We start from the raw sequence: 56,817 nt of genomic DNA, 5'->3' as shown, positions 1-56,817 counted from the left end.
ATCGACAGCATCGGCGTGATGCCGGAGCCGGCGGCGATCGCCAGGTAGTTGCCGTGGCGCTCTGCCTGCGGCTGGTAGCCGAAGCGCCCCTGCGGCACCATCACCTCCAGTGCGTCGCCGACTTTCAGCATGCGGTTGACGAAGCCGGAGAAACGGCCCTGATCAATCGCTTTTACGCCGATCTGCAGCAGGCCTTCCTGCGGCGAACTGCAGATGGAGTAGCAACGCCGCAGTTCTTCGCCGTTGACTAGCGCCTTGAGCGTCAGGTGCTGGCCGGGGGTATAGCGGTATTGGTTTTGCAGCTCTTCAGGCACCCGCAGGGTGATGGCTACGGCGTCAGGCGTTTCGCGCTCGATGGCGGCGACGCTCAGGCGATGAAAGACCGTCATGGTGTCAGCGCTCCTATATGCATTTGAAATAGTCGAACGGTTCCCGGCAGTCGCAGCAGCGGTACAGCGCTTTACAGGCGGTGGATCCGAACTCGCTGATCTTCTCGCTGTGGGTGCTGCCGCAGCGCGGGCAGGCGACCGGGCCGTGGGCATGCGGCCGATCGCAGGTGTGGCCCTGCGGGGGCGCTACGCCGTATTGCCGCAGCCGCTCGCGGGCGTCGGCGTTCATCCAGTCGGTGGTCCAGGCCGGGCTGAGGCGAATGTCCACCTGCACCGGGCTGAAACCGGCGGCCGCCAGCCGCTGCTCGATAGCGTTGAGCAAAAATTCGGTGGCCGGGCAGCCGGAATAGGTTGGGGTGAAGGTCACGCGCCAGCCGCTGCCGTCGCGTACCACGTCGCGCACCATGCCCAAATCGGTGATCGACAGCACCGGCAGCTCGGGATCGCTGATCTGCTGCAGGCAGTGCCAAATCTGCGGGATTTCGGCGGGTTGCAAACGAGTGACGTTCATCGCGGCCTCCTACCACTGACTGTTTGGGTAGGCGCGCTGCAGGAACTGCATCTCCGCCAGCAACGGGCCGAGGTGTTCGCTGTGCTGACCTTGCTTGCCGCCGTGACGGAACGCCTGCTCGGCGGGCAGCGCCAGCGTCGCCTGCCGCAGCGTCTCTTCCACCTGCGCTAGCCAGGGGGCCTGCAGCGTGCGCGGATCGACGGCGATGCCTTGTTCCGCCAACGCCAGTTCCAACGCGTCGGCGTGGAACAGCTCGGCGGTAAAGCGCCACAGGTTATCCAGCGACTGTTGGATCTTGCGGTGGCTGATGTCGTTGCCGTCACCGAGGCGGATCATCCAGCCGTGGCTGAAGCGCAGGTGATAATCGGCCTCCTTCAACGATTTGGCGGCGATGGCGGCGATCTGCGCATCGCGGCTGCGGCTCAGCGCCTGGTGCAGCTGTACGTGGTAGGCATCGAGCAGGAACTGACGCACCAGCGTGTCGTTGAAACCGCCGTTCGGCTGTTCCGCCAGCAACAGGTTATGAAACTGGCGTTCGTCGCGGCCGAAGGCCAGGCTGTCTTCGCTGCAGGGCGGCCCGGCCAGTTCGGCGGCGTAGCTCAGGAAGTTGCGCGCCTGGCCGAGCAGATCGAGACCGATGTTGGCCAACGCCAGATCGATTTCCAGTTCGGGCGCGTGGCCGCACCAGGCGCACAGACGCTGGGCGAGGATCAGAGGCGTGTCGCCCTGGCGGAGCAAATAGCTGATGCGCGGATCGTTAACCGTCATGGTCGCCTCTACATGTTCTTGATGCCGTCGGGGATGGTGTAAAACGTCGGATGACGGTAGATCTTGTCTTCGGACGGATCGAAGAACGCGCCGCGATCTTCCGGCTGCGAGGCGATCAGATGGCGCGATTGCACCACCCAGATCGAACAGCCTTCGTTGCGGCGCGTGTAGGCGTCGCGGGCGTTTTCTAGCGCCATTTGGTCGTCGGCGGCGTGCAGGCTGCCGACGTGGCGATGCGCCAACCCTTGTTTGCTGCGGATAAACACTTCATACAGCGGCCATTCAACGTGGCTCATGATCTCGGTTCCTTATGTTGGCTATGCGGCGGAAGCGGCGTTTTTCGCGGCGTGGGCCATGGCGCCGTCGCGCACCCAGGCGCCGTCTTCCCAGGCGCGGCGTTTGGCCTGCAGACGTTCGTGGTTGCATTGGCCGCGTCCTTTGATCACTTCATGCAGTTCGCTCCAGTCGATCTCGCCGAAGCGATAGTGGCCGGCGGCCTCGTCCCAGGTAAGACTCGGGTCTGGCGCCGTCATGCCCAGCGCCTCAAGCTGCGGCACGGTGTTGTCGACGAATTTCTGCCGCAGCTCATCGTTGCTGTGGCGTTTGATTTTCCACGCCATGCTCTGGGCGCTGTGAGGGGAGTCGGCGTCGCTCGGGCCGAACATCATCAGCACCGGCCACCAGAAGCGATCGATAGCGTCCTGCAACATGGCACGCTGCGTGTCGCTGCCGTTGGCCATCGCCATCACCGCCTCGTAGCCCTGGCGCTGGTGGAAGCTTTCTTCTTTGCAGATTTTCACCATCGCCCGCGCATAGGGGCCGTAGGAGGCGCGGCACAGCGCTACCTGGTTGACGATGGCGGCGCCGTCGACCAGCCAGCCGATCACGCCGATATCCGCCCAGTTGAGCGTGGGGTAATTGAAGATGGAGGAATACTTCATCTTGCCGTCGAGCATCTTTTGGTAGATGTCCTGGCGCGAACAGCCGAGGGTCTCGGCGGCGCTGTAGAGGTACAGACCGTGGCCGGCCTCATCTTGCACTTTGGCCAGCAGCACCGCCTTGCGGCGCAGCGTGGGGGCGCGCGTCAGCCAGTTGGCTTCCGGCAGCATGCCGATGACTTCCGAGTGGGCGTGTTGGCCGATCTGCCGAATCAGGTTCTGACGGTAGGCGTCCGGCATCCAGTCTTTGGCCTCAATGGCGATATCCGCCGCGATCTTGTCGTCGAAATGCTGCTGATATTGTGCGTCAGTTGTCATGCTCGCCTCTTGGTGATTCGTGTTTTTCACATTAGATATAAAAATGTGAATCACTTTAACTAACCATAAGGCTACAAACTGATAACAAAAAGATCAAACGAGATTCATGTGGTTTTGCGAGTTCACTCACAAGGTTTTTTGTTATTTTATTGATTTAATTTGATAAATAAAACCATCAATTCCGTATTAATGACAGGGTAAGCGGCTTGAAAACGGGTTTTGTTCTGTTTTTGTTAAAATTTGATTTGGCGTTGACTGGCATTTATGTGATACGTAATTAAGCTGTAGGGTGAAAATTTATGAATTTTGGAGGGCACATGCAGCAGTTACACAGTTATCTATCTGGCGCCTGGGTGTATGGGCAGGGAGAGGGCCGCGAGATCCGTCACGCCGTGACCGGCGAAGCGCTGTACCAGGTCTGCTCCGACGGCCTGCCGTTAGCGGCGAGCCTGAGCTATGCCCGCAGCCACGGCGGCCCGGCGCTGGCGAACATGACATTCCAGCAGCGCGCCCAGATGCTGAAAGCGGTGGCGAAACACCTGCTGGCGCATAAAGAGGCGCTGTATCAGATTTCCTATCAAACCGGTGCGACGCGCAGCGACGGCTGGGTCGATATCGAAGGCGGCATCGCCACGCTGTTCGCCTATGCCGGCATGGCCGGCCGCGATCTGCCGGATGATACGCTGTGGCCGGAAGACGAGTTGATCCCGCTGTCGAAACAGGCGCAGTTCGCCGCCCGCCACGTGCTCACTTCGCGCCCTGGCGTGGCGCTGCACATCAACGCCTTCAACTTCCCGTGCTGGGGCATGCTGGAAAAACTGGCGCCGACCTGGCTGGCGGGCATGCCGGCCATCATCAAGCCGGCCACCGCTACTGCGCAGCTGACGCAGGCGATGGTCAGGCTGATCGTCGACAGTGGGCTGGTGCCGGAAGGGGCGCTGCAGTTGGTTTGCGGCGGCGTCGGCGACATGTTTGCGCACCTGGATTATCAGGATGCGGTGACTTTCACCGGCTCGGCGCAGACCGGGCAGCGGCTGCGTGCGCATCCGCGCCTGCTGGAAAAATCGATCGCCTTCACCATGGAGGCGGATTCGCTCAACTGCTGCGTGCTGGCGGAGGACGTGACGCCGGAGATGCCGGAGTTTGCGCTGTTCATCAAAGAAGTGTGCCGTGAAATGACCGCCAAGGCGGGGCAGAAATGTACTGCGATCCGCCGCATCATCGTGCCGGCGGCGCAGGTGACGGCGGTGCGTCAGGCCTTGTTGCAGCGCCTGGCGGGGGTGACGGTGGGCGACCCGCAGCTGGAGCCGGTGCGCATGGGGGCGTTGGTCAGCCACGAGCAGCGTGAGGATGTGCAAAGCAAGGTAGAGTTCCTGCTGCGCAACGGCTGCGAACCGCTCTGTGGCGCGGCGCTGGATAAGCTGGAGATCCTGGGCGACGGCGCGCGCGGTGGGGCGTTTTATCCACCGACCCTGCTGTATTGCGCCGATCCGTTCACCCATCAGGCGGTGCACGGCACCGAGGCCTTTGGGCCGGTGGCAACGCTGATGCCGTATGCGGATACCGAGCAGGCGATCGCATTGGCGTTGCTGGGGCAGGGCAGCCTGGCGGGATCGCTGGTGACCGCCGATCCGACGTTGGCCAAGCGCTTCATTCGCGCGGCGGCCTGCGCCCACGGCCGAATGCTGATTTTGGATGAACAGGCGGCGGCGGAGTCCACCGGCCACGGTTCGCCACTGCCGATGCTGGTACACGGCGGCCCGGGGCGCGCCGGTGGCGGGGAAGAGCTGGGCGGACTGCGTGCGGTGAAGCACTATATGCAGCGCACGGCGATCCAGGGCAGCCCGGCGATGCTGGCGGCCATCGGCGGTGAATGGGTGCGCGGCGCGCCGGTCGCCGAGCATCCGGTACATCCGTTCCGTAAATACTTCGAGCAGCTGCAGCTGGGCGACAGCCTGTTGACCGCGCGCCGCACCGTGACCGAAGCGGATATCGTCAACTTCGCCTGCCTGAGCGGCGATCATTTCTACGCGCACATGGACAAGATCGGCGCCGCCGATTCCCTGTTCGGCGAGCGAGTGGCGCACGGTTACTTTGTGGTGTCCGCCGCGGCCGGGCTGTTTGTCGATGCCGCCGTCGGGCCGGTGATCGCCAACTACGGCATGGAGAATCTGCGCTTTATCGAACCGGTGAAGATCGGCGACACCATTCAGGTGCGGCTGACCTGCAAGAAGAAAATCCGCAAGCCGCAAAAAACCGCCGAGGATCGGCCGCACGGCGTGGTGGTGTGGGATGTGCAGGTGTTGAATCAGGAACAGCAGCCGGTGGCGCTGTACAGCATCCTGACGCTGGTGGCGCGCCAGCAGGGGGACTTCGAGGCGTAATACGCGTTTGCCGCCGCCGGCAGCCCCGGCGGCGGCAATCTATTCAGATCAGCGGCTGACCGCGCAGCTGTTCCAGCACTTTCAGCGGCGAGCGCTGCGGATCCTGCATCTTGTTCACCGGCAACAGGAAGGTCTGTTCCAGCATAAACTGGCCGCCCATCGCGGCGTGCGGCGTTTGATCCGAGAAACAAATCCAGCTGCTGCCCGGCGGAAACGCCAGCGCCAGCTGCGGCCCCTGCTGCTGATAATCGCCGTCGGCCTTCATGGCGTCGTGCAACTGCAGCATCAGGTGGTCATAATGGCTGCGGCGGGTCTTGGTGATGCGCACCTGATGCTGCAGCCAGCTGCTGAGGGCGGAGTAGCGTGCGAGGCGCGGCATAAAGCGTGCCGCCAGCTCAGGGAACGGTTCACCGACACGCCATTGGCGGTGCTCGCCGTGCGGGTTGATGTTGGTAAAAATGCGCAGAATGCGTTCGCCGTAGTTCGGGCGCGACGGGAAAGCGTCAACGTGCAGGCGGCTGTCGTCTTTGCGCCAGGAACTGGTCGCCCGCCAGGCGGAAACCGGGTGCAAACGCAGGCTGCCGGTCGGATGGTGCAGCGCCTCCTGATACTCGGGCAACAGCCCGGCGATCAGTTGGCGGCACGACTGGTAATAGCGCTCCAGCAGTTGCTGAACCTGCTGCCGGCGTTCCGCGACGGCGACGCCGGTCAGCTTGCCGGACAGCGGCTGATAGCTGATGTTTTTGCGCTTCGGATCGACCAACGTCGGATCCAGCAGTGGCATTTCCTGTTCAGACAGGGTGAAGGCCAGCTCGGGCAGAAACAGTACCTTGCCCTGTTCCAGTTCGCTGACCGCGCTGGATGCTTCCGCTGCCGCCCATTGTCGCAACGGCAGCGTCAGGACGGCCTGTTCACGCATAATATCGCCAGTAGGCATGAGATCTCCTCGCAAATCTATATCGCTTTATTCCCGTCTTTCAGGTTGCCGCGTGATTGGCTGCACTGGCTTGCGCAGTGGCTGGCTGGAGCGGCGTCAGCAGGCCGCTCAATTGCAACGTGAAATTTGTGGGTTCTATTATGGATGTATCAGCAGGGCGCAGTGCGCCGAAGCGTGCGATGGCTTCCTGATAGAGAGAATATTCTCAATAAGGATATCACCGGCAATACCAATGAAAAGTAAACGAGGGCTAAACGGGGCTGCGCGTAGGCACGAATAATCAAAAATGGCACGAATTGTCTGCGGAATGGTGTATTTTTTATCTTATTGAATTGTAATGGAAATAAATATGCTGCTTATTTATTGGCGTTATTTCATTCAAATAGCAGGGCAAACCGGGGAAATAATGTTGCGGAGTGGAATTATTTCATCTTGTCGGGAATAAATCGGGCCGCCAAATTTGGAGACCCGATTATTGATTAAGCACCGTAAATGCAGTTTTTGCCTTTTTTCTTGGCCTGATACAGCGCGCTGTCCGCCTCATTGATAAAGCTGATCGGCGTATCGTTATACATATGTGGCACTTTGGCGCAGATGCCGATGCTGATGGTGACGATGCCGTGCGGGTTGCCCTGATGCGGGATCTTCAGATCGCGTACCGCCTGGATGACGCGTTCGGCGAAAATCAGTGCACCCTGAATGTCGGTATCCGGCAGGATAATCCCCATCTCTTCGCCGCCGTAGCGCGCTAAAACGTCGTTGCTGCGGCATGCCAACCCTTTGAGCGTTTGGCCGATCTGCTGCAGGCACTGGTCCCCGGCGACGTGGCCATAGCTGTCGTTGTACTGTTTGAAATAGTCGATATCCAGCATCAGCAGCGCCACGCTGCGGTAGTTGCGCGAAGCCCGCGCCAGCTCGTTCTTCAGCGCGATATCAAACTGGCGGCGGTTGGCCAGCCCGGTCAGGCCGTCCAGCAGCGCCAGTTCTTCGAGCATCTGGTTGATGCTGGTCAACTGATCGCGGGTGCGCATCAGCTCGGCTTCGGTTTGCATGCTGTGCTTGATTTGCCGCAGCAGCACCATGCCCATCGCCAACAGGATCATCAGCAGCGAGAGGCCACCGGCGGCGAACAGCCCGGCGTCGGTGCGCCAGTCCGCCAGCGCGTCGCGTTTCGATAGCCCGGCGGCGATCACCAGAGGAAAGCGGTTGACCCGCGAATAGCCGTAGATGCGCTCCACTTTGTCGTACAGCGAGGTGATGGTGGCGTTGCCGAATTCCGAATGCGGCAAAATTTCGCTGAACAGCACGCCCTTGGCGATGTTTTTACCGATCGACGCCGCCGAGTAGGGGCGGCGGTAAAGGATGGTGCCGTCCGCCAGCAGTAGGTTCAGCGAGGCGTCAGTGTTGAGGGCGAAGCTGTCGTAAAACTGGCGGAAATAATCGACGTACAGCGTCGCCAGCACCACGCCGCCAAAGCTGCCATCCGGGTGGTTGAAGCGCCGCGACACGGGAATGATCAGATCGCCGGTGGTGCGGCTGCGGATCACCTTGCCGATGTACAGGCCGCCGCCGTCGCGGTTTTGATGGTATTTGAAGTAATCGCGATCGGCGTTGTTGGCGTTCTTGATGAATTTGCCCGAGGAGGTCGCCAGCCAGCGGCCGCGCGCATCGTAGAGAAACAGCCCATGCAGCTGCGGCAGGTTGCCGACCTGCGTCTGCATGACGCGCTGCAGCCGCGTCAGCTGCGATGGACCCAGCCCGTCGTTCTGGAGACGTTCGGTCAGATCGAGCAGATTGCCGTCCACCTGCATGAAAGTATCGTCGGCATGCTGCGCCAGCGAACGGGCGAGGTTGGCGGATTCATGCTCGGCGCTGCGCAGATCGCGCTGGTGCGCGTTCCAGATTTGCCAGCTGTTAAAGAGGATCAGCGTGGCGGCAACGATGATGACAAACACGCCGGCCTGAAATAATAATGGGGAGCTTTTAACGCTGCGCGGCGGCACGGCATCCTGTATGGGTTGCTGCTGAGTCATGTCACCCTTGTTGTTTGATTACTATTTAGTTCGAGTTAAGAGCAATCTTATATTTTATGCATAAACGCGCCAGACCTCTAGCCCTTAACGAGGCGATACGAAGAAAGGCGGGCGCAATCTGCCTCTGCGGCGGTGCGGACAAGACGGAGTGGGAGAGTCAATGTCGGATTACATCATTATCGCTTTACTGACGCTGGCGGTGTATTACCCCCTTACGCTGGGGGCGCTGGCGGTGATGATGTTCTTTGCCTGGCGTCGGCGCCGGTCGCCCTATTGGCGGTTGGGGTTGGTGCTGTTGACGCTGCTGTTCGTGTTGTTCGCCAAGGCGGCGTATGACTGGCACCGCTACAGCTAGCGGTGCCATGGCGAGTTATTCGACGTTGATCATCCAGTTGACGCCGAATTTGTCGGTCAGCATGCCGAAACCTTTGGCCCAAAAGGTGGCTTGGTAAGGCATCGTCACCTGGCCGCCCTGCGCCAGATTATCGAACAGCTTGCGCCCCTGTTCCGCATCGCTGGGGTTAAGCGACAGTGAAAAACCTTTGTGAGAAGCGCCGCCGCTTTCATCCTGCGGACAGCCGTCGGAGGCCATCAGCACGCCGTCGCCAATCAGCAGACGTGCATGCATGATCGCCTCCGGGTTAACGTCCTGCGGGCCGCCTTGGCGGGCTTCTTCGGGCATATCTTTGAAGCGCATAACCATTTCAATTTTGGCATTCAACTGCTGCACGTAGAAGTTAATCGCTTGCTCACAGTTACCGCTGAAAAACAGATAGGGTTGTACCAGCATGACATTGACCTCGGTTGTGGCCCGACAGGCAACGACCGGCCCTCGGGCAGGAAGAAATGGTTGCTGGCGGCAATGATTGCCGTCGGTGACTTATTAGTGTAGTTCCCTTGGCGCGGAATGCTTGTGCGAGGCGAGCATGCCTTCGCCACCGGAATGACGGACGAAGGCGCGAGGGTGTTAATACAGCGAAGGTTCGCCGGGGGGACGGGTTTTAAACCGGCGGTGCAGCCACATGTACTGATCGGGCGCCAGCAGCACCTGTTCTTCCACCACGCGATTCATCATGGCCGCCGCGCGCGTTTCATCATCCAACGGGAAGTCCGTCAACGGCGGCTGTACGATCAGCTCATAACCCTGCGCATGCGGCAAGCGGCGCGGCACGAAGGGCACGATCGACGGCCGCCCCATGCGCGCCAGGATAAAGGTACCGGTGGTCGTGGCGGCGTTTTCGACGGCGAAGAACGGCGCGAACACGCTGCTTTGCGGGCCGTAATCGTGATCCGGCGCGTACCACAGGATTTCGCCCTGTTTCAGGTTGCGGACCATGCCCTTGATATCTTTACGATCGATCATGTATTTATTCGAGCGCAGCCGACCGCGGGTCTGTACCCATTCCATCAGCTTGTTGTTGTGCGGGCGGTGCACGCCGATGCCGGGGTTTTGCATGCCGAAAATGCGTGCGCCCAGTTCCAGCGTCAGGAAATGCAGACCGATCAGCAGAACGCCTTTGCCGTCCTGGCGTGCCAGCCGCATGTTTTCCATGCCGCTCACCTTGAACCAGCGGGCGATGCGCCAGTCGGGCCAGAACCAGGCCATGCCGACTTCGAACAGGCCCATGCCGACGGACTCAAAATTTCTGACGATCAGCGCCTCGCGCTCGGCGGCGGGCATGGTGGGGAAGCAGAGTTCTATATTGCGGCGCGCTATTTTTACCCGGCGTTTCATCAGACGCATGGCTATTCTGCCGAGGCCGTGTCCAAGCCGATATATGAGCGGGTAGGGCAGTAACACCAAGAGATAGAGTATTCCCAACCCTATCCACAGCAACCAATAACGAGGGCGCAAGAACTCACGCTCAAAGCGTTGGTTTGAAAGCATTTTCCTGTTATTCCTTTTCTTTCCCGATGGGACCTTAACCCAAATTGTTATACGACGAATGATAGAACATTTTGTGCTAAATAGGGTTTTCCATTAATGCTTTTTTTACGCTTTATTTAATAACGGGCGGAATACGGGGCGAGTTAGGATTTTTACCGAGGAAAATGAGGATGTTTACCGCTATTTCAACCGGCTGGCGAAATTGAAAAATAAAGACACAATTAAGCGCATCGCAAAAGTGACAACCGCTATGTAACCTTAGAGAAACAGTAACGCGGCGGAACCATCCCAAACGGCGGCCAGCGCGTACAGCAGTGCGAGAATCATGACGAACGGTGCATTGAACATGGGCGTTTTCTCCCGGAGGTTTGTTTAAAGTTTAGTCTGCCGATATGACGATAGGATGAAGTCAGATCGTTTTTTGTACGGTAAAATTCAGACGGACGGAAATGGGTAAACCGCTGATTTTTTACTATAGTCATAGTGTGAAGTTGTGCGTTTGTCGCCGTACGCCCTGCATTGAGCGGCCGCGGGCAGATTGCCCGGAGCAAGATCGCGGGGCGGGCGGTGCCGGGCGTGAAACATGTGACGCAATTCTCAGAGGGTTGGTCTGTAAGGATTTGACATGTCATATGAAAATGACGATCTAAACGGTGTTGAGCAACCGAGCGACTACGTGAAAACCCCCGCCTGCGAAGTGCGCAGCGGTGTAAAAGCGGCGCTCGAGCAATCATGTGCCTGCATCAAGGATAATCCTTGGGCGGGGATAGGCGCCGGCGCCGTCGTGGGCCTGGTAATAGGATTTCTGTTAGGCAAAAGGTAATAGGGAGAGTAAAGATGGGCATCATTTCCTGGATCATTTTTGGTTTAATCGCCGGTATCCTGGCCAAGTGGATTATGCCGGGCAAAGACGGCGGCGGCTTTATTGTGACCGTTATATTGGGGATCGTGGGCGCCGTGGTCGGCGGCTATATCAGCACCTTCTTCGGTATGGGCCGCGTTGACGGTTTTAACCTGGGCAGCTTTGTGGTGGCGGTAATCGGTGCCCTGGTGGTGCTTTTTGTCTACAGGAAGATCAAAGGCTAAGCAGCCGTTGCTCAACAGGGTCGCCGCGGCGGCCCTTTTTCGTGAAATCAATCCGGCTGTGCGGCGCGGGCCGTACCGGCTGAAAGGGGAATATCATGGGTCTGTTTGATAGCGTACTGGGTAACATTCTGGGCGGCGGCGCCAACGGTAAAGGCATCGATTACATCGCCATTATGCAGTGGGTTGAGCAACAAGGTGGCCTGCAGGCCATTTTGGACAAGTTCCGTCAGGGGCAGTTCGGCGACATCGTCGGCTCCTGGCTCGGCAATGGTGAAAACCAACAGATTACCGGCGATCACGTACAGCAGGCTCTGGGTAGCGATGCGATCAATCAACTGGCTGAAAAGCTGGGTGTCGATCCGGCTCAGGCCTCCAGCACCATTGCACAGTTCTTGCCAACGGTCGCGGATGCCGCTTCGCCAAATGGCGAAGTGCAGCAAGACAGCAACGAACTGGGCGACATGGTTGGCAAACTGTTCAAATAATGTTTATGCCTCCGGCGTCTGGCCGGGGGCATTCACTCCGCTAATTCCCTCGATCGCCGTCAACGCCTGTTGCAGATGCGCCACCCAGGCGCGCACTTTCTCCGGAATAAATCGTAATGCGGGATAGATCGCGTGCAGCGCCATGGGCGGATAGCGGTATTCCGGCAACACGTGAACCAATGCCCCCGTTGCCAACTGTTCACCGATCAACGGCCGCTGAGCGCCGCCGATACCAAGCCCCGCCTCGATGGCCATCAGCAGCGATAACGTATTGTTGGCGCGGAACGTGGGCCGCAGCGCCACTATCTCGGGGCCGTGCGGGCCGATCAGGGTGAGCGTATCGCCGTCGTTCAATCCGCTGTAGCGAATGTGCGCATGTTTTGCCAGCTCCGCCGGCGAGCGTGGAACGCCATGCTTTGCCAGATACGCCGGTGACGCTACCAGCAGGCGTTGCAGCTCACCCAGCCGTTTCGCCACCATGCCGGGCGCGTGCAGTTCGCCGAAGCGCAGCGCCACGTCGATGCCTTCGCCGATCACGTCGGCGCGGCGATCGTCCAGCAGCAGCTCGAGGGTGAGATCCGGATGGCGCTGCTGGAACGCGATGGCCAGCGGCGTGACGTGCCGTTGGCCGAATCCGGTCGGTGCATGAAGGCGCAGGTTGCCCTGCAGCCGGTGGCGCTGGCTGTGCAGCGCCTCTTCCGCTTCGTCGACCGCCGCCAAAATCGGTTTGAGGCGCTGATAATAACCGCTGCCGGCCTCGGTCAGGGTGACCGCACGGGTGCTGCGAAACAGCAGCTGCGCCCCCAGTTCCTGCTCCAGCCCGGCGATTTGCTGACTGACCGCCGGCTGCGTCAAGCGCAAATCGCGAGCGGCGGCCGACAGGCTGCCCAGCTCCGCCACCCGCAGAAAGGTTTTCATTGCGTTCAGCTTATCCATGTCGATCTTGCCTATAGGTTTTTCTTATTAGTGTTAGTGGAGAACCTCATCTACCGCAAGCAATGCTAATCAATAACACTCAGGGCATCGACAACCCGAGGAGTGACAAGATGAACGCAAAGCGACAGGCATTAGTGATCGGCGCCAATGGCGTAATAGGGCGCCGATTAATTGAGGAACTGGCCGGCCAGGGCTGGCCCGTGGTGGGCGTCTCGCGCCGGGGTGGGGAACCGGCACCTGGTGTGCGCCACCTGCAGGTGGATCTGCTGGATGCGGCGGCAACGCGCGACGCGCTGCGGCCGCTGAGCGCGATTAGCCACGTTTTCTATGCCGCCTATCAGGATGCGCCGGATTGGGCGGGCCTGGTGGCGCCCAATCTGCAGATGTTGCAACACGTCGTCGAGGGACTGGAGCCGATCGCGCCGGCGCTGGAACATATCAGCCTGATGCAGGGTTACAAGGTGTACGGCGCCCATTTGGGGCCGTTTAAAACGCCGGCGCGCGAAAGCGACGCCGGGCATATGCCGCCGGAGTTTAACGTGGCGCAACAGCAGTATCTGGTGCAGCGTCAGGCCGGCAAACGTTGGCACTGGAGCGCCATTCGCCCGAGCGTGGTGGGGGGCTTCTCCCTCGGCAATCCGATGAACCTGGCGTTAAGCATCGCGGTTTACGCGTCGATCAGTAAAGCGCTTGGGCTGCCGTTACGTTTCCCCGGTAAACAGGGCGCTTACCACCGCCTGCTGGAAATGACCGATGCCGGGCTGTTGGCGCGTGCCACGCTCTGGGCGGCGACCGAACCGGCGGCGGCCAATCAGGCGTTTAATATCAACAATGGCGATCTGTTTCGCTGGAGCGAGATGTGGCCGAAAATCGCCGCTTACTTCGGGTTGGAATGCGCGCCGCCGCTGCCGATGCCGTTGGAGAGCATGATGGCGGATAAAGCGCCGCTGTGGCGGGAGCTGGCGCAGCGGCACTCATTGGCCGAATCGGACTATCGTGCGGTGGCGGGCTGGCGTTTCGCCGACTTCGTCTTTTCCTGGGACTACGACATGTTCGCGGACGGCAGCAAGGCGCGGCGTTTCGGTTTCCATCAGTTTGTCGAAACCGAAGCCATGTTTTTCTCGCTGTTCGATGAGTTTCGCCGCCGTGGCATCATTCCCTGAGCGCGGCATCGGTTTCCCCGCAGCAGAGGCCGCGGGGAATGGCTTCAGAACGTCAGCATGATCTTGCCGATGTGCTCGCTGGACTCCATCAGCGCATGCGCGGCGGCGGCCTGCTCGAGCGGGAAAGTTTTAAAAATTTGCGGCTTCAGCACGCCGCGCTCCAGCAGCGGCCAAACCTTCTCGTGCAGCTCGGCGGCAATCTGCGCTTTGTCCGCCACGCTGCGCGAGCGCAGCGTTGAACCGGTATGGGTCAGGCGCTTTAACAGCAGCGGCATCAGATTGAGCTCTTTTACCACGCCGTTTTGCGTGCCGATTTGTACGATACGGCCTTCCATCGCTGCGGCCTGATAGTTCTTGGCCACATAGTCGCCGGCGATCAGATCGACGATCACGTCGGCGCCTTTGCCGTCGGTGACGTCTTTGGTGCGTGCGACGAAATCTTCGCTGCGGTAGTTAATCGCCACGTCGGCGCCCAGCGCGAGGCTGGCCTGGCGCTTCTCTTCGGAGCCAACGGTGGTGATCACCTGCGCGCAGAAGGCTTTTGCCAACATGGTAGCGACCGTGCCGATGCCGGAGGTGCCACCGTGGATCAACACGGTTTCGCCGGCTTTGAGGTGGCCACGCTGGAACACGTTGACCCAGACGGTAAAGAAGGTTTCCGGTAGTGCGGCGGCCTCGGTCAGGCTCAGGCCCGCCGGCACCGGCAGCGCATTGCTTTCATGCACGCTGCAGTATTCGGCATAGCCGCCGCCGGCGATGAGGGCACAAACCCGATCGCCGAGCGCGAAGTGGGTCACGCCTTCACCGATGGCCACCACTTCGCCGGCGATTTCCAGGCCGGGGATATCCGAAGCGCCGGGCGGTGGCGCATAGTTCCCCTGGCGCTGCAGCACGTCGGGGCGGTTAACGCCGGCGGCGGCGATTTTCACCAGGAGTTCGCCCGCTTGCGGAACGGGCACCGGGCGTTCGGTGACGACCAGAACCTCGGGGGCGCCCGGTTGGCTGATCTCAATCGCTTTCATCGTGCCGGGCTGCGCTGCATTTGTTGACATGGTCACTCTCCTCATCGTGGCGGACGTGGTTATCAGGCGGAACGCCCGCAATAAAGTCTGCTGTTAGCTTAGCGAAATCGAAGGAGGTGCGCGTGGTCGAATAGAGCGGTTTTACGAGGAGGGGAGGACGCCGCCGCGATGGGCGGCTGGATATCAATCGTTAGGGGGGATGCGGAACCCTTTCAACGAGACGATAAAGTGTTCTTTCCCTTTGGAGATCTTGGCGCCTTTATCGCACCACAGGCTGGCAAGCTGGAAGAAGTCATCGCTGCCGATATCGTAGGCCAGTTCGATTTTCTTGGCTGTGCCGGCGCGGATGAGTTTTTCTGCTTCCTGATGGTTTGCAGCTTTAATTATGGTCATGGGCGAAATCCTTGGTGTTAAGCCAGAGCGGATAATCGCGAATCATCATATGGCCATATTGTGACAATTTTGTGATGAAAACATGACGGTCCACGAAGGCGCGGCGTGCGGCGTGCCGCGCCTTCGCGGTGAAAATACGTTATCGACTACCGATCGTGCGGGCGAACGAATGTACTTTTCTTCTGAGATTTGAAATGCTTATAGAGCGAATAGCCCGCAATGCCGGCCAAGACAGCCAAGAGGGCAAGGGATCCTGTGGCCATGAACATCACCTCCGAATAAGAATGGCAAGGAGGCGTATTTGTGACATTCATCACTTTACGGGGCAATGGGAGCAATCTGTAATCGGGAAACGGGCATGAGGGAGGAGCAAAAAAAAAAGCGCCTATAGGGAGGCGCATAAAGATTTGCAACACAGCTTGTTGTGTTCAACACCAGGAGGAGTGGTGAACTGGCGCTATTCTATGCAGCGGCGAGGGCGGCTGATATAGGTATTACTCCGAAAGCGCCGCTACCACTCATAGCCCAACTGGATGTTGTAATCGGGATCCTGGTTGGTGGAGTAAGGATCGGATTGGCGGCGGCGATCGGTTTTCTTCACCGGGCCTTCATACGCGAGATAAGGTTTGGCGCGCGGTTTGCTGCAGCCCGGATGATCGCATTCGATATCGACGCGAAAGCCGTTCTTGTCGCGTGCTTCTGCCCAGGTAATCGGTGGTTTCGCCGCCTTAGGGGCTGGCCCTGACGGTGCTGTCGGCTTGGGGGCGGGAGCCACGCTGGGTTCGGGAGCTTGATAATTCAGCTCCAGTGCACTCTGCGGAGCGCTGTAAGCGGCAAAGGCCAGCAGGGCGGCGGCACTGGCAGTTGGTAAGGTAAGCCATCTCGGCATGGTGAATCTCCCTGAATGATTTCTGTAGGCAACTATAAAACAGCAGAACGAGAATTACTATCATTTACCTTGGCTGTTACGGGGGCGCCAGGCGGTGATTCCATCGACAGACAGGGTCAAATCCTGTGCGTTTAGCCGAGATTCACGTCCCATCACGGCGAAAAAGGTTGCTATTGCCGCTCGCTCATGAGTTAATGATGTCGGCCTGTGGTACAGACCTATTTATGCACGACATTTTGAGTAAAGTAGTTCAAATTTAAAGCGTTATCCCGGATAGCCCTTCTCTGACGAATTTCCTTTCCAGTGCCTCCATAAGTAACTGATGACCGGCTATCTCGCCCATGGCGGCTAACATTATTATTGAAGGAAATTAGACATGTCCAACATGATCAAAGGTCAAGTGAAGTGGTTCAACGAAGCTAAAGGTTTTGGTTTCATCACCCCAGCAGACGGCAGCAAAGACGTATTCGTACACTTCTCTGCTATCCAGGATCAAGGCTTCAAGACCCTGGCTGAAGGCCAGAACGTACAGTTCTCTATCGAGAACGGTGCGAAAGGTCCATCTGCGGCTAACGTTACCGCTATCTAATTGGCGTCTACCGCTGATTGAAAAGAACCCGCTGCGGCGGGTTTTTTTATGCCTGCAATTTGGCAGCGCGTAAAAAAAGCCCGCAAGTCTGCGGGCAAAAGTTCCTTGTTACTTCATTTGCGAGCGCTTCTCTGGGGGGGAAACGCCTGAAGACAGGCTACGCGAGACCGGCTTAAGATTCTGCGGCCAAACCGTTAAGAAAGTGAAAATCCAGGCGGCTGCTACGCTGATAGCAGAGGCCGGCAGGGCTGGAGTGGTGTCCATCGCCCTCGCTTTTGTAATACACTGACGGCAATCGCAAATAATGGGGAAGGGTATGCAGGTTAACGATCGAGTGACGGTAAAAACAGACGGAGGCCCGCGGCGTGAAGGCGTGATTTTGGCCGTAGAGGTGTTCAACGAAGGCACCATGTATCTGGTTTCTCTTGACGACTACCCGGCGGGCGTATGGTTTTTTAATGAAATCGACAGCCGTGACGGCACGTTTGTGGAGCCCTGCCGCGAGCACGGGCAGTAACTTAGGTTAATCTCATTAATTTGCTAATGAAATTGTCCATTTTGAGATTATTTCATTGCGGTAAGATTTTTTTTATCGGCGGCAAAAAAATACCCGTTGCGCTAGCGGGGGATAACGCAGCAGGTATTTTTTTGTGGTTCCAGCGGCTGCTATCCAGATGACATTATCACCGGGTATTTAACGGCTGGTAAAACAGAGCGGGGGCGTTCTCTGTGGTTCAGCGGCTATTGACGAATATTCCACTGGTCAATGTATCGGTCAAACGAACAACGTGATAAATGATCTGCTTGTTGTGCGTTTTTATTTTCCGCTTGATGTTTCCCTTGTGGGAAGAGACCGTTTTGGCCTTTATTTGCATCTGGTCTGATATCTGGATGGTACCTTGACCGGACATCCACATGCGTAGCATGTTCGATTCAGTCTGGCTCAGCGTTACCGGCGTTTGATCCAGAGAGGATTTCTCCGTACGGAGGGACGTTCTCTCGAGATAGTGACTAAGTAGCTGATTCATAGTCTCTGGTTTGATGGATTTTGACGATATGATGACGTTCTTGCGAACATATAAATAATCGTCGAAATGTACGTTGGTAATGGCCATGAAGATGAAGAATAACGTATCCGGGTGCAGTGAAATCACCCGTTTTATTCGCTCGGTGGCGTTTGCTTCGTGGATGAAGCAGTCCTCGTTAATAAACACCAGGCTCGGATTTAACTTGCTGCATTTTTCATGCAGGCTGTCAATGTCCTCGATGGCATTAATATGGCGCCTCTTCACGCCATGCGAAGTCAGATAGTCGGTTAACCCCAATCTGGTATAGCTACATGAATCCATGATAATCGTTGGCATATCGCACCCCCACTTAAATCCGTTTTACTGCGGTAATATGAGAAAAAGCCTAAAAAGCCGAAAGGCAAAATGGAACAATAATTCAGTGTAGCGAGTGTTCTATCAATAAACACGACGGCACTCAATGATATTTTCATACTAAACTTATTAATTGCATGAATCTATAAGTTTGGCTTAAGTCAGGGCGATCTGCTGCTCGTCCAGCTTAGGCATGTTGAGCCTGATTTGCGCTTGGCGCCCGTGCCTGTCTGCATTGCTTGCCGCTAATCTGTTCATCATGTCACGAAACAAAATTTTAGTTTGCTAGGAAAAGTCTTAAAAAAAATTCATGTGTCGTTTTTTTGATGTCTTTCAGCGCGTTTTTTGAGTGGTCAAAAAGCGCTCTCTCTGGTGTTTTTGACTTTTTATATATAAAAATCATTATCTTATGGATATTTTTGCTCTCCATGCTAATGATAAGCACTTCTTTTTTTATCATAACAACAAACAAAAGTTAACATTATGACCAGAATGTGTAGCTTAATTGTTGCTATAAATCACCGTTTTACAATGAGTTATATAGATATTTATTTCGCATGAAATAGTTTTCGTGAATGTTTAACGGTGATTGAGTGATTTCTCTAAACTATCATCCTGCAGTCCGATCCACGGGGAGGAATGGCAGGTCGGAGTTGTCTCTGGCCCGCGTTGGTTTTAACTTGCCTCTCCACCTTTCAAAAACAGGATGTCGCGGTGAGAAAGAATCAGTATGGGCAGCCGATAGGTGAGGCCCTTCCTCATTGGCAGCCGGCAGGCATACCCGGGCACACGCCGCTGCAAGGGCGGTTTTGCCGCCTCGAACCGCTTAACCTCGCGCGCTGGGGGGATGCGCTTTATCAGGCTTACCAAACCGCTGAGGACGATCGTGACTGGACCTATCTGTTTTGGGAACGGCCGCAGTCGCACGCAGATTTCCAGCGCTATCTTCAGGCACAGGTGTCCAGCGCAGACAGAAACACGATGGTGGTGATCGATCAGACGAACGGGCACGCCGTGGGAACCTGCGCTTTTTTACGCATCGATCCTGGCAACGGCGTGGCCGAACTGGGCACCATCAACTGGTCGCCGCTGATGAAGCGCAGTGCGCTGGGCAGCGAGGCGATTTTCTTGATGCTGCGGCATCTTTTCGACGATCTTGGCTACCAGCGCTGCGAATGGAAATGCGATAGCCTCAATCTGCCTTCACGCCAGGCCGCCGAGCGCTTGGGTTTCCGCTATGAAGGCACGTTCCGCCAGGCCGTCGTTGTTAAAGGACGCTCGCGCGACACCGACTGGCTGTCGATCGTTGATGGAGAATGGCCGGCACGATACGCGGCGTTTGCCGCCTGGCTGTCGCCGGATAACATCAGCGAAGACGGGCGGCAAGAACGTCGTTTGCAGGCCTTCCAACGCGGGTAATCGCCGCGCGTGTTAGGCCGTTTCCGCCAGGCAATGGCGCAGCGAGTCCAACGTCAAGCGGATGTCCTGTTCCTCTGTCATCCAGTTGACCAGCGCGGCGCGGATCCCCGGCTGGCCGTTGTAACGCGTAGGGGTGCAACGCACCACGCCATGCCGGCTAAGGCGTTCGAGAAAGCGATCGCGCGCCGCTTCGCTCTCACCCTGTGGATGACTGAGGGCGAAGCACACCACGTTCAAATTCACCGGCGCCAGCAGATGGAAACCGTCATCGGCCGCTAACGCCGCCCCCAGCGCCTGCGCCAGTTCGACGTTGCGCTCGACGATATCTCGTATACCGCTGCGGCCATAGGCTTTCAGCGTCAGCCAAAGCGGCAAGGCGCGGAAGCGGCGCGAATTTTCTGGCGTCAGATGCAGATAGTTGTCTGGCCGCAGCGTCGGTGCTTCCAGGTAAGCCGAATGGTTCTGAAATACCTGCATTTGCAGATCCAAATGGCGGGTAAATTGGATCGCGCTGTCATAAGGCACATTCAGCCATTTATGCGCATCGACGGTGATGGAATCGGCATGCTGCCAGCCCTCGAGCTTTGAGGCGTATAGCGGTGAGCAGGCCGCCACGCCGCCGAATGCCGCATCGACATGCAGCCAAAATGGATAACGCTCCCGCAGCGCCAGCAGCTGCGGCAGATCGTCGAAAGCGACAGTGTTGACCGTACCGGCGCTGGCCAGTACCAACGTTGGCTGGCCAGCGCCGGCGGCGAGCTGCCGCGCCAGCGCTTCCATATCCATGGCTTCGGACTCCGGCAGGCTGGCGACGATCGTCAACGCCTCGCGGCCGATGCCGAGCATGCTGAGCGCCTTCACGCTGCTGGAATGCGGATTGGCCGCCAATACCCGGATGGGGCCCAGCGCCGCCAGGCCTTGTTGGGCGATATCCACGCCTTGCTGTTGTCCCAACCACTGCCGGCCAATGGCCAACCCGGTGAAATTGGCCATGGTCGCGCCGCTGACCAGGCTGCTGCTGAACGTTTCCGGCAGGCCCAGCAGGGATTTCAACTGCGTCACGGCCGCCAGCTCGATCGTGGCTGCAATGGTATCATGGCTGAGCAGGCTATTTTGGTCTGTCACGCTAACCAGCCAGTCCGCTGCGACCGCCGCCGGGGTGCCGCCGCCGGTGACGAAGCCGAAATAACGCGGGCCGGCGCTGGCGGAAATGCCGGCCTGATAACGTTGCCAAAAGCGCTCCAGCGCTGCCAGGGCGCCTTCGCCGTTTTCCTCCAACCGATCGTCGCCCGGTTGCAGCTGCTGATGCTCGAGCGGTGGGCAGACCGAGCGTTGCTGCAGCCCGGCCAGGAAATCCTCCGCCAACTGGCGGGTGTGGTCGAGGATCTGCGGAAACTGCGCGAGGTCCTGTTGTAAACGTGGGTGCATGGTGGCTCCGAAAGCGTCAGGGATGATGGGGTAAACATAGAACATTTGCCTGCCGCTCAAAATCGATGAAAAATAACCTTTTTGGATAGCCTGGTTAACCAATGATGAATGAACGCATTCCCCTGCATGTCTTGCCGACCTTTGCGATCGCCGCCAGGTTGGAAAATTTGCGCGCTGCGGCGCAACAGGTGCATTTGACGCACGGCGCGGTCAGCCAGCAAATTCAGTTGCTGGAGCAGGCGGTCGGCTATCCGCTGTTTGAACGGCGCGGGCGCGGTGTACGCCTGAATGCCGCCGGGCGAGAGTTGTTGGCGGCGGTAGAGCCGGCGCTGCAGGCACTGCAGCAGGGCGTCGCCCGCGCCCGGCGTGCGGCGACAAGCCAGACGCTGCGTATCAGCGTGTTGCCGTCTTTTGCCCATTATTGGCTGTTGCCGCGTCTGCCTGCTTTTCATGAGGCCTGCGCCGATATTGCGCTGGATATTGATGCGTCGCTGGCGCTGCAGGATCTGTCGCAGCGAGGGTTCGATGCGGCGATCCGTATCGGCAGCGGTCAATGGACGGGGCTGCAGGCGCAGCGCATCGCGTCGGGTGACGTGCTGCCGGTCGCTTCGCCGGATATGGCGCGAGAATGGAGGGCGGCGTTCGAGAGCGGTGGCGATATTCCGTTGCTCGAGCACGACGTCAGTCCTTGGCGCGACTGGTTCAACGCGCAGGGGCGGCCGTTATGCGGGCGACAACAGGCGTTATTCAACGATGCCGGATTGTTGATTCGCGCGGCGGAGCAAGGGTTTGGCATCGCGTTGGCGAAAAAGCTGCTGGTGCAGGATGCGCTTGACGCGGGGAGACTGGTGGCGTTGGCCGCGCCCCGTCGTCTGAGCGATGACGACGTTTACCTGGTGTGGCCGCAGACCGCCGGGTTGACGCCGGCGGTTACCCGCTTGCTGCAGTGGCTTCAGCGACAGTTGGCGGCGATTTAGCGGCGTAGCCATTCCGGTTGCGAGGTGCCGAGCGTAGTCGCCGGCAGCGCCCATTGCAGCGCCGTACCCTGCAGGCTTAACGGGGCGCGCAGGCGTTGCGCGGCCCCCCAGTAAGTCAGTTCTGTTTCCGGGTTCTCGTCGGCGGGGCCGGCCGGTGCCAGCGGTTCCGGTCGATAATCTGCCGAACAGGGGTGCGCCAGCAGCAGTTGCGCCGTGCGCGCCAGCGACAGCCGCGCGTGGTAGCCGGTACCGCGGCTCAGGCGCTGTGTCATACCGGTCAGCACCGCTGCCGCCATCAAATAGCCGGTGGCGTGATCCAGAGCCTGTACCGGCAGCGGCACCGGCAAACTGGCGCTGCGCCAAACCATACCCGCCTCCGCCAACCCGCAGCTCATCTGTACCAGGCTGTCGAAACCGCGCCGGGTCCGCCACGGACCGCTCCAGCCGTAGGCATTCAGGCAGACGTCGATCAGGCCCGGCGCCAGCGCGCGTCTTTCCTCCGCGCCATAGCCCAATTTCTCCAACGCACCGGCACGGTAGCCGTGCACGAGCACGTCGGTGTTTTTCAGCAGATGTTCAAACGTATGGCGATCGCGCGCATTGGTCAGGTTGAGGCGTGCGCTGCGCTTGCCCAGCATCACCTCGTGCTCGACGCCGGGTTCATCCCAGCCGTAGGGATCGATGCGCAGCACGTCGGCGCCCAAACCGGCAAGAAAACGGGTGGCGATCGGCCCGGCGAGAATGCGCGTCAGATCCAGCACCCGCACGCCGTGCAGCGGCCGGGCGACGGGTAGCGCCCAGCCCGGCGGTGGCGCTTCCGGCTGCAGCGAGGCGTGGATAAGCGGTTCGAGCGCTACGCTTTTGCCTTGAATATGTTGTCGCCACGCGGCCGCCGAGCGCATTTGGGCCGCGCAGCCGCCGGCCTCGATCACGGCTTCCTCCAGCTCGCTTTTTTTCCAATCCAGCACACGTTCCGCCAGCGTGCCTTTATCCGATGCCGAACCCAGCACCTGTTCCACCGCTCGCCGATGGTGCGGCGCATTGGTATGCAGACGTATCCAGCCATCCGCCGTCGCGTAGTCGCCGGCCAGTGCGTCCCAGGCCGCAGGCAGCGTCCATCCCAGCGGCCGCAGCGTCCAGCCGAACCAGAGCGAGGCCAGGCGTTGATCGATCCAGACCTGCGGCGCGTCGGCGGCCTCGTAGCGAAGCAACTCGGCGCAGGCCAAACCGGCGGCGCTCCAGGCGGCGGTCGCCAATTCTGTGACGGGAAAAGCCGAAGGCAATGCGCCGACGCCGCTAACGGTTAACCGGTCGGTAGGGGCGGGGCGCTGCCCCAGGCTTTGCCAAATCTCGTCGAGCAGAGTGTGGATCAGAGGCGTCATCGGCCACTCCTTACGGATCGTCGGAAATATAGCCTAGCGTAGCCCACCGCCGGCGACCTTGCTAAGGCGTAACGTCGAATGTGCGGCCGTCGGCCAGTTTGGCGCGCAGGCTGTGGGCCGCGATGACAGCGAAAGGCTGCGCGTAAAGTTGGCGGCCAGCGTCGAACCGTCGCTAAAGGTCGTCTGCTGCACCCAGCCGTCCCGATCGAGCCAGCGGAAGTCGAACAACGCTTTGTCCCACAGGGCCTGATGCAGCGGCCGGAAGGCGGCGTCGGCGCCCAATGTCGCCACCTTCTATTTGTGACATCGAAATATAATCGCCGTATTCCAGTTTATTTTTCGTTTAATAAATTAGCCTTTACTTCATTATCCGACGTCACTATACTCAGCCAAAATTTCGGTGGAGAAACTCAATTGGACAGTTGTAGTTGTAATAAAACAAATAAGGCAAGCTGACTAATTCTCTTCTGATTTGTTGCTTGCCGTTATCGGCGGGCAGCACCCCTCTCCAGTTATTTCTGAGCTGTGCATACCCGAGTAATAAACGTTTCCTGATGCCTGACGGTTTCAGGTGAATCGAGTTGGACGTTATTATGGTATTTTGCAGCCACAGCCTTTTCCCTCCAGGCACGACACGCTGATTCGCTGATTTATTTTCAGCGCGCTTTCGCGTGTGCTAAACAGCACATGATTTTATCTCCTGCGGTTAATTAAGGGGACAGTCATGGCTATGACTCCTTTCGTTTTAAATTTATTGCTGGCGATGTGCCTGGGCGCGGTCATTGGCGCCGAGCGCCAGTGGCGCCAACGCATGGCCGGCCTGCGCACCAATGCGCTGGTGGCGACCGGTGCGGCGGTCTTTATTCTCAGCTCCATGTCCACCGATCCGGCCAGCGCCGGCCGGGTGGCTGCGCAGATCGTATCCGGTATCGGTTTCCTCGGCGCCGGCGTTATCATGCGTGAAGGGCTGAACATTCGCGGCCTTAACACCGCCGCCACGCTGTGGTGTTCGGCGGGGATCGGCGTCCTGTGCGGCCTGGGCCAGCATTGGGATGCGGTGGTTGCTACGCTGGTGATCCTGTGCGCCAATATCCTGCTGCGCGAAGCCGCGCAGCGTATCAATCTGCAGCCGCACCAGCAGGCAACCGATCTGGAACTGTGCTATCGCATTCAGGTGACCTGCGGCGAGCAGGACGAAATTCTGGTGCGCACCCTGATTCTGCAGGCGCTGAACGGCGTGGCCTTGCGGCTGCAATCCTTGCGCAGCGCCGATATCTCCAGCCCGGGGCAATTGGAAGTGTGCGCGGAAATTACCGCCACGCCGGCCGCGCAAAAAGAAATTGAGGGTATTGTCTGCCGCGTCAGCCTGGAGAAAAGCGTGAGTGCCGTTCGCTGGCGCGTCGCGTCCGAATTACCGGTCTGATTAATTATATAAATATTTATTAACTTGATTATATGCTCAGGTTATTCGGGCTCGCCTGAATAACGCGGAGCATTAAGGAGGCGTTATGGACGATGACCCCGGAAGGAAAATGATTCCAGCGTGGCTGACAGGGTAATTCCGCCATTTAGTCACGCTAATAAAAAATTCCAAGCTGCGCAGAGTCACCTGTTTATCGGGCGGGGCTTCGCTGTGCGCAGAACGAAAATAAGAGAATAGCGTTATGACTCAGATTAATGAAAGAACGCGTCGCCGTGATAAAGACGCGGTGACCTACGCCATTGCGCAAGAGGCGACCAACAGCATCGCTCAAACGCTGGCGAACCTGAAGTGCAACCGCAACGGCTTGACCCAGGACGACGCCGATGAGCGGCTGGAACAGTTCGGCGCCAATCAGGTCGCCCATGACAAGGCGCCGCATGCCCTGATCCAGCTGATCAAGGCCTTCAACAACCCGTTTATCTTCGTGCTGATGGTGCTGGCTGCGATCAGTTTCTTTACCGATTATTGGCTGCCGCGCCAGAGCGGTGAAGAAACTGAACTCACCGGCGTTATTATCATCCTGACCATGGTCACGCTGAGCGGGCTGCTGCGTTTTTGGCAGGAATACCGCACCAACAAAGCGGCGGAAGCGTTGAAGTCGATGGTGCGCACCACCGCCACGGTGCTGCGCCGCAGCAGCTACAGCGCGCATCCGCTGACGTTGGAAGTGCCGATCCGCGAACTGGTGCCGGGGGATATCATCCAGCTCTCCGCCGGTGATATGGTGCCGGCCGACGTACGCCTTATCGCCTCGCGCGATCTGTTCATCAGCCAGGCGATTTTGACCGGCGAAGCGATCCCGATCGAGAAATACGATGCCATGGGCAACGTGGCGCAGAAGTCGAGCGAAGGGGAAGTGTCCAGCGAGAACGCGCTGCTTGAGCTCTCCAACATCTGCCTGATGGGCACCAATGTCGCCAGCGGCACCGCTACGGCGGTGGTGGTGGCGACCGGCGGGCGCACCTACTTCGGCTCGTTGGCCAAGTCAATCGTTGGTTCGCGGGCGCAAACCGCGTTCGATCGCGGGGTGAACAGCGTCAGCTGGCTGTTGATTCGCTTCATGCTGGTGATGGTGCCGGTGGTGTTGCTGATCAACGGTTTCACCAAAGGTGACTGGAGCGAGGCGGCGCTGTTCGCGCTGGCGGTGGCGGTCGGCCTGACGCCGGAAATGCTGCCGATGATCGTCAGCTCCAATCTGGCGAAAGGGGCGATCGCCATGTCGCGTCGCAAGGTGGTGGTGAAGCGTCTGAACGCCATTCAGAACTTCGGTGCTATGGACGTGCTCTGCACCGACAAGACCGGCACGCTGACCCAGGACCGCATCATTCTCGAGCACCACATCGACGTCACTGGCGCCAGGGATAACGAAGTGTTGCACCTGGCCTGGCTGAACAGCTTCCATCAGAGCGGCATGAAGAACCTGATGGATCAGGCGGTGATCCGTTTCGGGCGCGGCAAACCGGGGATTGAAGCCCTGGGGCGTTTCAGCAAGGTGGATGAGCTGCCGTTCGATTTCGTGCGCCGCCGTCTGTCGATCGTGGTGGCGGATGAGAATGGCAAGCAGCAGCTGATCTGTAAGGGCGCGGTGGAGGAGATGCTGGAGATCGCCACCCACGTGCGTGAAGGCGACAAGATGCTGGAGCTGGACGACGCGCGCCGTGCGGCGTTGCAGGCGCTGGCCCGCGAGTACAACGAAGACGGTTTCCGCGTGCTGGTGCTGGCGACGCGTGAGTTGGATGCGCAGCGCCCGGCCGAACCGCTAAGCGTGGCCGACGAGCGCGACATGGTGGTGCAAGGGCTGCTGACCTTCCTCGACCCGCCGAAGGAGAGCGCGCAGCAGGCGATCGCCGCGCTGCAGGAAAACGGTGTGACGGTGAAGGTGCTGACCGGCGACAACCCGGTGATCACCTGCAAGATTTGCCGCGATGTCGGCCTGGAGCCGGGCGAGCCGCTCTCCGGGCTGCGGATTGAACAGATGGATGACGAAGAACTGGCGCGCGAAGTGGAACAGCGCACGGTCTTCACCAAGCTGACGCCGCTGCAAAAATCGCGGGTGCTGAAAATGCTGCAGGCCAACGGCCATACCGTCGGTTTCCTCGGCGACGGCATCAACGATGCGCCGGCGCTGTGCGATGCTGACGTCGGCATTTCGGTCGACACCGGCACCGACATCGCCAAGGAATCGGCGGATATCATCCTGTTGGAAAAGAACCTGATGGTGCTGGAAGAGGGGGTGATCAAAGGGCGCGAGACCTTCGGCAATATCATCAAGTACCTGAACATGACCGCCAGTTCCAACTTCGGCAACGTGTTCTCGGTACTGGTGGCGAGCGCCTTCATCCCGTTCCTGCCGATGCTGGCGATCCACCTGTTGATTCAAAACCTGATGTACGACATTTCTCAGCTGTCGCTGCCGTGGGACAAGATGGACAAAGAGTTCCTGCGCAAGCCGCGCAAGTGGGACTCCAAAAACATCGGGCGCTTTATGCTGTGGATTGGGCCGACCTCGTCAATCTTCGATATCACGACGTATGCGCTGATGTGGTACGTATTTGCCGCCAACAGCGTGGAACACCAGGCGCTGTTCCAGTCCGGCTGGTTCATTGAGGGGCTGCTGTCGCAAACGCTGGTGGTGCATATGCTGCGCACCCAGAAGATCCCGTTCATTCAGAGCACCGCGGCGCTGCCGGTGTTGCTGACCACCGGGTTGGTGATGGCGCTCGGCATCTACATTCCGTTCTCGCCGCTCGGCGCCCTGGTTGGCCTGCAGCCGCTGCCGTGGGAATACTTCCCGTGGTTGGCCGCTACGCTGGTCAGCTACTGCGTGGTCGCGCAGTTGATGAAGCGTTTCTACATCCGCCGCTTCGGCGAGTGGCTGTAAGCCGCCTCGGCGTTCACTTCGGGGGCGAAATTCTTCGCCCCTGCACTACTACAGCAGTTTGTTGACCAGCAGGCCGAGCATGATGGTCAGCGTGAAGGAAAACAGCGTGCCGAGCAGCACATACTCGGTGCGCATCTTATCGTCGCTCTGGCGCAGATCGCCGAAACGGAAGATAGATTTGGCCGCCAGCAAAAAACCGATCGCCGGAATTTGCCCCAGCAGCACGAAGGTCAGGATCAGCGTTCTCTCCAGATAGCCAATCTGTTTGCCCGCGCGCAGCAGCGAATCGTTGTCGGCCTTGGCCGAAGGCGGCATTTGCGGCGTCCAGTGCGCCAGTAGTTGCCCGATCAGCAGGCTCATCGGCAGATAAATCAGGCTGTAGGCCACCAGCACCAGGCCAATTTGCCAACGCCCCAACTGCTGCCCCAGCGCGGCGAGCAGTTCACCGGCATTCGGCGTCAGCCCCAGCCACAGCAAGGCGATCACCGCCAGATGCAACCCCTGATCGAGCAGGAAACTGCGGGCCGGGCTCAGGCGGGTCATGACGGTGACTTTCAGCAAATCGATCAGGTAATGGCTGACGGCGATGACCAGCAGGCTGACCAGCACCTGAAGTGAAGAAAGCCCGCCGTGCAGCAGGCCGAACCCGGCCACCACCCAGGCGGCCAGCACCCCGTGCAGCAACGCGTGCAATACCAGAAAACGCGAACGCGCGCGATGTTGGATTTTGTCTTCCACCCAACTCAGCGGCTGCAGCGGAAAATCCGCCAGCAGATGGACGAGCAACAGCCAGGCCAGCAAAGGCGCATAGGTCAGATCCATAGTCAGACGATCCTGTTAATGGCGTGAATAAACCGCATGATTTCCTCGTAGGCCGCGCGTTTCAGTGCGGCGGAGACCGTGGAGGCGGCTTTTTGCAGCTGGTCCGCCACGGCGGCGCCGCTGTCGGCGAACATTCTCATCTGGACGATGCGCGCTTCGGTCTGCGACATGCGGCCAATCACATGATCTAACATCGGCAGCAGATCGCTGACAATGGCGTTTGTCCGATCGTTGTCGGTTTTCAGAGCCAGGCGGCAATTTTTCGCCATGGCGTCCAGCGCGCTGCCGGAGTTGATAAAGGCACTGCCGTAACCCGCGGCGTCGGGCCGTTGGCTGCCCAGCCCGACGGCGACGCGCGCATCCCAGTGCGCGGCGCCCATCGCCCGCAGCGCGAGGCGAATATATACCGCCAGCAGCAGCCCGTCCTCCGGGGCGGCCTGCGCCTGGAAGGCGTCGCCGCGAAAGATTTCCACCTGATGAAGCTGCCCGTCGCGCTGCAGCCGATCGAGCAGGCTGTGCAGCTCGTTGAGGTAGTTGACGGTATCTGATCGGCGAGAATCGACCAGATCGCCGCTGATTACGCTGATTGGTGTCGACATAGCGTGTTCCGTTGCTTACCGAGGGATGACTATAAATTCGCACCTGGATACGAATATGTCAATAATTCGTCTTTGGATACGAATTTGTAGGGAATTCGCCTGTGAGAACGAAATGCGGTGGCGTGAGGAAAGGGGACGAACGGCCGGGAATGCGCGGGCCTGTCAGGCTCGCCACCGGCGGCGTAGAGGGAAAATGGCCGGCAACCGGCCGTTCAGAAACTTTTAACCAGCACGTCACGCGGCATTTCGCTGCCGTGCTTCAGCAGGTGCTCAAACGATCGTTCGCTGCTTTTCAGCTGTTGCAAAAACTCCTGCGGCGACAGATCGTGTTTTTTGCCGCTCATGTAAGCCAGCGCCAGTTCTTTTGCCTGATAGCGGGAGAAGTTGTACATGGTGTCCTCGATACGGTGAATGTCAGTGCTCACGATTGTAGCGAAAGAGCACATAATGAACAGTGGCTTTGGCGTATGGAATCGATAGCCGAAACTTAACTTGCCGGTTGCAACAGCTCATCGCACAGGCGTTTGATCACCTGAGCCTGCGGCAGGCCGTTGTGCAACATCTGACGGATATGCTCCGAATCGCTGATGCCCTGGCGGACATGGCGCTCGACGGCCTGTAACACGGCCCGATCCTCCCGCCGCTCGGCGAAATCGCTCAGCGCCTCGAGGGTGTGCAGGATGTGGGCGGTCAGGCTGCGGCGGCGCAGCGTCGTGGGATCGACGTATTCGGCGGCGAAACCGCTGCGATAGGCGTTGATCTTGTTGTAGTGGGTGAAGGCATCGTATTCCGGCGCGATCGGCGTCCGGCGTTGCAACAGAAAATCGGCCAGCAGACGGCAGTAACCGACCAGCAGCACGGCGTGCGCGAGGCGCAGCGGCGTATCGCAGATGCGGATCTCCACCGTGCCCAGCTCCGGTTTCGGCCGTGCATCCCAGTAAATATCCTTGACGCTTTCAATCACGCCGGCGGCGTTCAACCGTTCGTAGTAAGCGTTGAATTCGCGCCAGCTGTAGATGTGTTCCAGGCACCCGTAGTTGGGAAAAGAATTCTGGGCGCTGAAGCGGGAACTGGCAAAGCGCGTGTCGACCCCCTGATACAGCGGCGACGAGGCGCTGAGCGCGATCAACTGCGGAAAATAGGGCGTCAGCGCATGGCACAGGTACATCGCCTCGTCCCCGTCGTTGACGCCGAGGTGAATGTGTTGGCCGAATACGCAGGCCAGCTTGGAGAGATAGCCAAAACGGCTGGCCAGCTGCCTGTAGCGCGCGCTGTCGCTGATGACCTGCTTGCGCCAGTCGTTGCTCAGGTGCCGGCCGCCGCCGCAGACGTCGCAGCCCAGGCGCTGCGCGCTGCGCCGGACGGTATAGGTCAGGGCGTGCAGCTCGGCGTGCAGCTCATCGAGATCGCGGTGCACCGAGCTGTTCAGCTCCACCATCGATTGGGTGAGCTCATGCTTGACGCGCCGGCGGTCGCCGACCGCGCTGACCACCCGGTCGGCCCGATCCGCCAGATCGTAGTGCTCGGCATCGACCAGCTGTAACTCTATTTCGGTGCCGATGGAGAGCCTTTCCGAACGTTTGAATGTGAGCGACATGGTGCCTCCCCCTCAATACGCAACGTTAATTCAGTATACGTCGCGGGGGGAGGCTTTGCCGCCGAAGGGACGTTAGTGCAGTTCGGCGCCGCTGCGGTCGGCCAGCGCTTCCAGCAGCGGGGCGGAAGGCACGAAGAACAGGGTGCCGGTCACCGCGTGGCTGAAATCGAGCAGCCGATCGTAGTTGCCGGCCGGGCGGCCGATGAACATGTTTTCCAGCATTTGCTCGATCGGCTGCGGGGAGCGCGCATAGCCGATAAAGTAGGTGCCGAATTCGCGCAGGCCGGGGCGGCCGAACGGCATGTTGTCGCGCAGAATTTTCACCTCGTTGCCTTGCTCGTCGGTGATGGTGGTCAGCGAACTGTGCGATGACGACGGTTTGACCGCTTCATCCAGCTCGATGTTGGACTGCTTATGGCGGCCGATGATCTTCTCCTGCGTTTCCACGCTGAGCGAGTTCCAGCCCTGCATGTCGTGCAGGTATTTTTGCACCAGCACATAGCTGCCGCCGCTGAACGCCGCGTCTTCGTCGCCGATCACCGTGTAGTCGAAGGCTTCGTGCCCCTCCGGGTTCTCCGTGCCGTCGACGAAGCCGATCATGGCGCGCTGATCGAAATAACGGAAGCCGTGCACCTCTTCTATCACCGTCACGGCGTCGCCGAGCTTGGCGGTCAACTGAGAGGCCAGTTCGAAACACAGATCCATTTCATCGGCGCGGATGTGCAGCAGGATGTCGCCGGGCGTGGCGACGGCGACGCGCTCCCCGCTGCCGATCGGGCTGAACGGATGCAGCTGGCGAGGGCGCGGCGCGCCGAACAGCGTATCCCAGGCTTCGGAGCCGAAGCCGCAGACGCAGGTGAGATTGCCTGCCGGCGCGCGTTTGCCGACCGAACGCACCACGGCGGCAATGTCGCCGCACCAGGCGCGCACCGCCGCCAGATGGGCGGGAACGGGCGACAGGGTAGCGACGATGAAGATGGCATGGCGCGTCACCGGTGTGAATACGGCTTGCGGCAGAGGGTTATTTGCATTCATTGCATTCGGCTCCAGTGTGTTCGGGTGAAATAGATCAGATCAAATTAAAGTGCTCGTCGGGTTTCATCGGCGGTGGCAGCGGGCTTTGGTCGTTCATTTCCAGCAGGTTGCGCTCGATGGTGTTGCAGATGGCGTTTAACGGCAGATGGTTAGCCGACACGCCAAACGGATCCTCCAGCTCTTCGGCCAGTGAGTCCCAGGATAAGAAGGTATAGGAAATGAACACTGAAACAAACGGTGTCATGTAATGCAGGTCGGTCACCAGGGCAAAAGGCAACAGGCTGCAGAACAGGTAAACGGTGCGCTGCAGGATCAGGGTATAGGCGAACGGCACCGGCGTGCTGGCGAGCCGTTCGCAGCCGCCGAGGGCGTGGGACAGTTCGCTCAGCTTGTTGTCGAGCAGCTCGAAAGTGATGTCGCTCAGCAGCCCCTGTCGGCGCAGCTTGCCGATCTCCTGGCCCAGCATCAGCAGGATGCGGTTGGTCGGCATCGGGCTGGCGACCACCTCGGCCAGCTCTTGGCTGCTGAGATTGTGGTACAGATCGGCGGTCGGGTCGGTGCCGCGCAGCTGATGCTTCAGGCTCCAGCTGAAGGCGATCAGCAGCTTGGCAACCTTTTGCTGCACCGCCGATTCGTCCGGCAGCAGGCTTTTGATCTGGCGCAGCAGGGAGCGCTCGGTAATCAGCAGCGAGCCCCACAGGTTGCGCGCTTCGACAAAGCGGCTGTAGCCGGCGTTATTGCGAAAGCCGAGAAAAATGGCGATGGCGATGCCCAGCAGGCTGAACGGTGCGATGGTTAAATGCACGCCGAGCTGTTCGTACCATTGGTAGCTGATCACCGCCACTATCGACATCAGCACGTTCAGCGATAGGCGAAAGGTGATCTTTGATAGCACGGAACCGTGCCAGGCGAACAGGCGAAAAAACCAGTTCTGATTCGGGCGAATTATCATGACGTGGGTGCTTCCTGGTGTCCTGCTATTGAGAATAGTCGATTCTTATCCGGCGGCGTTAGGCCGCCGTTGTCGATTGCCAGAGCCGCTGCGGATGCGTATAGACGGTGGCGCGCCCCGGTTTGCTGAAGCCCACCAGCGTCAGGTTGCTGCGTTCGGCCACTTCCACCGCCAGGCGGGTGGCGGCGGAAACGGCGAACAGGATCTCGACGCCGCACATGGCGGATTTTTGCACCATTTCATAGCTGGCGCGGCTCGACACCAGCGCCGCACCCTGCAGCCACGCCTGTTGGCTGCGGTAGCCCAGCAGCTTGTCGAGCGCCACGTGGCGGCCGACGTCTTCACACCCGCCGCTGAGCGCGCCGTCCGGCTGGATCCAGGCCGCCGCATGGGTGCAGCCGGTCAGTTTTCCTACCGTTTGCACCTCCTGCAGCTGCGCTAACGCCCGGTCGAGCAGCGCCAAATCGAAACGTTGCGTGAAAGGCAGTGGTGCGATGGGCTGAGCAACCTCCTGCAGCTGTTCCACCCCGCAGACGCCGCAGCCGGTGCGGCCGGCCAGGCTGCGGCGCTTCTCTTTCAGCTGCATAAAGCGGCGGCTCGAGAGTTCCACATGCACTTCAATGCCGTTGCAGGCCGGTTGCTGGCGGATGTCGTAGATGTCGTCGGGGGAGGCGATAATGCCTTCGGACAGCGAAAAACCGATGGCGAAGGCCGCCAGATCTTTCGGCGTCGCCATCATCACCACGTGGGAAATGCCGTTGTACACTAGGGCGACCGGTACTTCTTCCGCCAGCCAATCCTGTTGCGCCTGAGCCAGATCGTTGCGCTGCCAGACCGCGTGGCGCGACAGGCATTCCTGTTTGATATCGTCGGTTTCTGCGAGGAGTAGGTGCTTGTTCATAACGTTCTCGTGACTGTCGGTGACGAGGCGCCGACGGGGATGAATTCTTATTAGCAGGTGTGGGGATTATACAGGATTCTGATCCCGCTCGCGTAGGGAATCACGCCCTGCAGGTTATCCACAGTTTTGGTGGATAACGTGTGTGCAAGGGGCAGTAAAACACTTAGCAGGCGTAAAAAAAATCGCTCAGAAAATTATTATATTACGCGGCAAAGCGCGATCCGCAGGGGGATAGGGGGGGGCACGCGTTCGCGTTTTGTTTATGCCTTACTGTATAAATATACAGCTTGGTTATGATTATGCTGAGTACTTTAAGGTTGTATGCTTTTTCACCAGTTGAGCCCCTGACGTTACCGCTGTTTGCCGATCGCGTGGCCTGCGGTTTTCCCTCCCCGGCGCAGGACTATGTCGAGAGCCGGCTGGATATCGGCAAACTGCTGGTACGGCACCCCAACGCCACTTATTTCGTGCGCGCCAGCGGTGAGATGGAGCGAGCAGGATGGATCAGGCACTGAATTTTTCACTCAGCTATGCGCAGCTGACCCGGGAAGCAGAAGATGCGATTAAAAAATGCAATCTGAACCAGGGCGGGATGGGTTACACCCTAGAGTTGGGTAAGGCTTCTGTCATTCTGAGTTTCTGGTACGGTCTGGCGCTGCAGGGCTATCCGGGCACAATAATGGATGAACGTGTTGATGCCGACCGGCTGCGCCTGCATGTCCTCATCTATAAGAGAGAGGGGTGACATCGTGGCAACGGTTAACGTCCGCCGGCCGTCGCCGCTGCAGCGACGGATGCTGATTGTGCTGGCCGCCCCCAAACGGTAACTGATATTTTGCTGGTTGAGCAGATAGACCGCCTGACCCGTCTCAGCAACAGTGACTGGATGACGTTGAAAAAGCAGATTGAGCAGCATGAGTTACGGATTGTCAGCCTGGATGTCCCTACCTCATGGCAGGCGCTGTTAGAGAAAGATCCTCCACAGGCGGGCCCGATCACCCGTGCAGTAATAACCGCCATCAATAACATGCTAATCGACCTGATGGCCGCGATGTCACATAAGGACTGGTTGAGTCGCCGCCAACGGCAAAAGCAGGGAATTGAACGGGCGCATACGTTGGGTAGATACCGGGGAAAGCAGGCAGATCAGGAACGACATCAGAAAGTCCTGTACTACCGACAGATTAAGAAACTGAGCATCCGAGAAACAGCAGACGCGACAGGCTACAGTACTTCCCAAGTTTGTCGCATTCAGGCCTTCTATAAAGAAGTTGAGACTGATTAAAAAGCAGCCTTAATGTACAATAATTTTCGATATCCAAACTGACCCCATGAACAATCAATGAGTTAGAGGTGAAAGATGATTTCATACAAAAAAATCATACCTGCTCTTGTCATATTCGCTTTATCTAATGCTGTGGCATATGCGAATGATTTCGACAAATCAAATGAAGCGATGGCAATTTCAGCAATAGGTTTTTCTGGCTCAAATGCTCGTGTTGCACATGATGTTTGTGGGGCAACCAATGAGAAAATTGATAAATATAAAAAACAAATAAAAGACTCATTAACTAGAACATTAAAGTATGAACAGTCAGGATTCGATACGCATTGGGATAATGGTTGGAAAAATGCTGATTTTTTGGTTAAGTCATTAAGTAATGATGAAGCCTATAAAAAAGAATATTGCCGAGAGGTTTTAGATGGAATTAATAATCCTGAAATGAATTAAGGATTATTCCTTATTCGGGGTTCTACGCCGGAACCCCAGATTTTTCCGTCCGCTAAAATTATCCCCGGTTGAGCAGCTTTATACCGTCAGCTCGCAGTGGATCATCAGGGGAAATGTGGCGGTACAGCGTTTGTCGGGTTATCCCAAGCTCCTGGCATAACGTACTGACTTTCGTCTCTGGCCGTCCCATTGATGCCATTGCCAGTCGCAATTTTATTGGCGTCATTTTGTAAGGCCGTCCGCCGTTCCTCCCGTGGGCTCTTGCTGAGGCAAGGCCTGCCGCTGTTCTTTGCGGCGCTGTACGCAGCAGAGACCGACGGCCGCGCGCGACTGGCTCGACACCCGCTTAGTCCCGCCCTCTGGTCAAATGCAGGCTGACGTGTACAGCCTGCAGGCAGAGGATTTCGTCTGGCAACCGGTATCGCCCGCCGTCGGCGCCGTTCGCAATGACAATCCCTCACTCATCCTGCCCATCGATACGCCAACGGTCTGAGTGCCGCATTATCCACAGTTTTGGTGGATAACGTGTGTGCAAGGGGCAGTAAAACACTTAGCAGGCGTAAAAAAAAATCGCTCAGAAAATTATTATATTACGCGGCAAAGCGCGATCCGCAGGGGGATAGGGGGTTGCACGCGTTCGCGTTTTGTTTATGCTTTACTGTATAAATATACAGTTTGGTTGTGATTATGCTGAGTAATTCAAGGTTGTATGCTTTTTCACCAGGTGAACCCCTAACGTTACCGCTGTTTGCCGATCGCGTGGCCTGCGGTTTTCCTTCCCCGGCGCAAGACTATGTCGAAGGTCGGCTGGACATCGGCAAGCTGCTGGTGCGGCACCCCAACGCCACCTATTTCGTGCGCGCCAGCGGCGAATCGATGATCGACGGCAATATCCGGGATGGCGATCTGCTGATTGTCGACAGCGCCCTGACGCCGGAGCACGGCAATATCGTGATCGCCGCGGTGGACGGCGAATTCACCGTCAAAAAACTGCAGCGTCACCCCGATGTGCGGCTGTTGCCGATGAACCCCGCCTACGCGCCGATCGTGTTCGACGACGAAGCGCAACTGGAGATCTTCGGCGTGGTGACCTTTATCGTCTACGCGGCCCGGTGACTTCGGCATTTTTTTTCACTTTTTTCTGCCCGATCTTTTCGTTGGCGTGACCTCTCTACTGAGTTTCCAGTTCATTACACTCAGGGGAATCCTTCATGGCCATAAAAAACAAGAACGGCGCAGGGCGTACGTTCACATCAGCCAAACGTACCGCCGGGAAGCGGGTCGCTATCGGGGTAGGGTGCGCATTATCGGGCATGCTCACCTCCGCGATGGCGGCGCCCGGTGCGTCGGTGCCACCGGCGGCGGTCGAGCAGTCCGCTATCCTGCCTTTCGCCATTCCCGCCGGTGACCTGGCGCCCGCCTTGCAGACGGCGGCCGCTAAGGCCGGCGTGATAGTGATTTTCACGCCCGAACAGACGCGTGGAAAAAACACCGCGGGCCTGCAGGGGCATTATCGCCTCACCGACGCGTTCGATACGCTGTTGGCGGGCAGCGGATTGCGCGCTCAGCAAACCGCACAGGGATATCGGTTGGTCGACGCCGGGCCGGTTCAGCCGTTGACGATACCGGAACTGTCGGTGGTCGGCGGTTTGTCCGACAGCGTCGCCGCCGGCCGTTCGGTGTTGGATAAAGAAGACATCGAACGCGTGCAGGCTGACAATATCGCCAGTTTGCTTGATCGCTTGCCTGGCGTAGGGATGGCGGGCTCGCCGCGCCCGGGCGGCCAAAGCCTGAATATCTGGGGCATGGGGGACATGGAAGATGTGAAGGTCGTGCTGGACGGGGCGCCGAAGGGATTTGAGAAATATCGGCAGGGCTCGGTATTCATCGAACCCGAACTGCTGAAAAAGGTTGAGGTCGATAAGGGGCCGCACAATCTGTTGAACGGCAATGGCGGCTTTGGCGGGACCATTACGCTGGAGACCAAAGATGCTGGGGACATGCTGCTGCCGGGCGAAGATTTTGGCGGCTTGCTGAAGTACAGCTACCACACCAACGATCGTCAGGGCATTTACAGCGGTGCCTTGTACGGCCGTACGCCGGAAGGATCCGCCGACGGTTTGCTCTACATGAGCAAGCGTGACGGCGGCAACCTGAAGCGGCCGGACGGCACGCGTTTTGCCTATTCTGCCAACGATCAGGCTTCCTACCTGTTAAAAACCAATATTTATCTGAGCGAGGCGCAAACGCTGACGCTGTCGGCGATGCGATCCGATTCCGATGGCTGGCAGCCTTTTGCCGCCAAGCGGGACGATATCGCCGCGCCCAGCCAGGCGGATATCGATAAATATGGCCGGGAAGAAGCGTGGCGCCGCATTCTGGTGTATCGCGACCAGACAGACACCAATTACTCGGTGAAATGGAATCTGGCGCCGGAAGCGCAGCCGTTGCTGAATCTGACGCTGTCTTACGCCTATTCGAAGACCGAGCAGCATGACAAGCGGCCGGATTCCGCTTCAAAGTTCAGCTATCTCGGTACGCTGGGCAATGAAAGTTGGGTGAACTATACCGATCGGCAGTTTGACGTCAGCAATGAAAGCCGTTTCGCCAGCGGTCCGCTGGAGCACAAGCTGTTGCTCGGTGCGCGTTGGCATAAACATCAGCGCGATACCCTGATGTATTACCCTTCGCAGGTGAAAAATGCCAGTTACAACTACGGCTATTTCCAGCCGTACTACATGCCGGCGGGCGAACAGGAAACCCGCAGCGTTTATCTGCAGGATGCGGTCAGCTTCGGCAGCCTGACCGTGACGCCGGGCGTGCGTTACGATCATGTGACCAATACCGGGCAACCGAACCGGGCGCCGCGCTATAACGACAGCGATCCGCTCGTGGGCCATGATTACAGCAGCGTGACCTATACCGGCTGGTCGCCGCATTTGGGCGTGATGTGGAAAGCGACGTCGAATCTGTCCCTGTTTGCCGACGTTAGCCGCACCTGGCGCGCCCCGGTGATCGACGAACAGTACGAAGTGCAATACGCCGCTTCCAGCGTGCCCGGTACCAGCCGCGGCCTGCAGGTGGAACGCATGACGGGCGTTCGTCTCGGCGCGGTACTGGACTTCAACGATGTGTTGATGGCGCGGGACAGCCTGCAGATCCGCACTACGCTGTTCCGCAATCGCGGCAAGGACGAGATTTTCTATCGTCGCGGCGTAGTGTGTGACGCCGCACGGCACGGGGGCCAATGTGGGCAACCGTTGTCGAACTATCGCAACTTGCCGGGCTATACCATTGAGGGCGTGGAGCTCGAATCGTTTTATGACAGCGAAAGCCTGTTCGGCAGCCTGTCGTTCTCCTCGATTCGCGGCAAACGCGACGCTTCACCGCGCGATCCCTGGGGCAACGAAACCTGGATTGCCGAAATTCCACCCGTTACGGCACACGCGATGCTGGGCATGAAAGTGCCGCAGTGGGATATGGCCTTCGGCTGGACCGGCGATTTCGTACGTAAACAGGATCGTTCACCGGCCGACGGCGATCCGATGGCCGTTGTCTGGGCCCTGCCGAAAACCTCGGGTTATGCATTACACGGCCTGTTCGCCTCGTGGCAGCCCAGCGGCTTGCACGGCTTCGAAGCCCGCGTGGCGGTGGACAACCTGTTCAACCGCGATTATTACCCTTACCTGGGCGAATCGGTGTCCGGCGTAGGGCGCAACATCAAGTTCAGCGTCAGTCAGCGTTTTTGACGATCCTGTCTGCAGGGGGCCATTTAGGCCCCTTTTCACGTTTCCTCCCCCGTATTTCCCTACTTTTTCGCCGTTTATAAATCATCAGCAATCGCTTGACACAGAAGTTACAATTTTAAAATAATAATAATTATCATTTTCAATCTCATTATCAACTGGTGTCACCGAATGGCGAGGAAAGAGGCCGCGGCAGCCAACGGGTTTGCTCAACAGCTTTACCTTGAGCATCACAGTTGGCTATGCCATTGGCTGCGACAGAAGGTTGGGTGTGCGCATCACGCCGAAGACCTGGCGCAGGATACTTTCATCAGTATTTTACTGAGCCCGCAGTTGCTCGCCATTCGGCAACCACGCCCCTTCCTGGCGACCGTAGCGCGCCGGCTGGTGGCGAATTATTACCGGCGTAAAACAATCGAAGAGAGCTATCTGCAGGCCTTGAGCGAGTTGCCGGCGATCGAGGCGCCCTCGCCGGAAGTTCGTCAACAAACCCTCGAAATGCTCGAACAGTTGGATCAGGCGTTGGACGGATTGCCGGCGCACGTCCGCGAGGCTTTCCTGTTGGCGCACCTGCAGGGCATGCGTTATTGCGACATCGCTGAACGTTTACGGGTGTCGACCAGCTCGGTGAAACAATATCTGCAGCGCGCTAATTTGCACTGTTTCTTTGCATTGGCGGCGTAACGGCAGGTGCGGAACCCATGATGGAATCGGATATCGATCGGCAGAGCGCGCGAGAGGCCGCCGCGTGGTTAACGCAGCTGATGTCGGAAGAGGCAAGCGACGCGGATAGGGAAAACTGGCGACGTTGGTATCAGGCGAAACCGGAAAATGAACGCGCCTGGCGGCATATCGCCGCGTTTTCATCCCGTTTTTCTCTGCTTAACGGGGCGGCGGCGCAGCGTAGTCTGTCGCAGTTGCCGAACCCGCAACGTCGCCGGTTATTGAGAAGCCTGGCGGCCATCGGCGTGGTGGGGACGGTTGGTGTCGGTTCGGGCGCGCTGCCATGGCGCCCCTGGCTGGCGGATTACCGTACGGCGGTGGGGGAACAGCAAACCGTCGCGTTGGCGGATGGCGCGCAGTTGATGCTGAACACGCAAACGGCGGTCAACGTCAGCCGTCAGCAGGCCACATTGCTGGAAGGCGAAATGATGGTGAATCTGCCGCCGGAAAGCGGTGCGTTGACGGTGAGATTGCCGCAGGGCGAGCTCATGGTGCAGGCTGCTCGCTTCAGCATTCGCCTGTGGGAAACTTACAGTGATATCGCCGTTTATCTTGGCCGGGTCACGATCCTTTCACCGGCGCATCGGAACGCGGTGCTCAACGCCGGTCAGGGCGGCAGATTAAGCCGGCAAGGCATTGGCGAACCGTATCGCGTGACGCAAGAGCCCGGTTGGCGGCAAGGCATGCTGCTGGCCGACAACATGCGGCTGGACGACTTCCTGATGGAACTGGGGCGTTATCGTCAGGGCGTTATTCGCTGCCGGCCGGAGGTCGCCGGCCTGAGGCTCTCCGGTGCGTTCCCGCTGGCTGACCCCGAGCGCGTCATCGCGGCACTGCCCGGCGCGTTGCCGGTTAGGGTAAATATGCTGTCAAAATACTTCATCACCGTATCCTAAAGTTTTTTACTCTGCCATTAGGGCATTTCCTTTTCTATTGACCTGTTCTTTTTCTTTACCTGCCCGGTGCCGCGTGCCTAAACGACCTTTCTGACATACCCCGACTGCCGTTGACCGCTGCGTACGTTGGTCTGTTTTACGCTTAACCTGAGTACCGCTCCCTATGTTCAATCACAACGTATTATCTGGCGATTTCTCTTTACCCCCTACAGGCGGGCGATGGCGCTGGGCTACCGCCAATGTGTTGGCGTTGGGTCTGCATGGTGCGTTGTGGTTTGGGCTCGGTTATCACCTGATGCCACCGTTGCTGCCTGCGGCACAACCGATGGTGTTGATGATGGTTGCCGAGCCGGCTGAATCGACACCCAACACGGAGCCGATGCCAACCGGCGTGCGCCAGGTGCAGGCGGTGGCGCAACGGCAGGCCAATCGGGAACCGGAGGCGGCGATGCCTCCGCTGATTCATGCACCGCGTGCAACGGAGCGGCAGAGCAAGGCCAAAGGGCAACGGAACGACCCCATCAAACCGAAGACGGAACCGCCGCGCCCAAGGCAAGAAGAACAGGAAAAAATGGCGTCTGCAAACTCAAGAGCATCAAGTACCAGCGCGCCGCCGTCTCTGGATGGAAAGCGTGTTGCCGCGCCGCAAACCAGCGTGGCGTCGCAGCCGAGTCAGGATGCCTCGGTCTGGAGCGGCCTGCTGTTGGCGCATTTGAGCCGTTTCAAACGCTATCCCGCCCTGGCGGTACGCCAGCAGCGCCAGGGTATTGTTCAGGTTGCCGTGACGTTGGATCGACAGGGAAACGTGCTGGGCGTGAAGCTATTGCGATCGAGCGGCGTTGCTTCGCTCGATCGGGAGGCGCTTCAGTTACCGCAGCGCGCTTCTCCACTGCCCGCACCCGGCAACGAGATCGCAGCGGGGCAGGCGGAATTCAGCGTGACCATTCCGATTCGTTTCGATCTGCGTGAAGTTCGCCGTTAATGAAAAACTCGGCTCCAGGTAAACGGAGGGCTGAGTTAAAAGCCAAAGTGCATCAAACGGATAGCAGCGATGAGGTGGTTTCTACTTGATCGTCGCCAGAAAAATACAAATACTGTATGCATGAACAGTAATCTGGTGCCGTTATGAATAACAACCCACTGACGATAACGCCAGTCTGGCCTCTGGCGATGAAGGGGCAGTAGCCATGTTCGCCCTGGTAGACGTCAACAGTTTCTATGCTTCCTGCGAGACCATCTTTCGGCCCGATCTGCGGGGGCGGCCGGTGATTGTACTGTCCAACAACGATGGCTGCGTGATTGCCCGTAGCGCCGAGGCGAAGGCATTGGGCGTGCCGATGGGGGCGCCTTATTTCAAAATCAAAGAGGAGATGCGCCGCCGCAACGTTGCGGTGTTCTCCTCCAACTACGCGCTGTACGCCGACATGTCCCGCCGGGTGATGGACACGCTGGAAGAGATGGCGCCGGCGGTGGAGATTTATTCGCTGGACGAAGCCTTTCTGCGGCTGGACGGCGTGGCGCACTGCGAGGCGCTGGAGCCATTCGGCCAGCGGGTGCGCGATCGCATCCGGCGCGAGCTGCATTTGACGGTCGGGGTCGGCATTGCGCCGAGCAAAACGCTGGCCAAGCTGGCCAACTTCGCCGCCAAGAAATGGCGCGGCACCGGCGGCGTGGTGGATTTATCCGATCCGGCGCGCCAGCGCAAACTGCTGGCGTTGCTCCCGGTGGAAGAGGTGTGGGGCGTGGGGCGCCGCCTGACTCGCCAACTGCAGGCGATGGGTATTCACACCGCGCTACAGCTGGCGGACTGCGATACCCGGCTGGCGCGTAAAACCTTCAGCGTGGTGCTGGAGCGCACGATACGCGAGCTGCGCGGCGAATCGTGCCTGCAGTGGGAAGATGAGGCGGCCGCCAAAGAGCAGATCATCTGTTCCCGCTCGTTCGGCCAGCGGCTGACGCACTACCCACACATGCGCGAGGCGATCTGCAGCTACGCCGAACGCGCCGCCGAAAAGCTGCGGCAGGAAAAGCGCTATTGCCGCAACGTGTCGGTATTTATCAAAACCAGCCCGCATTCGGCGGGCGAAGGGTATTACAGCAATATGGGCACCGCCCGGCTGCAAACCCCGAGCAATGACAGCCGCGACATCATCGCCATGGCGGTACGTGCGCTGGAAAGCATCTGGCAGGAGGGGCGACGTTACCTGAAGGGCGGCGTGGTGCTGGGAGATTTCAGCGCCGCCGCCATGGCGCAGATCGATCTGTTCGACGACTGCCCGCCGCGCCGCAACAGCGAGCGGCTGATGGCGACCCTCGATCGCCTGAATCAGGAAGGGCGCGGGCGCGTGTGGTTCGCCGGGCAGGGGATCGTCAAGCCGTGGCAAATGAAGCGCGACATGCTGTCGCCGGCCTACACCACCCGGCTGGCGGACATTCCGGTGGTGCGGCTGGGGGAGCGGGCGCCGTGCTCCGCCGAATCGAAGGAAGAAAAACGCCGCGGGTGACAACCGGCGGCGTGGGTAGGCTGAGTGTTACTTCACCGCCGCCGGATCCGGCTTATCGGGGGCGATGCCATACAGCGCCATGGCGCGGTTGACCTCGCTGCGGGCGATACGGCCTTCGTCAGCTAGCAGTTTCAACGCGGCGAGCGCGATGAAATGGCGGTTGACCTCGAAGAACTCACGCAGCGCCTCGCGGGTGTCCGAGCGACCAAAGCCGTCGGTGCCCAAGGCGATAAAGGTGCGGTCGGGCAAGAACGGTTTGATCTGATCGCCGACGATCTTCATATAGTCCGTCACCACCACCACCGGGCCGGGATGCGCCGCCAGCAGGCTCTGAATATAAGGAACTTTCGGCGGATCTTCCGGATGCAGCAGGTTCCAGCGTTCGGCCGCCATGCCGTTGCGGCGCAGCTCGCTCAGGCTGGTGGCGCTCCAGATATCGCTGGCGACGCCAAAGTCCGCCGCCAACAGCTCCGCCGCCGCCAGCGCCTCGCGCATGATGGCACCGCTGGCGACCAGCTGAGCGCGCGGGCTCTCTTGGTTTGTCGTTTCGCTCTGTTTGAGCAAATAGGCGCCCTGGATAATCCCGTCCTCCACGCCCGCCGGCATCGGCGGCTGCGGGTAGCCCTCGTTGAGCAAGGTGATGTAGTAGTAAATATCCTCTTGTTCAACGAACATCCTGCGCATGCCGCTCTGGACGATCACCGCGAGTTCATAGGCATAGGTCGGATCGTAGGAGACGCAGCTGGGGATCACCGAAGACAGCACGTGGCTGTGGCCGTCGTCATGCTGCAAGCCTTCGCCCATCAGGGTGGTTCTGCCGGAGGTGGCGCCGAGCAGGAAACCCTTGGTGCGTGCGTCGGCCGCCGCCCAGGCGAGATCGCCCACCCGTTGCAGCCCGAACATGGAGTAGAAGATATAGAACGGGATCGTCGCGACATCGTGGTTGCTGTAGGCGGTGCCGGCGGCGATCCAGGTCGATATCGCACCGGATTCGTTGATGCCTTCCTGCAAAATCTGGCCGTCTTTGGCCTCTTTATAGTAGCTGAGCTGCCCGGCGTCTTGCGGGGTATACAGCTGGCCGAGCCAGGAATGGATGCCAATCTGGCGGAACAGGCCTTCCATGCCGAACGTGCGCGACTCGTCCGGCACGATGGGCACGATCAGTTTGCCGATGTTGACGTCTTTGAGCAGCGTGCCGAGGATATTAACGAAAGCCATGGTGGTCGACATGTTGCGTTCGCCGCTGCCCTTCAGGAGGCCGTCGAAGCGCGATAGTTCCGGTATCGCCAGCGGAGCGGATTGGCCGAAGCGGGCAGGGATGTAGCCGCCCAGCGCGGTGCGCGTCGCGGTGATGTACTTCGCCGCCGCGCTGTCGGGTTCGGGCTTCAGGTAAGGGATCTCTGCCAGTTGGGCGTCGGAGATGGTCAGCCCTAAACGGTCGCGGAAGGCTTTCACCGCATCCTGGCTCATTTTTTTCAGCTGGTGGTTGATGTTCTGCCCTTCACCGGCTTCCCCCATGCCAAACCCTTTGACGGTTTTGGCCAGCACCACCGTCGGCCTGCCCGGGGTATGCACCGCCTGATGGTAGGCGGCGTACACCTTTTGCGGATCGTGGCCGCCGCGGTGCAGCGCCCAGATCTCATCGTCGCTCAGGTCGGCGACCAGCTCGAGCAATTCCGGATACTTGCCGAAGAAGTGCTCCCGCACATAGGCGCCGCTTTGCGACTTGAAGGTTTGGTAATCGCCGTCGACGCACTCCATCATGCGCTGCATCAGCAGCCCGGAGCGGTCTTTTTGCAGCAGTTTGTCCCAGCCGCTGCCCCAGATCACCTTGATCACCTGCCAGCCGGCGGCTTTGAAGGTGCCTTCCAGCTCCTGAATAATCTTGCCGTTGCCGCGCACGGGGCCATCCAGCCGTTGCAGGTTGCAGTTCACGACGAAGATCAGGTTATCGAGTTTTTCTCGCCCGCCCAGCGCAATCGCCGCCAGCGATTCCGGCTGATCCATCTCGCCGTCGCCGAGAAACGCCCACACCTTTCTCCCCTGGTGCGGTTTCAACTCGCGGTATTCCAGATAGCGCATGTAGCGCGCCTGGTAGGCGGCGGTCAGCGGCCCCAGCCCCATCGAAACGGTGGGATATTGCCAGAAATCCGGCATCAGCCGCGGGTGCGGGTAGGAGGAGAGGCCGCGGCGCGCGGATTCGCGGCGAAAGTTGTCGAGCAGCTCCTCGTCGATGCGGCCTTCGAGATAGGCGCGGCCATAAATGCCGGGGGAGGAATGGCCCTGGATATACACCATGTCGCCGGCGAAATCATCGGTGCGCCCACGGAAGAAGTGCGTGAACCCCACATCGTAAAGCACTGCGGCCGATTGGTAGGTGGCGATATGCCCGCCGACGTTGGAATGTTTGCCGGCACGCAGCACCATCGCCATGGCGTTCCAGCGAATAAACGCATTGATGCGCGCTTCAGCGGCCAGATCGCCGGGATACGTCGGTTGCTTATAGGCCGGGATCGTATTCACGTAGGGCGTGGTGACCATGCTGAAGAAATCACCGTGTTTTCGCTGATCGGCTTCGGCCATTCTTTCCAACAAAAAATGCGCGCGTTCACGGCCGTCGATGTCAGTGACACCTTCAAATGCCTCAAGCCATTCAGCCGTCTCTTGTGGGTCGAGATCTGCTTTTACCGCAGGTTGGTTCATAAAAGCTCCAAATGTACTTACCTGATAAGGCGCTGAGCGATACAGGGATTCAGTGAATTGCAAGTGCAAGAGTTGCAAATGCAACAATGGCGAAAGCCACTCTATCCCTTTACAATTGCAATTGCAACTCACCGGTTTTGACGAGAAAAATGACATGACAGATAAACAACCCGACCTGTGGTTCTCCTTTGTGCGCGCGCATCGGGCGATGATCAGAAAGATAGAGGCGAAGTTGTCGGAAGCGGGGCTGCCGGTTTACGCCTGGTATGACGTGTTATGGGGATTGGAAAGCGGGGAAAACGGCACACGCCGCATGCATGAGCTGGCGGACGTGTTGGTGATTGAGCGTTACAACCTGACCCGCCTGATGGATCGCTTGGAAAAAGAGCGGCTGGTCACGCGTTTTCGATCGGATGACGATCGCCGGGCCTCCTTCGCGACTATCACCGAGGAAGGCAAGGCCCTGCGGAAAAAGATGTGGGAGATCTACCGTTCGGTGGTCAACACCCACTTTCTCAACCAGTTCAGCGAAGAAGAGGTCGCACGCTTCTCCGACGCGTTGAACAATGCGATGCAGCTGGCCAGAGAGTGATCAGGCATCGGGCGTGATGTGCAGAACGCGCAGCGCATCGGCGATCAGCGCCGAAGGGATTTTCTGCTCGTCGGCCAGCAGTTTAAGGGCGCAGAGCGCAATCCATTCCGCCTGCGGGTAGTGGATTTCGCCACGCACCCGTGAATCTGAGCCCACCGCGGCAAAGCGCGCGGGAATGAATCGCCTGAGCTGATTGGCAATCAGGTGCGAGTAGTCGGTAACGGCGACGACGGGGGCATTCCCGGTACCCAGGCACGTTTTCAGATGGCATTCGCCGCCGCTGTCCTGGCGCTGCATGTCGGCGAGTTCGGCGTCCTGCGCCAACCGCGTGTAGCTGGGGCAACTCCAGATTTCAGACGCAATCCCCCAGTTTTTCAACACTTTGGCCGCCTGCTGAACGCGGGCGAGCGCTCGGCCAGCGCCGCACAGACGAACCTGCAACGGCGAGTCTGCCGCGGCGGCGACACGATACATTCCCTTGAACGCCTGTTCTGCGACAAACGGTTCCCCTGAAGAGAGGGGGCCATTGTCTGCGTTGGTCGCGAGATACACCATCTTCCTCGTTCCCTCCAGATAGAGCGCGTGGAGGGCGTGATGGAGTATCGCGCCGGTTTCTCGGGCATTGGCCGGATCGAAAGGCAACCAGCCCGGCATGGCCGTGAGCTGAAGCGGGAACCAGGCCTGAACGCCTTTGGGCAAATCGGCACTGCCAGTATCCGCATCGCTGATGAAAATCCCTTTACGATTGGTTTCCGGCTCAAGCCCGCGAAGCATGTCCACCGAGGGCGTGTTGACGAAGTAAAACAGCGGCTTCTCATAACGCTCTGATTGATGGCCAAACCAGAGCGGCCAGGCGGTGGCGTAGTGGGAACTCGGTGGCTCGGTGCGCCTTCTGCCGTCGATAAGCCAGATGTCGCCGCTGGCGTTAAGTTCGTCCAGCGTTTGCGCCGCCCAGGCGCTGGAAGAAGGGCGCGAGGCGCCGGCTTTTTGACTGACGGAGGTCATCTTGCGGATACAGGCTTCGGCCAGGGTTTGGGTTCTGGCCGAAGCGGCGGGCAGTGTTATACGTTGAGGCGACATGCGGAGTACCCTTTTTTAGTTGCAAGTGCGATGATTGTAATTGCAATTCATGACGTATGCCAATGACTTCTGAACAGGCCGCCGCCGTCCAGGCGTGACCTGCGGCGGTATATTCAGGTTCTGCGGAAGGGAGCCTATTTGTTTCACCGACCAGACAGCCGTCATCCGTTGTCCTTATTTCTGCGGTTTTTTATAAATGGCGGGCAGCTAAAAACGGTTTGCCGATATTACTCAGGCACGCGTTAGTGAACGCTAAACGAGGATATCGGCATCTTAAAAATAAAACGAAATAAGGATGAAAGCATATGCCTGGATTTAATTATGGTGGTAAAGGGGATGGAACTAATTGGAGTTCTGAACGCGGTACGGGCCCAGAGCCGGGGGGCGGCGATAAAGGCCATTCCGGCGATCGCGATCGCGGCGGCGCCGGCGTTGGCAGCAGCCCGGAACAGCAACAGATAGCGGCGATCCAAAACGATCCGGCGCTGCGCATGAAGCTGGCGGCGGTGATTAAGGCGGCGCGCAGAATTAACCCGGATGCGAAATTGCATATTGAAAGCGTCAGCCCATCCGGCACGCTGAGCCTTTCCGCCACCGGTTTGACGGCCGATCAGGCGAAGCACATTGGCCTGGGGGGACTGGTGATGGGGGTCAACGCCAAGGGGGTGACAGTGGCGATCGGGGATATCGAAACCGGCCATGCGCGCAAGCCCTCAACCCCTGGCAAAGGCGGCAACAATGGCCTGAATGCCGGGCAGATCGGCGCCTCTTCGTTAGGCAGTTTCGTGACAGACTCGCATCGCGATCGGCCCGTCAGCGGCTGGCATGGCAACGGCAAAACCGGCGAATTCTCGACGACTCGCACGACCGGGAGTTACTACGGTTTTCATCATTTGAAGGTGGAAAAGCAAGACGGAGTGGCGACCTACAGCCTCTACTATAAGGCCAATAAGAACCGGCCCGCGTTTATCGCCGTGGTGAGAGGGGATAACCTGAATGCCATGGAGGTGAAATATGCCAACGGCAAGCCGGTAAAATCGCCCGGCTCGGTAAAAACGATCGTTAAGGACTTCGTCGAATATCAAAATGCGGAATTAAAAGCCATCAAGGATGGCGTCAGCCTGGCCGCAGGTATCAATAAAGATATCGCGGAAAAGATCGGCGCGAAATACGCCAAACTCGCCAAGGATTTGGAGGCGGGAATTCAAGGAAAATATATCCGCAACGTGCAAGATGCGGAGAAAACCTACGAGCAATTGACGAAGGGCCTGAACAAAAAGCTCAAGGCGCAGGACAAAGCGGCGATTGTCGCCTGGCTGAAAATGATCGATGCGGAACAGTATGCCCGCAATGCGCGGGTATTGGGCAAGGTCTTCACCGGGGTGGACTGGGCGATCAAGGGCGCGGATCTGGTAAACGCCGCGATTGAAGGTTTCTCTACCGGCAACTGGAAAGCGTTCCGCAACCAGCTCGAAGCGCTCGGGTTGTCGATCGGCGCAGGGTATACGCTCTCCGTTATCGCCGCGTTTTTCGCGCCGACGCTGGTGTCGTCGACGGTGGGCATTTTCGCCTTCGCTTACCTGTTTGGCTGGGCCACCAGCTATATCGATGCGGCCCTTGCAGGAGAACTGGAAAAATTCATCCTCGAGATGTAACAAGCTCATGACAGAAGAGGGGGCATGCCCCCTCTTTTATGGGGTATGAACGCGCCCTGAACAATGCATTAGCATGTCTCATATAGTTCTTAAGTTGATGATTTTTATATGTGTAGTTCGTCTTATGTAGCCATCTCCCCGTCATCGGATAATTTCATTATTTTTCTTCCTGTTATGTGATTTTCTTCACGTAAAACACTATTTATCATCCTTTATTCATTAGTGATATTTACATATAACAATTGTTCTCCTAGTTTGTTCATGGTTATTAACATTCGGATTAATGTTCTGTTGGAGTATGGATATGTTGACAGGAAAGTGGGTGCCTCTGCCCTTTATCCTTGTGGTTTCCTTATTGGCTGGGTGTATTGAAGTGGATATGTCCGTTCCCAGCTTTCCGGATATGGCTGCCAGTTTCGGTGTTTCTGAAGGGCATATTCAGCGTACGATCACCTATAACTTCTTGGGATTTGTGTTTGGCGCGTTGATTTATGGCCCACTGTCAGAGTCGATTGGTCGACGCAAAACCATGTTGATCGGTGGGGCTATCATGCTGTTAGGTGCTCTGGGATGTACCTACGCCACTTCAATCGATCTTTTGATGTTGTCCCGCTTTATTCAGGGGTTGGGGGCTTGCACGCCGGTGGTAGTGGCTTACGCGATCATCGCAGACCGTTATCAAGGGGCGGCCATGTACAGCATGATCGGTCTGGTTAATGCCTGTATCTCGATTTTCATGTCGCTAGCGCCAATCGCCGGTGGTTGGATTAATGAGCATTGGGGGTGGAGAGGAAACTATGCGGTTGTCGCGGTGATCACCGCAGCGGCGGTACTGCTGGAATTGTTGTTCCTGCCGGAGACGAAGAAAGAAAAAACGCCATTCGATCTCAAAGCCATTGTGGGAAGCTATGCCCGGCTGACGGCGAGTTTCCAATTCATGCGATTATCGTTGATTCCTTCACTTTTCTTTGCTGCTTATATGGTATTCATCGCCTCCAGCGCTTTTCTTTACCGTGAAACCTTTGCGTTCTCGCTGTCGGCATTTGTCGTTCACTTTTTTATTATCGTGGCGTCATTTTCAATCCCTAGCCTCTTTTCCGCCCGTATTATCGCCGCGTTTGGTGGCGATCGGCGCGCTGAGAAAATCGGTATGGCGTTAGCCATCGTCAGCATTCTCGCTCTACTGACGGCGACAACGCCTTGGGCTATTACCCTGCTGATGAGCCTGTTCTGCTTCGGTTTTTCTATCTGCTATCCGACGCTGTTCGCACGTTCCATGAGTGTCTACCCGGAAATTTATGGTGTGGCGGCCTCCTATATCATGAGCATGCGCTCGCTGCTGGTTGTGGCTATCACGGGGATGGCCAGCTACGTCTTTATCGGGCGGCCGGAGGAAATGAGCTATGTGATGGCGAGTGTGATAGGCGTTGTCGTGTTGTTGTCTATGTTGAGTATCGTGGCATCCCCAAGCAAAGCTGAAGAATAAATAATCGTTTTCGCGTGACCCCCGGCTAAATATTTATATTTGGCCGGGATCGGCATGACTTTTTAAATACATGTATTCCTTCATCTGGAGAATATCTATGGAAAACGAAACCATGGTTTCGAAGGGCGGTTTGTCTGCCGCCTATACTGATAAATGGGAACAGCGCGCATCAATAAGAACCCGCCCCGGTAAATTTATCGACTTTACTATTCCTGGCGCATTTTTCCCCGAGGAGAATCAGCCGATATTTTTAGCTGACATGATGAGCGGCATGGACAATGAGAGGAAGTCAAAAATACTTACTCAGTCATTGTTTAAATACCTCAATGATATCGTTAATCTTGAGATCAAACTCATTAACTCAGCATGCAATAAAATTATCTACGGCGATCTCGCTGTCAAATTTGACGAACAGATTAAATTGAATGCCTATACCGTCATCATCGATGAGTATTACCATGTTTATATCGCCAGACATATGATCAATCAACTTAGAGAGCATGATGCCGATCTCGGTGCGCTGAGTTACCCGGATTCTGACGCCTATGTGGCCGTTACAGAGGTGATGAAACGGTTACCTGAGCGCTGCCATGACATTTTCGAGATCATTGCGGTGTGCATTTTCGAAACGACCCTGGTGAGAGAGCTGGTGGAGTTCTTTAATAGTGACGGCGTTCATCCATCGATTAAATACTATGTTAATGACCATATGAACGATGAGTCCAGACACTATATTTTCTTTCTCGAATTACTTGGCTATATCTGGACGAGGTTGGATGAAAACGATCAGGCGATGATCGGCGGGCAGATCGCTGATTTCGTAAAAATGTATTTGAATGTTGAATCAGAGAAACAGTTTAACATTGAGCTGTTATCGAAGATAACTCATGATTGCGAAGCCAGCCGGGAGTCAATCAATAAGGTTTATCGCGGTTTTGAAGTGACGCCTGATGTCCCCATTGTTAAAAACGTGCTAATGGCTTTGAAACGAACCGGCATTCTGAATTCGCCGATAGTACGCCAGGGATTCGAAAATATTGGTTGGATAATTTAATCATGGAGATGGGTATGGATAGTTTCGCCTCGCATAAAACACATTCTAAACTGGCCTATTTGACTGAAACAAAGATGTTGGCCGATGAAATAAAAGCGCGTTTACGGAATAGCAATTCGCTTATTCTTCCATTAGAGAGAAATCTTGAACTGGTCGATCAATTAACGGAGTTTGAGCTTGGTCGTTTCCTCCTGCATAACCGCGGCCTCAATGGCTACTGGACGTCTTACATTTTCCAGCATCCCGCCGGAAAACCCGCCGAACATGTTTTGGAAGACTGGCTTCTGAATCGCTCGTTGCTGTGCCGGGCGCGCGAGCGTTACTACCGTTATCAGACCTTGCTGGCTGAGTTGATTACGCAGGCGGAGACGCTAGCTTCAATCCCGTGCGGTGTGATGGATGATTTATTGGATTTGGATTACAGCGGCCATGGCGCGGTGCAATTGACCGGCATTGATCTTGACCCGGAGTCACTTTATCACGCCAACGAAAAGGCCAAGCGCGTTGGCATGGCGAACCGTTGCCGATTCTCGCAGCAGAATGCCTGGGAGTTAAAAGAAAAAAACGCTTTCGATGTGATTACCAGTAACGGCCTGAATATGTATGAGTCTGACCCGGACAGGCTGGTGGCTTTGTATCGTCGGTTCTTCGAGGCATTAAAACCAGGGGGAACCTTGTTGCTCAGTTTCCTCACGCCACCGCCGGAAAAGAACGCGCCCAGCGGGGAGTGGGATAAATATGAAACGCCAATGGCGGACCTTTTGCAGGAGTTCGCGATCTTTGGCGACATTATTCAGGCTACCTACCTTAATTTCACTTCAGAAGCAGAGATCAGGCAACAGATAACCCAGGCAGGGTTCACGGTTAAAGATATCAACTACAGCTCACGCGGCGTGTTGCCGATCCTCGTGGCGGTAAAACCCTGATAACCCAAAAGAGTAATATCCATGAAGATTCTGAACATTCTTGTCAACCACACCGTAGAACCGTTGCGCAGCCATATTGTCCGTTACTTGCTGGATGCCGGCCACTTTGTCTACTTAATCGGTCTGAGCGACGCTGAGCGAACGCGCTGGACAGGTTCGCAGCACAACCTCTTTTGCTATTCCGACGTTGGCGATCAGCGTATCGACTATGAGCTCTGTCTCGAAGAAAGCGCCTCGGTGAGAGGCCCCATCATCCGGTTAGCCGTTTTCGCCGATCGACAAAATGTGTTGTTCCAGATTCATGCTGAAGAAGACGGGAATATCAGGGCGTTAGCTGAGCGTGAGCTGCCGTGGCGGGAAGCCCGCCGAGCGTTGTCGCAGACGGTGTTGGGCGAGTTGTTCATCGATGGCGTGGTCATGCTCAGCCGTGAGGCGAAAGATCTGGATATTGCTCTGCCTGAAGGGCCAAACCGAGTTACGGATTGGCTGGTTGCCCAGCAGAGGGTACAGCAAGAGCAGCGAGCGCTGGAAAACGATGAACCGCGTTATGGCTGCTTCAACCTGAGGGATGAAGTGTCTGCCGTTAACGATGCTGCAGTGGTTCAACGGACCATCGATGGCGTTGCGCAGCCGCAACAGGCTTTGCTGTTGGCTTTCCAGTTGCAGTTTCTGCTCAACGCACGGCGGCCTGGGCTTTATGCTCTGCAATTGCAAGATAGGCAACGCAGCAGCAAAGTATTACGGTTACTCAACGGAACGGAAACATACGCCGAGCTCTCTCCTTGGTTAGTGCGGGTACTGCAGGGGGACCCGGCGAACCCATTCTACGAATCCCATCATGACGGCCGTTTTTTATCTGTGGTTGGTGTAGATGTCATCATGGATGAGGGGGATGTCGACGCGGCAGCGGCCCCGATCAGGATCGTATGGAACAGCACGCGCTGTACGCTCAGTTTGCAATTTTACGGCGAAAACCCCTTTTTCGACGTTGTAGCCGCAAATATCGATGAGTTTATGGCGGCGCTCGCCACATTCATGCGTAATGAAGGGGATATAGATGCGTTGACCGGCGTGTCTGAAAATAGCTACCAACGTTATTATGCGAAAATTAATGCCACGCAATGTGAATATCCGAGACAGACTATCGTCGGGATGTTTGAACAACAGGCAAGGGCGCTTAACGATCACCCTGCAGTGATAACGAAAAATGAAACGCTCAGTTATCGAATGCTGCAGCAACAGGCCAGTCGCCTGGCCGACTATCTGCAACGGCAATATGGGGTAGCGGCAGGCGACAAAATTGCCTTGATGATGCCGCGTGAGGCGGAGTTGGCAGTATGCCTGATGGCCGTGCTTAAGCTGGGATGCGCCTATGTTCCGATCGACAAAAATGCGCCCGTAGTGAGGACCTATTCTATTTTGGCCGATGCCCAGCCGGCGTTAATCATCGGTGCGCATGCTCAGTCAGCTGGCAGCCTGCCGCAAGGGCTGAGTTATTTGGATTGGCGTGAATATGCCGCTTCTCCTTTCGCTGGGGCCGACGGTTGCAACGAATTCCCCTCCCAGGCTGAGGCTTCAGCATTGGCCTATATTATTTACACCTCGGGAACGACAGGTAAGCCTAAAGGGGTTGCCGTAGAACATCGCAGCTTTGTGAATATCGCCAGCGATATTTCTCGACGCATGTCTGTGACGCATCAGGATCGTTTTCTGGCGATCACGACGTTGGCATTTGATATTTCAACTCTGGAAATATTTATGCCGCTCATGTTTGGCGCCACGGTGGTATTAACCGACCAGAAGACGTTGTTGGCGAATAATGACTTGCCGCACTTTATCGCGAGTCATTCCGTGAGCCTGATGCAGGGGACGCCTTCTTTTTGGCATCAGGTCGCGCAGCAATATGCCGAGACAACGCTACCCGTTCGGGCATTGTGCGGTGGGGAAGCGGTGCCGCATGCGGTGGCGCGTTGGTTGTCAGAAAACACCGAGCGTGCGTGGAATGTGTATGGGCCAACCGAAACGACGGTTTGGTCTACCGCGGATGAACTGTTGCCTGGGGTTGATAGCGTCACCATTGGGCGCCCGCTGGCGAATACCCAGTGCTTTATCTTGGACGAACGGCGGCGTTTACTTCCTCCCGGCGTGATCGGGGAAATGTATATTTCGGGGTTGGGCGTTGCGCGCGGTTACTACGGCAATGCGCGTCAGACGCAAGCAAGCTTTTTGCCGAACATATGTTCCAGCACGCCGTCAGCCTGGTTCGGTCGCATCATGTACAAGACGGGCGATCGCGTGCGTTGTTTGCCCGACGGCAGATTTGAATACCTCAGCCGATGGGATAACCAGATAAAATTGCGGGGACATCGGATCGAACTGGGTGAAATAGAGTCGGTTTTGCGAACCTACCCCGGGATGCAGCAGGTTGTTGTAAATTTACAGCCGGCCAAGGAAGAACAACAGGCGTTCCTGGTTGCCTATTATCAGGCCAAATCGCCGGTGGCACGCCAGCAACTGCAGGATTATCTGGTGACGCTGCTTCCGGACTACATGCTCCCCAGCGCTTATATGTACCTGCCTGAGATCCCCTTGAATATGAATGGCAAAGTGGATCGTAAAGCCTTGCCGCAGGTACAAGCGCAAGATAAAGCGCATTACGTAGCGCCGGGAAACGAGTTCCAGCGATGCCTGTGCCAGCTATTCCAGGATGTATTGGGGAGCGAAAGCGGACGAATCGGCATTACCGACGACTTTTTTGCTTTGGGAGGCAACAGCCTGTCGGCCATTCGCTTGGTAAATCGCATAAACGGTACGCTTCAGTGCGATCTGAAAGTTAAAGATATTTTCGAAAGAAAAAATGTGGCCAGGTTAACGCCATTGGTGGCCGCCGGGCGCGGCAGTTTTCTTTACCAAGACTACCAGATTGCACAATGTGATGAGACCCATCTGTACCATCCTTTCCCGCTGAATAATGTTCAGCAATCTTATTATCTGGGACGAATGAAAAGTTTCGATCTCAGCGAGGTCTCTACCCATATTTATAATGAATTTGTTTTCGACCATATTGATCACGAAAAATTGGAGCGTGCCTATAATCAACTTATTGCACGCCATCCTGCGTTGCGCACCGTATTTGAAGAGGGAGAACAGCGATTTTTAAGTGCGGCAGCGCATTACAAAATAGGCTACCACCCCCTGAGAAATGAAGACGAGCTATTGGCTTTGCGCGCCGAGTACTCGCACAAGGTTTACAAACCGGATTGTTATCCGCTGTTCGATATTTTCCTGAGCGAGTATCAAGGGAAATACCTTCTGCATGTCAGCTTTGATGCCATTATCATTGACATGACCAGTTTTGAAATATTATTCGGCGAGTGGATTGCGTTATATCACGACGAAAATCTGGCGCTGCCGCCGCTGGATATCAGCTACCGCGATTATCAGCTGCAGTACGAGCGCCTGCGCGGCAGCGCATTATTTGAGCGGGCGCAGCAATATTGGCTGCAGAAAATCGATGATTATACGCTGGAGGTCGGATTGCCGCTGGCCGCGCATCCCGCCAGGATCGATAAGCCGAGCTTCCGGCGTTTGTCTGCGACGATACCCATGTCGAGTTGGCAAAAGATCGTCGACAAATGCCAGCGCTTCAATATTAGTCCGACCGCTCTGATCCTTGAGCTCTACAGCAGAACGTTATGTTATTGGTCTGGTCAAGAGAGCCTTTGCCTTAATTTAACGCTGTTCAACCGTTTGCCGTTACATTCTCAGGTCGAGCAAATTATTGGCGATTTTACCGTTTTAAGCCTGTTCAATTACCAACGTCAAAATGGCGTTGCGATGAGCGAACAGCTATCGGCTATCCACCGCACCTTGCTTAATGACGTCGATAATAATTTATTTGACGGCATTGACGTACAGCGTTTGTTGAAACAGCGGCGGAATCTGCCCGCCAATACGGTTATCGCGCCGGTGGTGCTGACCAGCGTGCTTGGCATGAACAATAAAGCGAGCATGTTTGAATTGCCGCTTAATGAAGGATATCGCGGCGTTCAATACGCAATCTCCCAAACGTCTCAGGTGTGGCTCGACCATAAAGCCTACGAAAACGATGAAGGGTTCGTTGCCGAGTGGGA

The 56,817-nt window shown here is 57.6% G+C and carries 52 protein-coding genes and 3 pseudogenes (2 of these 55 running past the window's edge); 29 read left to right on the top strand and 26 right to left on the bottom strand.

Going from position 1 to position 56,817, the window contains the following annotated elements; translation table 11 throughout:
- The 5 genes in view from paaE to paaA are tightly spaced (at most 21 nt apart) and all read right to left on the bottom strand, a layout consistent with a single transcriptional unit that may run on beyond the window.
- Window positions 1-389: the start of a 1,2-phenylacetyl-CoA epoxidase subunit PaaE gene (gene paaE / locus FOT55_RS20785; RefSeq protein ID WP_049295906.1), read on the bottom strand. The gene continues 670 nt to the left of window position 1, outside the view; 389 of the gene's 1,059 nt are visible here — the first part of the coding sequence; it begins with the start codon at window positions 387-389; its stop codon lies beyond the left edge, outside the window.
- Window positions 390-402: 13 nt separating this feature from the next.
- Window positions 403-900 (bottom strand): 1,2-phenylacetyl-CoA epoxidase subunit PaaD, encoded by a 498-nt coding sequence (paaD, locus tag FOT55_RS20780; RefSeq protein WP_025303365.1) that lies wholly within the window; start codon window positions 898-900, stop codon window positions 403-405.
- A gap of 9 nt (window positions 901-909) precedes the next feature.
- Complete coding sequence (gene paaC / locus FOT55_RS20775) at window positions 910-1,668, bottom strand: 1,2-phenylacetyl-CoA epoxidase subunit PaaC (protein WP_049209445.1); 759 nt, start codon at window positions 1,666-1,668, stop codon at window positions 910-912.
- Between the two features lie 8 nt (window positions 1,669-1,676).
- Window positions 1,677-1,964: a 1,2-phenylacetyl-CoA epoxidase subunit PaaB gene (gene paaB / locus FOT55_RS20770; protein ID WP_004935173.1), complete on the bottom strand. Its 288-nt coding sequence runs from the start codon at window positions 1,962-1,964 to the stop codon at window positions 1,677-1,679.
- 21 nt (window positions 1,965-1,985) lie between these two features.
- Entirely contained in the window at window positions 1,986-2,924 is a 939-nt protein-coding gene (paaA, locus tag FOT55_RS20765) for a 1,2-phenylacetyl-CoA epoxidase subunit PaaA (RefSeq protein WP_033647856.1), read from the bottom strand.
- Between the two features lie 317 nt (window positions 2,925-3,241).
- Between paaA and paaZ the strand changes: the two genes are divergently transcribed.
- Complete coding sequence (gene paaZ, locus FOT55_RS20760) at window positions 3,242-5,308, top strand: phenylacetic acid degradation bifunctional protein PaaZ (RefSeq protein WP_043140527.1); 2,067 nt, start codon at window positions 3,242-3,244, stop codon at window positions 5,306-5,308.
- 43 nt (window positions 5,309-5,351) lie between these two features.
- Here the strand turns inward: paaZ and FOT55_RS20755 are convergent, their stop codons facing one another.
- Window positions 5,352-6,245, bottom strand: a complete 894-nt coding sequence (locus FOT55_RS20755) for a Kdo hydroxylase family protein (RefSeq protein ID WP_025303361.1) — start codon at window positions 6,243-6,245, stop codon at window positions 5,352-5,354.
- A 479-nt stretch (window positions 6,246-6,724) separates the two neighbouring features.
- Window positions 6,725-8,278 (bottom strand): sensor domain-containing diguanylate cyclase, encoded by a 1,554-nt coding sequence (locus tag FOT55_RS20750; protein ID WP_025303360.1) that lies wholly within the window; start codon window positions 8,276-8,278, stop codon window positions 6,725-6,727.
- Window positions 8,279-8,438: 160 nt separating this feature from the next.
- On the opposite strand from FOT55_RS20750, the gene FOT55_RS20745 reads away from it, so the two are divergent.
- On the top strand, window positions 8,439-8,633 hold the full coding sequence (locus FOT55_RS20745; protein ID WP_060420604.1) for a hypothetical protein: 195 nt from the start codon (window positions 8,439-8,441) through the stop codon (window positions 8,631-8,633).
- A 15-nt stretch (window positions 8,634-8,648) separates the two neighbouring features.
- Here the strand turns inward: FOT55_RS20745 and yjdN are convergent, their stop codons facing one another.
- Both yjdN and FOT55_RS20735 read right to left on the bottom strand, forming a co-directional pair.
- A complete protein-coding gene (gene yjdN, locus FOT55_RS20740) occupies window positions 8,649-9,068 on the bottom strand; it encodes a VOC family metalloprotein YjdN (RefSeq protein WP_147823955.1) in 420 nt (139 codons plus the stop codon).
- A gap of 177 nt (window positions 9,069-9,245) precedes the next feature.
- Window positions 9,246-10,166, bottom strand: a complete 921-nt coding sequence (locus FOT55_RS20735; protein ID WP_147823954.1) for a Kdo(2)-lipid IV(A) acyltransferase — start codon at window positions 10,164-10,166, stop codon at window positions 9,246-9,248.
- A 625-nt stretch (window positions 10,167-10,791) separates the two neighbouring features.
- Here FOT55_RS20735 and FOT55_RS20730 point away from each other — a divergent pair.
- From FOT55_RS20730 to FOT55_RS20720, 3 genes are all read left to right on the top strand, one after another.
- The gene (locus FOT55_RS20730) at window positions 10,792-10,989 is read left to right on the top strand and encodes an ElaB/YgaM/YqjD family protein (protein ID WP_141959604.1); all 198 of its coding nucleotides are present in this window, start codon (window positions 10,792-10,794) and stop codon (window positions 10,987-10,989) included.
- Between the two features lie 14 nt (window positions 10,990-11,003).
- Window positions 11,004-11,252 carry a GlsB/YeaQ/YmgE family stress response membrane protein gene (locus FOT55_RS20725; RefSeq protein ID WP_004935146.1) on the top strand — a complete coding sequence of 83 codons (249 nt, stop codon included), beginning with the start codon at window positions 11,004-11,006 and terminating at the stop codon, window positions 11,250-11,252.
- Between the two features lie 95 nt (window positions 11,253-11,347).
- Entirely contained in the window at window positions 11,348-11,737 is a 390-nt protein-coding gene (locus tag FOT55_RS20720; protein ID WP_147823953.1) for a YidB family protein, read from the top strand.
- A 3-nt stretch (window positions 11,738-11,740) separates the two neighbouring features.
- Here the strand turns inward: FOT55_RS20720 and FOT55_RS20715 are convergent, their stop codons facing one another.
- The gene (locus FOT55_RS20715; protein ID WP_147823952.1) at window positions 11,741-12,673 is read right to left on the bottom strand and encodes a LysR family transcriptional regulator; all 933 of its coding nucleotides are present in this window, start codon (window positions 12,671-12,673) and stop codon (window positions 11,741-11,743) included.
- 110 nt (window positions 12,674-12,783) lie between these two features.
- Here FOT55_RS20715 and FOT55_RS20710 point away from each other — a divergent pair, with 110 nt between their 5' ends.
- Window positions 12,784-13,836 (top strand): SDR family oxidoreductase, encoded by a 1,053-nt coding sequence (locus tag FOT55_RS20710; RefSeq protein ID WP_147823951.1) that lies wholly within the window; start codon window positions 12,784-12,786, stop codon window positions 13,834-13,836.
- Window positions 13,837-13,880: 44 nt separating this feature from the next.
- Here FOT55_RS20710 and FOT55_RS20705 read toward each other — a convergent pair whose 3' ends face one another.
- The 3 genes from FOT55_RS20705 to FOT55_RS20695 form a co-directional block, all read right to left on the bottom strand.
- Window positions 13,881-14,888, bottom strand: a complete 1,008-nt coding sequence (locus FOT55_RS20705) for an NAD(P)H-quinone oxidoreductase (protein WP_141968049.1) — start codon at window positions 14,886-14,888, stop codon at window positions 13,881-13,883.
- Window positions 14,889-15,041: 153 nt separating this feature from the next.
- Entirely contained in the window at window positions 15,042-15,251 is a 210-nt protein-coding gene (locus tag FOT55_RS20700; RefSeq protein WP_004935132.1) for a hypothetical protein, read from the bottom strand.
- A gap of 511 nt (window positions 15,252-15,762) precedes the next feature.
- Entirely contained in the window at window positions 15,763-16,140 is a 378-nt protein-coding gene (locus FOT55_RS20695; RefSeq protein ID WP_147823950.1) for a hypothetical protein, read from the bottom strand.
- 376 nt (window positions 16,141-16,516) lie between these two features.
- On the opposite strand from FOT55_RS20695, the gene cspE reads away from it, so the two are divergent.
- Together cspE and dsrB are read left to right on the top strand one after the other, a co-directional pair.
- Window positions 16,517-16,729 (top strand): transcription antiterminator/RNA stability regulator CspE, encoded by a 213-nt coding sequence (cspE, locus tag FOT55_RS20690; protein WP_004935122.1) that lies wholly within the window; start codon window positions 16,517-16,519, stop codon window positions 16,727-16,729.
- A gap of 316 nt (window positions 16,730-17,045) precedes the next feature.
- Window positions 17,046-17,246: a protein DsrB gene (dsrB, locus tag FOT55_RS20685; RefSeq protein WP_004935117.1), complete on the top strand. Its 201-nt coding sequence runs from the start codon at window positions 17,046-17,048 to the stop codon at window positions 17,244-17,246.
- A gap of 217 nt (window positions 17,247-17,463) precedes the next feature.
- On the opposite strand, the gene rcsA is transcribed toward dsrB, so the two are convergent.
- Window positions 17,464-18,093 carry a transcriptional regulator RcsA gene (gene rcsA / locus FOT55_RS20680; RefSeq protein ID WP_025303351.1) on the bottom strand — a complete coding sequence of 210 codons (630 nt, stop codon included), beginning with the start codon at window positions 18,091-18,093 and terminating at the stop codon, window positions 17,464-17,466.
- A gap of 795 nt (window positions 18,094-18,888) precedes the next feature.
- On the opposite strand from rcsA, the gene FOT55_RS20675 reads away from it, so the two are divergent.
- The gene (locus FOT55_RS20675; RefSeq protein ID WP_147824223.1) at window positions 18,889-19,530 is read left to right on the top strand and encodes a GNAT family N-acetyltransferase; all 642 of its coding nucleotides are present in this window, start codon (window positions 18,889-18,891) and stop codon (window positions 19,528-19,530) included.
- 12 nt (window positions 19,531-19,542) lie between these two features.
- On the opposite strand, the gene FOT55_RS20670 is transcribed toward FOT55_RS20675, so the two are convergent.
- On the bottom strand, window positions 19,543-20,958 hold the full coding sequence (locus tag FOT55_RS20670) for a pyridoxal phosphate-dependent decarboxylase family protein (RefSeq protein ID WP_147823949.1): 1,416 nt from the start codon (window positions 20,956-20,958) through the stop codon (window positions 19,543-19,545).
- Window positions 20,959-21,059: 101 nt separating this feature from the next.
- On the opposite strand from FOT55_RS20670, the gene FOT55_RS20665 reads away from it, so the two are divergent.
- Window positions 21,060-21,935, top strand: coding sequence for a LysR substrate-binding domain-containing protein (locus FOT55_RS20665; protein ID WP_060433446.1), 876 nt, complete (start codon window positions 21,060-21,062; stop codon window positions 21,933-21,935).
- Here the strand turns inward: FOT55_RS20665 and FOT55_RS20660 are convergent.
- Window positions 21,932-23,317, bottom strand: a complete 1,386-nt coding sequence (locus FOT55_RS20660) for a CoA transferase (RefSeq protein WP_147823948.1) — start codon at window positions 23,315-23,317, stop codon at window positions 21,932-21,934. The genes FOT55_RS20665 and FOT55_RS20660 overlap by 4 nt on opposite strands.
- A 33-nt stretch (window positions 23,318-23,350) precedes the next feature.
- Window positions 23,351-23,599 carry a glycoside hydrolase gene (locus FOT55_RS20655; RefSeq protein WP_238476121.1) on the bottom strand — a complete coding sequence of 83 codons (249 nt, stop codon included), beginning with the start codon at window positions 23,597-23,599 and terminating at the stop codon, window positions 23,351-23,353.
- Between the two features lie 442 nt (window positions 23,600-24,041).
- Here FOT55_RS20655 and FOT55_RS20650 point away from each other — a divergent pair, with 442 nt between their 5' ends.
- Window positions 24,042-24,740: an MgtC family protein gene (locus FOT55_RS20650; protein WP_025303346.1), complete on the top strand. Its 699-nt coding sequence runs from the start codon at window positions 24,042-24,044 to the stop codon at window positions 24,738-24,740.
- A gap of 241 nt (window positions 24,741-24,981) precedes the next feature.
- Entirely contained in the window at window positions 24,982-27,681 is a 2,700-nt protein-coding gene (gene mgtA, locus FOT55_RS20645) for a magnesium-translocating P-type ATPase (RefSeq protein WP_147823947.1), read from the top strand.
- A gap of 48 nt (window positions 27,682-27,729) precedes the next feature.
- Here mgtA and FOT55_RS20640 read toward each other — a convergent pair whose 3' ends face one another.
- The 7 genes from FOT55_RS20640 to fdhD form a co-directional block, all read right to left on the bottom strand.
- Window positions 27,730-28,503, bottom strand: coding sequence for a DUF3307 domain-containing protein (locus tag FOT55_RS20640; protein ID WP_060447854.1), 774 nt, complete (start codon window positions 28,501-28,503; stop codon window positions 27,730-27,732).
- Between the two features lie 2 nt (window positions 28,504-28,505).
- On the bottom strand, window positions 28,506-29,102 hold the full coding sequence (locus FOT55_RS20635; RefSeq protein ID WP_147823946.1) for a hypothetical protein: 597 nt from the start codon (window positions 29,100-29,102) through the stop codon (window positions 28,506-28,508).
- A gap of 212 nt (window positions 29,103-29,314) precedes the next feature.
- Window positions 29,315-29,494 carry a hypothetical protein gene (locus FOT55_RS20630; protein ID WP_004935085.1) on the bottom strand — a complete coding sequence of 60 codons (180 nt, stop codon included), beginning with the start codon at window positions 29,492-29,494 and terminating at the stop codon, window positions 29,315-29,317.
- 95 nt (window positions 29,495-29,589) lie between these two features.
- Window positions 29,590-30,699 (bottom strand): YbdK family carboxylate-amine ligase, encoded by a 1,110-nt coding sequence (locus tag FOT55_RS20625; RefSeq protein ID WP_147823945.1) that lies wholly within the window; start codon window positions 30,697-30,699, stop codon window positions 29,590-29,592.
- A 72-nt stretch (window positions 30,700-30,771) separates the two neighbouring features.
- A complete protein-coding gene (locus FOT55_RS20620) occupies window positions 30,772-31,734 on the bottom strand; it encodes a Dyp-type peroxidase (protein WP_025303338.1) in 963 nt (320 codons plus the stop codon).
- Between the two features lie 34 nt (window positions 31,735-31,768).
- Window positions 31,769-32,686 carry a bestrophin family protein gene (locus tag FOT55_RS20615; RefSeq protein ID WP_147823944.1) on the bottom strand — a complete coding sequence of 306 codons (918 nt, stop codon included), beginning with the start codon at window positions 32,684-32,686 and terminating at the stop codon, window positions 31,769-31,771.
- A 58-nt stretch (window positions 32,687-32,744) separates the two neighbouring features.
- Window positions 32,745-33,587: a formate dehydrogenase accessory sulfurtransferase FdhD gene (fdhD, locus tag FOT55_RS20610; protein ID WP_025303336.1), complete on the bottom strand. Its 843-nt coding sequence runs from the start codon at window positions 33,585-33,587 to the stop codon at window positions 32,745-32,747.
- Window positions 33,588-33,880: 293 nt separating this feature from the next.
- Between fdhD and FOT55_RS20605 the strand changes: the two are divergent.
- The 11 genes and pseudogenes from FOT55_RS20605 to umuC all read left to right on the top strand — a co-directional run.
- Window positions 33,881-34,072: pseudogene (locus FOT55_RS20605) on the top strand (S24/S26 family peptidase); the annotation flags it as partial.
- A 14-nt stretch (window positions 34,073-34,086) separates the two neighbouring features.
- Window positions 34,087-34,332 (top strand): hypothetical protein, encoded by a 246-nt coding sequence (locus FOT55_RS20600; protein ID WP_025303333.1) that lies wholly within the window; start codon window positions 34,087-34,089, stop codon window positions 34,330-34,332.
- Window positions 34,333-34,416: 84 nt separating this feature from the next.
- Window positions 34,417-34,872 (top strand): annotated as a pseudogene (locus FOT55_RS20595) (recombinase family protein); the annotation flags it as partial.
- A 75-nt stretch (window positions 34,873-34,947) separates the two neighbouring features.
- Window positions 34,948-35,319, top strand: a complete 372-nt coding sequence (locus FOT55_RS20585; RefSeq protein ID WP_126502249.1) for a hypothetical protein — start codon at window positions 34,948-34,950, stop codon at window positions 35,317-35,319.
- A gap of 313 nt (window positions 35,320-35,632) precedes the next feature.
- A pseudogene (locus FOT55_RS25740) lies at window positions 35,633-35,812 on the top strand (SOS response-associated peptidase family protein); the annotation flags it as partial.
- Between the two features lie 194 nt (window positions 35,813-36,006).
- Window positions 36,007-36,435 (top strand): translesion error-prone DNA polymerase V autoproteolytic subunit, encoded by a 429-nt coding sequence (gene umuD / locus FOT55_RS20570; RefSeq protein WP_049209475.1) that lies wholly within the window; start codon window positions 36,007-36,009, stop codon window positions 36,433-36,435.
- A gap of 95 nt (window positions 36,436-36,530) precedes the next feature.
- Entirely contained in the window at window positions 36,531-39,068 is a 2,538-nt protein-coding gene (locus FOT55_RS20565; protein ID WP_025303330.1) for a TonB-dependent receptor, read from the top strand.
- 168 nt (window positions 39,069-39,236) lie between these two features.
- A complete protein-coding gene (locus FOT55_RS20560) occupies window positions 39,237-39,749 on the top strand; it encodes a sigma-70 family RNA polymerase sigma factor (RefSeq protein ID WP_025303329.1) in 513 nt (170 codons plus the stop codon).
- Between the two features lie 17 nt (window positions 39,750-39,766).
- A complete protein-coding gene (locus tag FOT55_RS20555) occupies window positions 39,767-40,684 on the top strand; it encodes a FecR domain-containing protein (RefSeq protein ID WP_038629539.1) in 918 nt (305 codons plus the stop codon).
- A 295-nt stretch (window positions 40,685-40,979) separates the two neighbouring features.
- Window positions 40,980-41,666 (top strand): energy transducer TonB, encoded by a 687-nt coding sequence (locus tag FOT55_RS20550; RefSeq protein WP_160310833.1) that lies wholly within the window; start codon window positions 40,980-40,982, stop codon window positions 41,664-41,666.
- A 205-nt stretch (window positions 41,667-41,871) separates the two neighbouring features.
- Complete coding sequence (gene umuC / locus FOT55_RS20545; protein ID WP_049204968.1) at window positions 41,872-43,188, top strand: translesion error-prone DNA polymerase V subunit UmuC; 1,317 nt, start codon at window positions 41,872-41,874, stop codon at window positions 43,186-43,188.
- 27 nt (window positions 43,189-43,215) lie between these two features.
- Here the strand turns inward: umuC and aceE are convergent, their stop codons facing one another.
- Window positions 43,216-45,891 (bottom strand): pyruvate dehydrogenase (acetyl-transferring), homodimeric type, encoded by a 2,676-nt coding sequence (gene aceE / locus FOT55_RS20540; RefSeq protein ID WP_147823943.1) that lies wholly within the window; start codon window positions 45,889-45,891, stop codon window positions 43,216-43,218.
- A gap of 154 nt (window positions 45,892-46,045) precedes the next feature.
- Between aceE and FOT55_RS20535 the strand changes: the two genes are divergently transcribed.
- Window positions 46,046-46,483, top strand: coding sequence for a MarR family winged helix-turn-helix transcriptional regulator (locus tag FOT55_RS20535; RefSeq protein WP_025303324.1), 438 nt, complete (start codon window positions 46,046-46,048; stop codon window positions 46,481-46,483).
- On the opposite strand, the gene FOT55_RS25490 is transcribed toward FOT55_RS20535, so the two are convergent.
- Window positions 46,484-47,563 carry a transketolase-like TK C-terminal-containing protein gene (locus FOT55_RS25490; protein ID WP_187181961.1) on the bottom strand — a complete coding sequence of 360 codons (1,080 nt, stop codon included), beginning with the start codon at window positions 47,561-47,563 and terminating at the stop codon, window positions 46,484-46,486.
- A 305-nt stretch (window positions 47,564-47,868) separates the two neighbouring features.
- Between FOT55_RS25490 and FOT55_RS25695 the strand changes: the two genes are divergently transcribed.
- From FOT55_RS25695 to FOT55_RS20505, 5 genes are all read left to right on the top strand, one after another.
- Window positions 47,869-49,218, top strand: coding sequence for a colicin-like pore-forming protein (locus tag FOT55_RS25695; RefSeq protein WP_043138752.1), 1,350 nt, complete (start codon window positions 47,869-47,871; stop codon window positions 49,216-49,218).
- A gap of 304 nt (window positions 49,219-49,522) precedes the next feature.
- Window positions 49,523-50,704, top strand: coding sequence for an MFS transporter (locus FOT55_RS20520; RefSeq protein ID WP_049209473.1), 1,182 nt, complete (start codon window positions 49,523-49,525; stop codon window positions 50,702-50,704).
- 97 nt (window positions 50,705-50,801) lie between these two features.
- On the top strand, window positions 50,802-51,758 hold the full coding sequence (locus FOT55_RS20515) for a diiron oxygenase (RefSeq protein ID WP_025303320.1): 957 nt from the start codon (window positions 50,802-50,804) through the stop codon (window positions 51,756-51,758).
- A 14-nt stretch (window positions 51,759-51,772) separates the two neighbouring features.
- Window positions 51,773-52,684, top strand: a complete 912-nt coding sequence (locus FOT55_RS20510; protein WP_169540658.1) for a class I SAM-dependent methyltransferase — start codon at window positions 51,773-51,775, stop codon at window positions 52,682-52,684.
- A gap of 21 nt (window positions 52,685-52,705) precedes the next feature.
- A protein-coding gene (locus tag FOT55_RS20505) for a non-ribosomal peptide synthetase (protein ID WP_147823941.1) crosses the window boundary here: on the top strand, window positions 52,706-56,817 show its 5' portion. The gene runs 3,019 nt beyond the window's last position; the window shows 4,112 of its 7,131 coding nt (coding positions 1-4,112); the start codon lies at window positions 52,706-52,708; its stop codon lies beyond the right edge, outside the window.

Source organism: Serratia bockelmannii (genome assembly GCF_008011855.1).
GTDB classification, from domain to species: Bacteria; Pseudomonadota; Gammaproteobacteria; order Enterobacterales; family Enterobacteriaceae; genus Serratia; species Serratia bockelmannii.
Note: the sequence above shows the minus strand (reverse complement) of the source record. Positions and strands in the feature narration are given on the sequence as shown.

Coding starts and splice junctions, on each gene's coding strand:
- paaD (WP_025303365.1), bottom strand. CDS start 900: ATGAACGTCACTCGTTTGCAACCCGCCGAAATCCCGCAGATTTGGCAC.
- paaC (WP_049209445.1), bottom strand. CDS start 1,668: ATGACGGTTAACGATCCGCGCATCAGCTATTTGCTCCGCCAGGGCGAC.
- paaB (WP_004935173.1), bottom strand. CDS start 1,964: ATGAGCCACGTTGAATGGCCGCTGTATGAAGTGTTTATCCGCAGCAAA.
- paaA (WP_033647856.1), bottom strand. CDS start 2,924: ATGACAACTGACGCACAATATCAGCAGCATTTCGACGACAAGATCGCG.
- paaZ (WP_043140527.1), top strand. CDS start 3,242: ATGCAGCAGTTACACAGTTATCTATCTGGCGCCTGGGTGTATGGGCAG.
- FOT55_RS20755 (WP_025303361.1), bottom strand. CDS start 6,245: ATGCCTACTGGCGATATTATGCGTGAACAGGCCGTCCTGACGCTGCCG.
- FOT55_RS20750 (WP_025303360.1), bottom strand. CDS start 8,278: ATGACTCAGCAGCAACCCATACAGGATGCCGTGCCGCCGCGCAGCGTT.
- FOT55_RS20745 (WP_060420604.1), top strand. CDS start 8,439: ATGTCGGATTACATCATTATCGCTTTACTGACGCTGGCGGTGTATTAC.
- yjdN (WP_147823955.1), bottom strand. CDS start 9,068: ATGCTGGTACAACCCTATCTGTTTTTCAGCGGTAACTGTGAGCAAGCG.
- FOT55_RS20735 (WP_147823954.1), bottom strand. CDS start 10,166: ATGCTTTCAAACCAACGCTTTGAGCGTGAGTTCTTGCGCCCTCGTTAT.
- FOT55_RS20730 (WP_141959604.1), top strand. CDS start 10,792: ATGTCATATGAAAATGACGATCTAAACGGTGTTGAGCAACCGAGCGAC.
- FOT55_RS20725 (WP_004935146.1), top strand. CDS start 11,004: ATGGGCATCATTTCCTGGATCATTTTTGGTTTAATCGCCGGTATCCTG.
- FOT55_RS20720 (WP_147823953.1), top strand. CDS start 11,348: ATGGGTCTGTTTGATAGCGTACTGGGTAACATTCTGGGCGGCGGCGCC.
- FOT55_RS20715 (WP_147823952.1), bottom strand. CDS start 12,673: ATGGATAAGCTGAACGCAATGAAAACCTTTCTGCGGGTGGCGGAGCTG.
- FOT55_RS20710 (WP_147823951.1), top strand. CDS start 12,784: ATGAACGCAAAGCGACAGGCATTAGTGATCGGCGCCAATGGCGTAATA.
- FOT55_RS20705 (WP_141968049.1), bottom strand. CDS start 14,888: ATGTCAACAAATGCAGCGCAGCCCGGCACGATGAAAGCGATTGAGATC.
- FOT55_RS20700 (WP_004935132.1), bottom strand. CDS start 15,251: ATGACCATAATTAAAGCTGCAAACCATCAGGAAGCAGAAAAACTCATC.
- FOT55_RS20695 (WP_147823950.1), bottom strand. CDS start 16,140: ATGCCGAGATGGCTTACCTTACCAACTGCCAGTGCCGCCGCCCTGCTG.
- cspE (WP_004935122.1), top strand. CDS start 16,517: ATGTCCAACATGATCAAAGGTCAAGTGAAGTGGTTCAACGAAGCTAAA.
- dsrB (WP_004935117.1), top strand. CDS start 17,046: ATGCAGGTTAACGATCGAGTGACGGTAAAAACAGACGGAGGCCCGCGG.
- rcsA (WP_025303351.1), bottom strand. CDS start 18,093: ATGCCAACGATTATCATGGATTCATGTAGCTATACCAGATTGGGGTTA.
- FOT55_RS20670 (WP_147823949.1), bottom strand. CDS start 20,958: ATGCACCCACGTTTACAACAGGACCTCGCGCAGTTTCCGCAGATCCTC.
- FOT55_RS20665 (WP_060433446.1), top strand. CDS start 21,060: ATGATGAATGAACGCATTCCCCTGCATGTCTTGCCGACCTTTGCGATC.
- FOT55_RS20660 (WP_147823948.1), bottom strand. CDS start 23,317: ATGACGCCTCTGATCCACACTCTGCTCGACGAGATTTGGCAAAGCCTG.
- FOT55_RS20650 (WP_025303346.1), top strand. CDS start 24,042: ATGGCTATGACTCCTTTCGTTTTAAATTTATTGCTGGCGATGTGCCTG.
- mgtA (WP_147823947.1), top strand. CDS start 24,982: ATGACTCAGATTAATGAAAGAACGCGTCGCCGTGATAAAGACGCGGTG.
- FOT55_RS20640 (WP_060447854.1), bottom strand. CDS start 28,503: ATGGATCTGACCTATGCGCCTTTGCTGGCCTGGCTGTTGCTCGTCCAT.
- FOT55_RS20635 (WP_147823946.1), bottom strand. CDS start 29,102: ATGTCGACACCAATCAGCGTAATCAGCGGCGATCTGGTCGATTCTCGC.
- FOT55_RS20630 (WP_004935085.1), bottom strand. CDS start 29,494: ATGTACAACTTCTCCCGCTATCAGGCAAAAGAACTGGCGCTGGCTTAC.
- FOT55_RS20625 (WP_147823945.1), bottom strand. CDS start 30,699: ATGTCGCTCACATTCAAACGTTCGGAAAGGCTCTCCATCGGCACCGAA.
- FOT55_RS20620 (WP_025303338.1), bottom strand. CDS start 31,734: ATGAATGCAAATAACCCTCTGCCGCAAGCCGTATTCACACCGGTGACG.
- FOT55_RS20615 (WP_147823944.1), bottom strand. CDS start 32,686: ATGATAATTCGCCCGAATCAGAACTGGTTTTTTCGCCTGTTCGCCTGG.
- fdhD (WP_025303336.1), bottom strand. CDS start 33,587: ATGAACAAGCACCTACTCCTCGCAGAAACCGACGATATCAAACAGGAA.
- FOT55_RS20600 (WP_025303333.1), top strand. CDS start 34,087: ATGGATCAGGCACTGAATTTTTCACTCAGCTATGCGCAGCTGACCCGG.
- FOT55_RS20585 (WP_126502249.1), top strand. CDS start 34,948: ATGATTTCATACAAAAAAATCATACCTGCTCTTGTCATATTCGCTTTA.
- umuD (WP_049209475.1), top strand. CDS start 36,007: ATGCTGAGTAATTCAAGGTTGTATGCTTTTTCACCAGGTGAACCCCTA.
- FOT55_RS20565 (WP_025303330.1), top strand. CDS start 36,531: ATGGCCATAAAAAACAAGAACGGCGCAGGGCGTACGTTCACATCAGCC.
- FOT55_RS20560 (WP_025303329.1), top strand. CDS start 39,237: ATGGCGAGGAAAGAGGCCGCGGCAGCCAACGGGTTTGCTCAACAGCTT.
- FOT55_RS20555 (WP_038629539.1), top strand. CDS start 39,767: ATGATGGAATCGGATATCGATCGGCAGAGCGCGCGAGAGGCCGCCGCG.
- FOT55_RS20550 (WP_160310833.1), top strand. CDS start 40,980: ATGCCACCGTTGCTGCCTGCGGCACAACCGATGGTGTTGATGATGGTT.
- umuC (WP_049204968.1), top strand. CDS start 41,872: ATGTTCGCCCTGGTAGACGTCAACAGTTTCTATGCTTCCTGCGAGACC.
- aceE (WP_147823943.1), bottom strand. CDS start 45,891: ATGAACCAACCTGCGGTAAAAGCAGATCTCGACCCACAAGAGACGGCT.
- FOT55_RS20535 (WP_025303324.1), top strand. CDS start 46,046: ATGACAGATAAACAACCCGACCTGTGGTTCTCCTTTGTGCGCGCGCAT.
- FOT55_RS25490 (WP_187181961.1), bottom strand. CDS start 47,563: ATGTCGCCTCAACGTATAACACTGCCCGCCGCTTCGGCCAGAACCCAA.
- FOT55_RS25695 (WP_043138752.1), top strand. CDS start 47,869: ATGCCTGGATTTAATTATGGTGGTAAAGGGGATGGAACTAATTGGAGT.
- FOT55_RS20520 (WP_049209473.1), top strand. CDS start 49,523: ATGTTGACAGGAAAGTGGGTGCCTCTGCCCTTTATCCTTGTGGTTTCC.
- FOT55_RS20515 (WP_025303320.1), top strand. CDS start 50,802: ATGGAAAACGAAACCATGGTTTCGAAGGGCGGTTTGTCTGCCGCCTAT.
- FOT55_RS20510 (WP_169540658.1), top strand. CDS start 51,773: ATGGATAGTTTCGCCTCGCATAAAACACATTCTAAACTGGCCTATTTG.